The organism is Shewanella sp. VB17 (assembly GCF_013248905.1).
Lineage (GTDB): Bacteria > Pseudomonadota > Gammaproteobacteria > Enterobacterales > Shewanellaceae > Shewanella.
On sequence record NZ_JABRVS010000001.1, the window covers coordinates 4265153 to 4322823 of the forward strand.

Consider the following 57671-nt stretch of genomic DNA (forward strand, 5'->3'; position numbering starts at 1 on the left):
AGTTATTTTAGTGTCAATGGATTCCTGGTAGCCCTTACCAGCTTGAGCTGTAGGTAAATGATGGATCACAACTTTATTTCCTTTAGCTCGTTTATCAACTAATTGAAAATGATGTTCACTAAACTGTTTCAATTCAAGTCGACAATGGCTTCTAAAAATGGCCATCTGTTCTCCACTTTCAGAAACATCTATGCTTTTTTTGTCAAAAAATACCGATTTATTTATATCAACAACATCAAAATTACCGCTAGAACGGCCATAAACACGGTATTCCCAATAGGATTTCCTGTTATCTACCTTCGCAATTAAATTTAATCTATTATTACTCACGACATCATTAGAGATTATATCAAGTAATTTTTTATTTATATGAATTGAAATAAAAAACACAACTTTAGCATGACTAAATTTAATCGCAGAAACATCCTCAGGCTTTAACTCATCAAGACTTAAGAAGTCTTCTTCTGATATATACTCTTGTTGATGTAAAACAACATCACCTTTAATGAAATTTAATTCATCATTAGAGATTCGATTTGCTAACATCACAATTTTGTTTTCTTTTAATAATGTAATCGATGAATAATCACTAAGATTAGGTTCATGGCTAGTCACCATAAAGTCAAACACTAAGGGGTCATTGTCATCTGATGCGTATGACATCATTAATTTAAGTTTATCTAAATCATATAATACCCCAACACCGCCAACATAAGGCTTAAAAATGACACCTGTATTTTTTGCTTGCCTCAGGGTTTCAGCTGTGGGGTGAAAGTTCAAGCCTTCACACACTAGCGATTTAAAATACTGATGCTTTAAGTTTATTTTATACATAACCCTATAATTCATAGAGATATCTATTCCTTTGTACCCGTTGATACTTCTGCTTCTGAGAGTTGACTTATTCTTGATACCGTCGCCTTAGGATCTATGGTCACCATTCTGATTTTATACAGAATTGATGGCATATACTTAGCGCCTAGCATGCTCCATACATTACTTTGTTCATGCCTTTCAATGTTCTCGATATCTAAGATTATTTTTTCTATATTTTGATCTAAATCAGGGGAGTTTTGATGATTAAAAACAGGTTCAAGTTGAAAATAGCTAATGACACTCGACATGAATTTAAGTGATTCATTATAATTATTATCAGTAAAGTTGGCGACAACCATAAGATAAAGATTGAGAAATATAGGCTTAACATTAGATAAACCGTTGGAATTGATAAGTGGAGGCACACTTACTTTAACAGCCGTTTCTTTTTCAATGTTTATTAAAAATAGTACAACTCTATTGTTAATGTTCGAACTTAGACTACCATCGTGCCCAACTAAATTAGAAACGATCACAATATCTTCAGCCAATTCAAATTTAAATTTCAAATGCTGATTCAATTTATTTGCTATATAACTCACACAAGACAATATCAAATGTTCACCCTCATACGGACATGACACTAATGAATACTGCAAAACATATAATTAACACATTATCTAAAAAAAACAATAGAATTAACAATAAAATTCACTATCCATAACGGGGAGACACATCAATATTTTTTATCGCCATGAAGCGAATCTGGCTGATGTCTCTTAAGATCAGAAATTAAGGCATCACAGCTTGGTTGAAAATGTTATTAATAGGATGCAAAATATGCCAAACAGTCATGAATTTACCTAAATGTGGGACATAAAATGCTAACCAAGATATCACCATCTTATGATGAAAAAGTTGGCCAACTTAACAGTATCAATGTCATTGTTGGATCCATGAATCCAGTTAAAATCCAAGCTTCAAAATACGCACTCAATCAATTATTCCCCAACGCGATCATTCATTGCCAAGGAACTCACGCTCCCTCAGGTGTTGCAGCACAGCCTATGACCAAAGAGGAAACGTTACAAGGTGCGATCAACAGAGTTGAATATTGCCAAAACCTTGAAAATGGCCTAACCGCTGATCTTGTTATTGCCATAGAGGGAGGTGTTGATCAATTTGCTCATGGTCCAGCAACATTTGCTTATGTGGTTATTGCCAATAAAAACCAACAAATGATTGGTTGTAGTGCGCAACTTCCCCTTCCTCCTATGATTTACCAGGCATTAAATGAAGGCGAAGAACTCGGCAATGTAATGGACAGACTGTTTAATACCGATAACATCAAGCAAAAAGGAGGAGCAATAGGACTATTAACCCAAGGAGCAGCAACCCGAGAAAGTATCTATACTCAAGCACTCATATTAGCCATGTCTCCTCTATTAAACACCAAGCTCTATCAAACCTAGACCTAGTTTTTTTTGCAAAACCTTGCTAGCCTCAAGTTAATACGAATCAATTTCACCTAAATTTACGTCAAACACACTGAAATTTATAACATAATAAAGAGTGGAGATTTAAATGGACTACAGACGTATACCGCATTCCAACCTTGATGTTAGTGAACTCTGCTTAGGTACCATGACTTGGGGTGAACAAAATACCCAACCAGACGCATTTACCCAACTCGACTACGCCATCGATCAAGGCATCAATTTTATTGATGCCGCAGAAATGTACCCCGTTCCTCCTAAAGCAGAAACTCAGGGTGCCACAGAGCGTATCCTAGGTAATTACTTAAAAAAAACAGGCAAAAGAGACAAATTAATCATCGCGACTAAAGTCTCTGCATCGGGAGGGAAAAATGATTATATACGCACGAATATGGCGCTGGACTGGCGTAATATCCATGAGGCGGTCGATGCCTCTCTCGAGCGTTTACAAATAGAGACCATCGATCTTTATCAAGTACATTGGCCAGACAGAAACAGCAACTTTTTCGGCAAACTTTCCTACCAACAAATCGATGACAGCGAAACACTCACCCCCATTATTGATACGCTAGAGGCCTTAGGTTCATTGGTTAAAGAAGGAAAAATCAAATATATCGGTGTGTCTAATGAAACACCTTGGGGATTAATGAAATACCTACAACTGGCAGAAAAACATAACCTGCCCAGAGTCATTAGCGTACAAAACCCCTATAATTTACTGAATCGAAGTTTCGAAGTGGGAATGGCAGAAATATGTCACCGAGAAGAGCTGCCCTTACTCGCATACTCACCACTCGCATTCGGTGCTTTGTCTGGTAAATACTTAAATGATCAATGGCCAGAAAACGCACGTCTGACATTATTCAAACGTTTTTCCCGTTATACCGACAATCAAATAGCCCTTGATGCCACTCAAGCATACGTTGAATTAGCTCAAGAGTTCAAACTAAGTCCAGCACAAATGTCATTGGCTTTCGTTAACTCACGTAAATTTGTCGCCTCAAACATCATAGGTGCTACAAACATTGAACAACTCAAAGAAAATATTGATAGTATCAATGTGAGTATTTCATCAGAACTCATGCTCCGCCTCAATGAGCTATCACAAATGTACCGCTTTCCCTGCCCATAACTCCCTCTAATAAATAGGCTCACCTATTAAACAAGATACCAATAAAATCAGTAAAAAACTCATTATCAAGTTTCAATAAAAGACTCACCAAAATGATAGTTATGGCTATAGTTATAGTCAGATTAATGATAATAGGACTATCGACAATGAGAAAACTGACTCACTTTTTGCTTCTGGCGACTATGATGACTTTCTCCATATCTGCTAATGAGGTTATCAAATATCCCAATATTGATGGCGTTGGCTCAGCTTCAATTGGCTATGCAATTCTTGAAATGTTAATAAACAAAGAGGGAATGCCCGGCACCCTTGAACTGCAAAAGACTGAAGTCAACCAAGACAGAGCAAGAAAAGAAGTAGAAAAAGGGGACCTATCTCTATTTGATACAGGCTATAAAAAAGATCTTGAACACGGATTTATCCCCATATATAGACCATTTGATCGTGGTCTACTTGGATGGAGAATTTTTATTGTCAATAAAACTGGGCAAGAAAAAATTAACACCATAGTGGCAGAAAATAAAAAATTTAAAGATCTCGAGTTTACGGCGGGTCAAGGAAGTGGATGGGGTGATATTCCCATTTTAGAAAATGCGGGCATAAAAGTAAAAACATCGACAGCAATAAAGAATCTCATGAACATGTTGGTTGGGGGGAGGTTTAATTCATTCCCTCTCGGCTCTAATGAGGTTTTTCAATTTTTCAATAAATATGGTGAAGGATTAGAGGGGATAACTATTGACCAAAAAATAACGTTAGTCTATCCGTTTGGGAGATTTTTTTATGTCAATAAAGATAACAATAAATTGGCATCACTCATTGAAACCTACTTAGATAAATCATTAGCAAGTGGTAATTTGCAAAAAACCTTAGAGAATCACTCTTTCTTTAAAGATGCTTTTTCTAAAGCAAATTTAGATAAACGATTGATAATAGAAGTTGAAAATAAAGATTTTTCGACTGCATATTCAAAAATTGAAGCATCATGGTGGTACAAAATTAACTAACCGTTATTGTAATGATCCAGTTCAAGGCTCACGCAAAAGTACGAGGGTTGGCTTGATACATTACTGATGATAAATGCCAGATGAATGCAGTACGTTACAAGACAATATTGGGTACTTTAGCCTAAATCAACAATGATTAACCCAAACTATGTACTTGCAATAACCGATGAGCATTAAGATAGGCCACCATCATGTCAAAATAGCGCAATAGTCACTAAAGCTACTTGCAAAAGGCGATAAGATCTTTGATGATCTCATCGCCTTTTATTTTCATTATCAAACATCGGACCTACACAATGGACTTTATCCAGCTTCGCGCTCAATTTCCTACGCTAAAGCAAACTTTAGGGGGTTATCCACTGTGTTACTTAGACACCGCAGCCACGAGCCAGAAACCTAAGCAAGTGCTTGCAGCGATGACTCGATATTATGAAAATGATAATGCCAATGTCCACAGAGCAGCGCACCAGCTATCATCTAGAGCGACGACTCAGTACGAGGCTGTACGTGATAATCTGCTCGACTTTATTCATGCTAAGCAACGTGAAGAAATCATTTTTACTCATGGTACGACCGAATCAATTAATTTAGTGGCTTACGGGTTAACCCAACACATTAATGCTGGGGACATTATACTCATCGACACCAGTGCTCACCATGCCAATATTGTTCCCTGGCAAGAGCTGGCTAAACGCACAGGCGCCATCATTAAACCCATCCCACTCACAAGCGAATACCGCCTCGATGAGACGGCTTATGATACATTATTACAAGAAAAACCAGCCATTGTTGCGCTCAATCATGTCTCTAACGCTTTAGGTACCCTCAATCCCATTCATGACTTGGTCGCTCGCGCTAAACACGCAGGCGCACTGACCTTAGTCGATGGCGCTCAAGCCATCGCCCATTTAGCAGTAAATGTTCAAACAATGGGTTGTGATTTCTATGTCTTCTCCGCCCATAAAATGTATGGCCCTACAGGTGTCGGCGTGCTCTATGGACGCATTGAAATATTAGATACCCTGACTCCGTTGATGACCGGAGGAGAGATGATAACCAGTGTTAGCTTTGATACCACTCAGTTTAATACACTCCCTAACCGACTCGAAGCAGGAACACCGCCTATTGCAGAAGTGATAGGGTTAGGTGCTGCCACAGACTTTATTCGCCAACTCCCCAGAGTTGACATCGCCAAACAAGAAGAACAACTGCTACATTATTTACACATTCAACTCAGACAAATGAGTGATATTACCCTTTATGGCGCTAACGACAACAACATCGGCGCGGTAGCATTTAACCTTGCTGATGAGCATCATCAAGATGTAGCCATACTGTTAGATCAACAAGGTGTTGCAATACGCGCTGGCCATCACTGTGCTATGCCCTTGATGACAAGTTTAGGAATTAGAGGCTGTTGCCGTGCATCTATCGGTATTTATACAAGTAAAGATGATATAGACCGCTTTATCAAAGCACTCGAGTCAGTAAAAGAACTGTTATTAGACTAGGGTCTGTTTATCTTTAGAGTTTGAATTTTACTCCATTACAATAGCTTTAGTGTAAGGCATTCGGCGATGAGGCTTAAATAGGTTAAGTAAAAAAAACCGCAATAAAGCCATTGAGATGAGCTATAGTGCAAGGTTTTTTCAGTCTTTCTACTACCTTGCCACTTGTTAGTGTAGAATTACTAAACTATAAAAGTACTTTTTTGTATAAAAAAAAACCACAAAAGATAAGTAGACCCTAACATTTTAAAAAAAATCATTACATGTAAACATGATTAATCAGGACAAACATGAGTCAAGTATCCAAGCCCAGCACCGACACATTTTTAGCACTACAGCTCAACCATACTGAAATTTTACCCTTATTCGAACAGGCGAATAACTGGCAGGAAAGGTATCGTCAGATAATGTTGCTGGGAAAATCGATACCCAAGCTTGACAATGACTTCAAGCTTGAGTCCGCTCAAGTTAAAGGTTGCGAAAGCAGTGCTTGGCTCTACCACCAAGAGATTGAAAAAAAACATTATTTTCTTGGTGATAGTGATGCTCGGGTAGTCAAAGGTTTAATCGGACTATTACTTGTTGCCTGCAATGGCAAAACTGGTACAGAAATCACAGCATTTGATATTGACAAATATTTTGATAAATTAGGACTCACAGGACAATTAAGCCCTTCGCGCACCAATGGATTATTCGCTTTAGCTAAAGCAATGAAAGCGGTGGTTTGAGATAATTTAAGGCTGATTACATTTCTATATGTAACTTTCAAGCCTAGTTGATATTGGCTAAGATTCTTGAAGCATTAGCCTTTCATTCTCTTTATTATATTTTTATTCAAACTTCGTTTGAAATTAACCTAGTGATATCCCATACCGCACTGGATCAGGAAAACTGTTCGTCCTCCTGTATCCACCTATGACGCTCACTTGGTGATATAAAATTGAGCTTACTGTGCTTATGTTCGATATTGTACCAACTGACAAACACTTCCCACCCATCCCCTTGCTTCAATTAAACTTTTGAAGCCACCACTTGTAACGGTCTATTTAATTCCATAAACAATAGACCATACAGGGAGCCGTGATTTGGGATGCTAGAGCCAAGGAGCAATTAACTCTTAAGTGTTTTCACTTCTTTGCATGCTTAATTCTGCATCTGGAGATAGTTGGGGAATATACCCATTAAGCTTAACGTTATCTGCGTCCAAACTCGATATAGCATCATCAAGTAAGTGATTGCCAGTTAAGAGATCATTAAGGCCACCTTTTTCGGCATCAACTAAGCCTAGTTCACGCAACATGGCATCGACCACAGGCGCATTGGCACGATAATTAAGCGCCGCTGTGGTGATCTGTTCAGCTATCCCCGCTTGCCCTGACTGAGCGGATCCGCCGCCTACAGATGTGCCATTACTTGCTGCACCATAACCTTGCAAAATTTTAATTCCTTCAATATTTTCAAGGGGCTTAACCGACTGTTTAATGACTTCTGGCAATGCAGCTATCGTGGCTAAAGCACGTCGTAAATCAATCTGTGCATCGCTCAACACATTTTCAGCTTCATACAAGGCTTGCTTACCCGCAGCTTCAACGATATACACTTTTTCATCTGCCGCAGCCTGAAGCATTTTCGCATCCGCACTGGCTTTAGCTTCGATAAGTATCGCACTGGCTCTATCTTCTGCAGCGCGCTTCTCAGCTTCAGCCTTAGTCGTCATACCAACGGCTTCACGTTCGGCTTCTTTACGGGCATCAATCACTTCAATCTCTTTACTACGATTGGCGATGGCAACTTGACGAGTTGTCACAACCGCTTCCTCTTTCTCTACTTTTAACTTTTCAGCTTCAGCTGCCCTAGCCCGCGCAGCGGATTCCTCTTCCGATTTTTGTGCAATCGCTATTTGTTTGTCTTGCTCGGCAACTTCAATATCTCTTAATTGCTGAATTCGTGATTGCTCAATGGCGTTGCGCTTTTCAATCTCACGAGTCTCAATGTCTTTAGTTTTCTCTATTTCCGCTGTCTCAATCGCTCGCTCTTTGGCTATTTCGGCCTCACGTTCTTCTTGAGTCTTTTGCGCTTGCTGCTTTAAAATTTCAGCTTTTTGCTCAGCACGCTTAAAATCCAATGCCTGTTGTTGGATCAATTTAGCTTCCTGCTCGGCTTGCTCAATCGCCAATGATTCTTTTTCAGCTTCTAAATTACGCATCTCAATCTTAATGCGATTTTCTTGCTCAATATCGTTGGTTTCTTTGCGTTTTTCTTCGATGATTTTAGCCAAGCGCGCACGACCTTCCGCATCAAAAGCATTATTTTCATTGAAATACTGCAGTTCAGTCTGATCAAACCCCGTCAAAGATACAGATTCTAACTCTAAGCCATTTTTTTCGAGATCGTTCGCCACATTATTCTGCACTCGCTGGACGAAGTCAGCTCTTTGCTCATGCATTTCAATCATAGTCATTTCAGCCGCAACAGCACGAAGCACATCAACAAACTTAGACTCCATTAACTGCTTAACTTCTTCTACACGTGTTGTACGCGAGCCTAAAGTCTGTGCAGCCATTGAGATCCCATCAGCATTAGGTGCCACTCTTAGGTAAAAATCAGCTCTCACATCCACTCGCATTCTATCTTTAGTGATCAACGCATCCTTTTGCATCTTTACCACTTCAATACGCAGAGTATTCATATTCACAGAAATAGTTTCATGTAGCACTGGCAATACGATAGCACCGCCATCTTTTATTATCTTTTCCCCACCAAAACCCGTTCTGACAAACGCCAGTTCTTTTGATGCTCGGCGATATAACTTGGCAAAAATAACACCTATCACCAAGATCCCCAGCAGCACAGCTCCCGCTAAAAAGAACACTAGACTGCTACCAAATGTGTCATTAATACCTTGAACTTTATCCATACTTTTTCCTTAATATTACATGATATTGTTAACTGATATCGATGGGATTAAGCACTAGACTTAATTGATGCCATTTCAATCAATTAACCACTTTTTAATTTAATGATTTGTCTTAGATTTTGATGAGAGTATGAGCTAAGAATCGAATCGAGCAGCAGACCAAACGGTGCCTTCACGCTTAAGCAATATCACTTGAGTACCAGTATTAAACTCGACTCCGGACATTTCTGGTTCAACCAAAATATAGTGTCTTTGCTGATGTTTATCTCTGACTAACGCTTCGCTAGGATTACCTTTAATCGCACAACCTAAGGTCACAGTACCAACACTGCCGAGCAAGGTATCGATAGACACTGCATTACTCTCATTTTTAGGCAATACCCTCGCAATAGCAGCCCCTACGTAACGGCAGGAAATAGCAGTAAATACCAGTGCAATAGGTAAGCTAATAGCTTGAGGAAACATTTGTTGAGTCATGATTAAAGCTAGGTAATTACTGACGTACCCTACAAAAGAAAAGCTGATTAAAACGAGAACAAACCAAATAAGAAGCGGTAAACGATTGATACATAGCCAACCAGAGACTCCAGTAAAACCAGTAAATGAAGTTTCTATATCAGCATCAACAGGAGCGCAGTTATCAAGTGCACCGACTAAGCTATAACCTAGCATTAATGATAAGACTTCAGATATGCCCAATAAAAGGACTAAAAAAAGCGAGATTGAAAAGGGTAAATTAGCTTGGGTGAATAAAAATTCCACCATACTTTTCTCCATGTACATAACAAAAATCCATTTATTGAAAAGTAAAAAATTATCTTTTTACTGTACTAATAAAATTATAACAAAACAGATACTGGATAGAAACCCTATTTATTGACGCTACTGAAGGTATTCTTGCATTTGGATGTTTGATTAAAGCCAGTATCACAAGTAAATAGATAATTTCACATGAATGATACCAATTGCATTACGTATATGATCAATTCAGAGGCCCTCAAACTTTTCAATTCAAGGCGCATTGATGAAAGAATGGTCGTTCATAAAGTGAACCAACTCTTGCTCTAACTCACTAGCTATATCTCATAGACTCACACTAGGGAAATGGAGAACAACCAAAATGGGAAGCTGAATTTAAACGCCTTACCCACTAAAAATAAAGGTAAAGGTAAAGGTAAAGGTAAAGGTAAAAATATAAATTTAAGTGTAGCAAATCCTATTGATGTATTTATTATGTGTGTTCTTATTGAACCAATGAACTTTTAAGTACGAAATGATCATCGACCGTTTCAATTACTGTCCATTTTAGATTTGAATACAATGTAGGAATATGAGTAAAAACCAATAATTCTGGTTCAGTCATTTCCTCAACCATTTTTTCAGCATGATTAATCAATTGTGCGCTAATTCCTTGCTTACGATTTTCAGGTTTAATAAAGACAGCATTAACCCAAACAGCCTGTTCTTGAGTAATTGGAGATAGAAAACGAGTAAAAACTAAACCACCAATTAATTCACCATTTTCTAAGGCAATGATAGGATTTGGGATTACTTTTCCATCTTTTGTTGTAGCCAGTGGTTCAACATCATCCCACTCACTTTCAAACCATTGATACAATTCAGATAAATATGTTGAATTACTTTCAACCGTTTTAATTAAAATCATAATTACTCCATTAAACCTATCATTTCTGTGAAAACACATAATGCCCGCTTAAGCGGAAAAATATTGAACAAGAAGCACTGAAATACGCATTTTACCTGCTGTGAAGTTCCTATGGTTAGTACTGCGGCATGTGTTACCGAAGTGATTACGGTGAGTACGAGACTATGGATTCCAGCGTGAACTCTCACGCCGCTATTTACTATATAAAGCTATCACTTCCTGCAATCTCGGGCTTGTTCAACACTTGGGATAAGGAAGCGGCTGCGCGTGGCCTATCCTTATTAGTTATACGTTTAGTTACCACTGCTTATTTGGTAATGTCTTTCTACGTTTTTAGTTACATCACCCCATTTAGATGACTTAACTCGGGCTTGATGGTTATCAAAGGCAGTTTGATTAATGAACTCTTCGTAAACACTAAATTTGTTGAGATTACTTTCATCAGGTGTGACAGTAAAAGTTAAGCAACCAGCCTCTTTTAATGTGAGGCTTTTATGAGTAAGCAATTCACGTTTTACTATCTCAAGATCGGAATCTGGTACGAGTATAAATCCTTGCAATATAACTTTTGCCAACACTGAACTCCTGAAATGCCTAACGCCCAATTAAGGGGCTAAAAATTGTTTGCTAAAATGTGAGCGGAGAAAACAGCAAACTGTTTTAGTACGTTTAAAGTGCTTTTTAGGTAAAATTTTTACAGTATAGTATTGTATTAATTCAATATTCTCAAGTGATATTGTGATCACTCAATAATGTATGAATTTAGGCAAATCCAAAAATCCAAAGCAAAAATCCATAGACAGCCATTGTTAATTGCACTTCATGTCGCTGTGACTAAAATTTAATCATGGTGATATCATTGGAGTGAGTTATGCCCCAGCCTAGAAGAACGCTAATCAGTATCGAAGACACGCCTTATTATCATTGTTGTAGCCGTGTCGTGCGCCGCGCATATCTCTGTGGTGATGATAAGTACACAGGTAAAAACTATGACCATCGACGCGGTTGGGTTGAGGCGCAAATGCTTAAATTATCTGACGTTTTTGCGATTGATGTGGCGGCCTATGCGGTGATGAGTAATCATTTGCATATTGTGTTATATATCGATTTAGATAAAGCCAATGTCTGGTCAGATAGGGAAGTGGTTGAACAATGGCATCAATGCTTTAACGGCACAGCACTCACACAAAAATTTGCTCGAGGTGAAGTGATTGATGAGCACCAAGTGGCTAAATTAAAACATCTTATTGCAACTTACCGCTCACGACTGAGTGATATTAGCTGGTTTATGCGATGTCTTAATGAGCCTATTGCTAGGCAAGCCAACTTTGAAGATAACTGCACGGGTCATTTCTGGGAAGGACGGTTTAAATCTCAAGCGCTTTTGGATGAAGCGGCAGTGCTGGCTTGTATGGCCTACGTTGAACTTAATCCTATTCGGGCTAAAATGGCCAATACGCCTGAGAATTCAGACTACACCAGCCTTCAATTGCGAGTCAACGCGGCAATTAATGGAAAACAACCTACCAGGTTACTGCCTTTTATTGGGGATGAACGGCTGAATCAACCCAAAGGCATAAACTTCGCGCTGAAAGACTATCTTGAATTAATTGATGAAACAGGCCGTATTATTCGAGATGATAAACGCGGAGCAATCTCGGCCAATGCAGATAAGATATTAACGAGGCTAAACATTCCTGCTGACAATTGGCTCAAAATCACCACAGAGTTTGGGCATCTATTTCATGGACCAGTAGGGACATTGCAAGAGCTAAGTCGCTACTGTGAACACTTAAATAAAAGACGACGGCATTTTTCCACGAGTTGCGAGTATCTTAAAGTAGGCTAGCCGCTGGATTCAAGTAATAAGAGCAACAGAACTCTAATATACCTGTAATAGCATCTTCCTCAGTTTATCAACAGAGCAGATATTCCTTGCCTGAAAATCAACTTTTTACGACAAAAAACCTCATTTTGTTAAGAGTACTCGGTTATATGAGCTTAACACTCCTTCCTTTCATGAGTTGATAGTTACAAAACATAGAGCGTTCGCTAGAATATAGGTATGTTATTGATTAACAATGGCTGGCTATGATTTTTTTCCCGGGGCAACTGGTGCATTATTTATCACACAAATTAAATCAATTTTACCTTTTCTTAAACCTGAAGGGTTTAAGGTTTGTTTGGTTGTTTTAGTCATTTCTGCTGTCTTGGGTTTTATTGCTAAATATCATTCACTTCGCTGTGAAATACAGAGTAATGTGCAATCTAAACTATCTGAATTAATTAAACCTGTATTTGACAAACATGAAGAAGATGAGACGAAGATTCAGAGCTACGCCGAAAAAAAAGGAGTTGAGTTAGAAACTGAAATCAGTTTATCTAAAATAATGGAGAAGTTTTCTAGACCTTTTCCATTTTGGGTGAAATGGCTCATTAATCGAAAAGTCACAAAAACGGCAGGTGATCGACAAGCTGGATTTCATATTGCGGTAAAATCATATATGTCCCAATTACGCTGGACATTTTTTCAAGCCTGCATGTTTCTTGCTTTTATGTTGTCGGCCGCTTGGTATGCAAATGCAATATAACAAGCTAATTAATAAGGAGATTCCGTGTCTTGGCATAATCAGAAGAAAATTTTACTGGCTGTAGCCGTAATATTGATTGCGCTACTTAGTTTCGCTATAGGCGTTAGTTTCGGTACTTCCTATGATAACGGCTCTCTTATCAATGTATTGTTCCCAGCATTAGGTGTTGTTGGTAATTGGATTGCTGGAATTGGGGCTATCGCCGCTGTGTTTACTTCACTCTGGCTAGCCGATAATCAACGAAAACTAAACAGTGAAGAAATAGATGTAAAATTCAATTTAGTAGTATCACCACCAGATATGACAAGCAGGCTAATGGTTTCTGCGGTAAGTAAAGGAAATCGGCCTGCTAACGTAAAATCACTATCAATATATTCAGCTAACTCAACTGTTGCTATGTGGGTGAAAGATCTTGATCCACAATCAAGCCACTTACCTATCGTAATGCCGTACGGTCATGATGCTAGCTTTTTACTAGTACGAGGAATCGAGTCATATATAAATAGCTATGTAAAAGAGCATTGCGATGGAAAGTATTCCAGTCTGAGAATACAGCTAAATACTACTCTTGGCTCTTTCTTTGTTCCTTTTAGCTCAGAAATTTTAAAGCACTTGCGTAATGCAGGTGCTAACAAGTCAAGCTAAGGGACGTAGCAAAGCTTGAAGCGTTACCCATAGAAAATTTAACCTGAAACTCATGAATTAGAATTAATGGTCTAACTCGGAAATGTCCAAAACCGCGTCAGCAACCAAGAATCAAAATCGAAGAAACCATGCTTTGCTTTTACAAAGGTGTGAACGCGGCTGTGACCTTCCGTGACAGGGAAGTCACGGCAGAGGCTATAGGGATATATTCACGCCGTGTCACTGAAGTGTTCGCACAGTTCTCGCCGAACGGGCGTTAAACACCAATGAAACTTTGGTCTCGCTGTTTTTAGTCCTTATTGATTTGCCTGTTAGGCAACATTTAACACCATAATTGTTTCATCAAACTCATCTTGTTCAACAATGCTAAAATTAAAGCGCTCAAAGAAGCCTTTCATTACATCATGGCCTTCAACGTAGCATATTGAAATAGCTTTACAATCCTCTCTAAGCTTGATTTCGTTGAGGGCTAATTCAATTGCTTTCGTGCCATAACCTTTTCCTTGATGCGGTACATCGATCATGAATTGATCAATGTAAATTTCATTTGGTTTTTCATTTTCGTAGTTAGGAAAATACTGGATAAAGCCAACTGGATCTTCATTGAAATAAACTGCTCGATTAACATAGTGTTCGTTAAACTTAGAACCTGCAATTGATTCTGCATTTAAAGCGACGAACTCTTCTTGTTCTTTTGTAATTTCTAGTAAGATAATATCTTCCCAATTATCTTTAGTAACTTCTCTCAAGCTAATTGTCATAGCTGAATAATACTCCTTGTTGTCTAACAATTTTATAGTGCGCGCGTCGCGCATATTTCTGCCGATGTCACGCTCATGTATATAATGAATCTAGTTTTAACAAATAACTTAATGCATTGCCAACTCTAATTTTTGATTAGTACTAAAGATATTCAGAAAAAATAAAATGTGCTCGTCGCTCATTTTCTTGAATATGGGAGCAAAACAACTTAACTGTATATTTATACAGCTCTTTATGTTGGTAATGAAAGCAAAGATAGGCACATCTTTAGTGTGCTGGGTAATCCCTCACGCAATTGTTGGTGAAAGCAAAGTTTGATCTCTGCCATTTATGGTTAACCTACGAGGATAAAAGGGGACAGATCAAATCTGGTTCTACAAAGAATCTAAGATACTTTTTATAATCTGAAATAGCCCTAATTAGAGCCTAATATTTAACTGATAAATGTCCAAAACCGTGTTAGCAATCGCTAAATCGAAGAGATAAATAATCAGGTGTAAGTGAGCTCGAGGACTTCGGTTTCAAGGATGAAATCGCAGAGCGTATAGGGATATATTCACAGCGTGCCGAGTGATTACTTACACATCAGTCTGCTGCAAGCAATTAACACCAATGAAATTTTGGTCATCAGCAAGCCAATCAAACACCAAACCTGCCCAATGAACCCAATAAAAAAGATATGTAACACTTGTTATCCGACAAGTTAACCCATTTTTGTCCAAAACCGCGTTAGCAACCAAGAAAAACCAATCGAAGAAACCATGCTTTGCTTTTACAAAGGTGTGAACCCGGCTGTGACCTTCCGTGACAGGGAAGTCACGGCAGAGGCTATAGGGATATATTCACGCCGTGTCACTGAAGTGTTCGCACATCCCTCGCCGGGCAGGCGTTAAACACCAATGAAACTTTGGTCATCAATAAGCTAACCAAAAATCAAACCTGCCCAATGAACCCACCACAAAAGAGATTTGAAACTTGTTATCCGATGCCATCGACTCGCCTGGCTGGCATCAGTATCTTATCTGCACCGCTAACGTTCCGTTTAAGTCACAAATTTAATCGATAACCTGAACTCTGGATAACAAGTGCCATAGAGTTGCTAGCTCCACATGACCAATATTGCCGCAACAACTATTAATATTAATGCCAATATATCTTTAATTTTGACTTGCTCTTTAAGCCAAAAAATAGCAATCAACAAGGTAAAGAAAACTTCAATCTGACCCAATGTTTTCACATAGGGAACTGCTTGCAAAGACATGGCGCTAAACCACCCAATAGACCCCAAACAACTTGTGCTACTGGTCAACAGCGTCAGCTTAGGTCTATTGCAGAGTAAGGTTAATGTGTCTTTTTCCTTAAACAGTAAATACCCAAGTAAAATGACGGTTTGAATAACCACAACCATTAACAAGACCCAAGCAGCGCCATGTGGGAAAGGTAACCCTAAACTCAAACTGGCCTCACGCACCCAGAGTGATGTTAGTGCAAATGCAGTGCCGCAAGCTAAACCAATGGATACCGTTTTCAAAGAGAACTCTTTAAGACCTTGAGCACTACTCATCATGAAAATAGCCAAGGCCCCCGTGGACACGCCTAACCACCCAAGCAGTGATAACTCAGTGCCAAAAAATAAGACCCCAAGTATCGCAGCAACTAACGCCTCACTCTTAGCAAGTCCTGTGCCTATGGTAAAGTTTTTCAGTTTAAATAACTTAACCATCAAGGCGGTTGCCAAAATCTGTATCACAGATGCGCCTAAAACATACAGCATAAAATCAAGCGTGATGATTGGCAATGCCACGGGTCGCCACAGGTAAAGTGCTACAAGGTAGAGAGCAGCAATAGGTCCGGCCCAAAGAAAACGCGCCAACGTGACCCCAGCGACACTGACCTCTTTGCTCAGCTGACTTTGAAACGCGTTGCGCCATGCTTGCATAAAAGCGGCTAGGAAGGTAAACAAGATCCACATAAACAATAACGACTTTTACAGAGTTTACAAAGTGGGATGAGGATACCTCATCGACCAGAGATAAACGATAAATACCAAAGACAAATGAACCATACTCATTATCACTGAGATAAATAATAAAGCCCATATCGAGAGACATGGGCTTTATTATTTCATCTAACATTGACAACGTTAGGAGGTATTACTTACTCGTATCAATGGCATCGAATGACTTTACCAGATCATCGACAGCTTTCATCTGAGTCAAATAATTTTCTAATTGATGTAGCGGCAATGCACATGGGCCATCACACTTAGCATTATCAGGATCGGGATGGGCTTCAATAAACAAACCTGCAAGACCTAAAGCCATACCACTACGAGCCAGTTCAGTTGCTTGCGCACGGCGGCCACCAGCACTGTCGGCACGACCACCAGGGCGTTGAAGCGCATGAGTCGCATCAAAGATCACCGGATAGCCCGTTTGCTTCATCTCATCCATGCCTAACATATCAACGACAAGGTTATTGTAACCAAAGCTTGAACCGCGTTCACATAGCATGATCTCATCATTACCCGCTTCATTGAACTTACTAATAATATGACGCATCTCATGCGGGGCTAAAAACTGCGGTTTTTTCACATTAATAATGGCCCCGGTTTTGGCCATCGCCACCACAAGATCCGTTTGGCGGGCCAAAAATGCAGGCAGCTGAATAATATCCACCACTTCTGCAACAGGTGCACATTGGCAAACCTCATGAACATCGGTAATTAATGGCAAATTAAACGTTGATTTAATTTCTTCGAATATTTTCAGCCCTGCCTCCATCCCCGGACCACGATAAGAGTTGACTGAAGAGCGGTTAGCCTTATCAAAAGAGGCTTTAAACACATAAGGGATCCCAAGTTTCTGAGTCACTTCAGCATATGTTTCTGCCATTTTCATCGCTAAATCACGCGACTCAAGCACATTCATGCCACCAAAAAGCACAAAAGGCTTATCGTTAGCAATCTCAATGGAACCTAGACCTAGGGTTTTATTACTCATCAATACGTCTCTCTTAAAAAGCCAAGGTGACACCTCAGCGTTAATCAATTAAGTCACTCGATAGCAAGGAACATGCTACATCGCAATGACTTGTAAAATTTGGCCACATATCCACGCCATATAAGTACCAAGCGCATAACCTAATACCGCCAATAAAACCCCAACTGGGGCTAATGCTGGATGAAATGCAGCCGCCACCACGGGAGCCGATGCCGCTGCACCGATATTCGCTTGACTGCCCACCGCCATATAAAACAGCGGCGCCTTGATCAATTTAGCCACAATCAGCATCAAACTGGCATGAACCAGCATCCAAATGATCCCAATCGCAAAATACCACAGATTTTCAGGTTCAAATAACTTAGACACATCCATATGTAAACCAATGGTGGCCACTAAAATATACAAAAACACAGTGGCGACTTTAGAGGCGCCCGCTGCCTCAAGATGGCGTATCGGGCTAAATGACATGGCTAAACCTATGGTCGTGACCGTTACAATCAACCAGAAAAATTTAGAGGTCAGACTGTAGTCTCGTGTCCAAGGATAATTGAGTTCGAAAAATGGGCCTAGAAAATCAGCAAAAATATGAGCAAGACCTGTTACACCAAAACCGACAGCCATGATCATCATGAGATCGTTAAGGCTCGGAGTGCGGGCATTTTCGCTCTGGTATTTTTCCACCTTCTTTTTTAATGCGTCAAGGGCGGTAGTATCAGCCCCTGTTCTGGCATCTATCTGTTTTGCTTTTGATGCCATCAGCAACAATACTGCCATCCAAATATTGGCCACAATCACATCGACAGTGACCATGATAGAGAAAATATCTCCACCTGCGCCATAGATCTCTTTCATCGCCGCTTGATTTGCACCGCCACCGATCCAACTTCCAGCTAAGGTTGTCATGCCGCGCCACACGGCCTCAGGCCCTTGCACACCTAATATTTCAGGATTCAAGGCTGACACAATCAGTAACGCAATCGGGCCACCAATCACAATACCCATTGTACCAGTCAGAAACATCACTACGGCTTTGGGCCCCAAAGATAAAATAGCTTTCAGATCGACACTTAAAATAAGCAAGACTAGGCAAGCAGGTAACAAATAACGAGAGGCGACGAAATAAAGCTGGGAAGCATGATTATCAATGATATTGAACGTATTAAGCAGTGATGGTAGAAAATAGCACATTAACAGTGCCGGAATAAAACGATAAAATTTGGTCCAAAATGGATGCTTGCTATGACTTGTATAAAATACAAATCCCAAGATAACAGCCAACAGTCCAAGTCCTGTGGCATCATTGGTCACTAATGCAGTGCTACTCATGATTGATATATCCCCTTCCCTAGCGTTATTATTATTGTGCTAATAGTATTTTCAGAGGCAAAACAGATGACGGTAAAAGGCTTTCTACCGTCATTGATTGTTAATGGTATACCTCTTGTATTTCTCGCAACTCTTTCAATTGTAGTTTTACCAACTCGATAACTGGATCATGCGGACTGTTATCAACAAAGTGTTTAAGATCAGCCGCTGCAACACTGATACAACCTAACTGCTGCGCAATAAAAGCACGCTCACGATTCAAATTAAGATCATCAGAATGCCATTGTAACAACAGGTTACAGCATTCCATGGCAGGTTCAAACTGATGAGAAACAATGCAGCCAGCTTTTAATTCATGAAGCATCCTCGACACCAAACGCGTTAAGCTAACAGGTTTAAGGTAACTTGCCTTAAGAGATGCGCCATTACCCATCTCACCTCGAACTAAAACATGTAACTGATGCCGGGTTAACTCATTGCCGTTCAGTGGGTCAATATAGCTAACAACACCATCAATTCGACTACTTAAAACCGTCATACCTGGTAATAAAATGGGCTCTAACTTAAGATCTAACTGCTTAGCCAATAACATCAATACTGTGGCTAGCGTGGTGCTATTTCCCTGACGACTACTGATGCAAGTTCCTAAATCTGCCGCTTTTACACTGAAATAAGGCTGGCGTATGCAAAAGCCCAAATCTTGATAAAACCAACGTAACAATCCAGCCAATCGTGCTTGCCTGTCGACGACATAATGGCTTAGCACAGCGCCAGCAAGCTCTAACCAAGCCCAATTAGCGGTCTCTGCTTTGGAAAAGCGAAGGTGCTCACCAATTTCAAAAGCTATGTCAGGCAGTTCAATTTTATCGTTAAGTGGTAAAATAATCATTATCCTAACAACACAGCTTGTTTGAACATAGCAATCTTAGCCGCATATACTACCCAAGCTATTGCACCTAAAGCCGCAAATATTTTAAACAGTTTACTGCGATCGGCTTTCAACGCGATAACGCCCAAGATGATATAAGCGACAACAGCACTTAATTTTTCACTCAACCAAGGATCAACAACTGGATACTGCTTGATCATGAAACAAAGCGTTAAACCAGACAAGAGTAAAAAAGTGTCAATGACATGAGGCGCTATTTTAATTAGCTTTTTTTCCATGACTGGAGATTGACGAAGGTGCAGCACAAAACGCACAATAAAAAACAGCACGCTCACAGTAACAAGCGTTAAATGAAGGTGTTTAATTACCGGATAAAGACTATTCAAAGTTTCCATTTTTAATACTTATTTCACTGACAAAGGCAGTAGTGTACCCGATCCCATTCTCCATCACCAATACCACTCACACTCGACGCTAATTTAACACAGAAGAGCGGGCATGTTCTCCGATTTAAAGAGCTGCTTTAATTGTGCTAACATCCAACGATTCTCAGGGCTGTCCTGAGTCGGCCTGTAAGTGAACAGCTTAAGTTGATACTTTGGCATAGCAAACGGTACATCAAATCGCTTAATCGGCAACGCTTTTTGCAATGCTACCGCAGCAAATTTAGGTAAAGTTATCAGCAGATCAGACTCAGCCACAAGAAAAGGCGCGTTCATTACATTAGGCAGTTGCACAGCAATATCACGATGATGGCCTAATAAATTTAGCTGTTTATCAACCACTCCTTTTCTGTCTCCCCATGGAGAAATTAAAATATGCTTACGTTCAAGAAAAGTGGATAAATCTAAACTTAATAACCGATTATTGGCTAATGTGCAATAACTGTCTTCCCACCAAATCCATTCATTGATTAAACAAGTGTGTTCGGTTTCATCATGAGAGTAACCCAAAGAGAAATCAATATTACCGGTTTCAAAGGCGCTAATAGGCAGCTTCTCACTGTGATTGGTCAAATTAATTCTCACGCTGGGAGCCACTCGCGCTAAATGAGCGATTAAACGAGGCATCATCAAGAGCGTGGTAAAATCGGTCACCGCAAAATTGAATTCATGTCGACTGTTTAGTGGCGTAAAATCAGGCTGTGGTCCAAGACAAGAGTTAAGCGTCGTCAACACTTCGGCAACTCTAACATGAATACTTATGGCGTATTGTGTTGGGATCATTCTGGCATTGCTGCGAATAAAAAGTGCATCATCGAGTTGAACTCTCAACCGTGCCAGTGCATGACTAAATGCTGATTGACTCAGGTTAATAGATTCCGCTGCTACAGAAACATTACCGTGAACATAAAGAGCGCTGAAAAGCTTCAGTAGGTTAAGATCGATACGATTCAATTTATTATGCATCTTGTTCATTCCAATATGATTAATATGCACTTATCACATAAATAAAGCCAGTTTATACTCCCCACATAATAATTCAACATGGAAATACACATGAGCTCAACTTCAACACTCGACTTTACACTTGATGACAGTAAAGAATTCGCCAACATCGTCGAACAAAAAATAGCTGAATTTAATTGGCAACACTGGGAAGTATCTGAACGACTTAAGCTTGGGCTTAAACTCGAAGATGAGCATGGTACCTTGCTCGCAGGCTTCTCCGCTCGGACATTTGGCAATTGGTTACAGATAGATAATCTATGGGTAAGTGAAACGCTTAGAGGGCAAGACATCGGCAGTCAACTACTGGCTAAAGCAGAGAACATTGCTATCGATAGAGGCTGTATCTATGCCATTTTAGACACATTAAACTTCCAAGCCCGCCCTTTTTATGAAAGCAGAGGCTATACACTCCAATGGACTAAAAAAGCTTACCCTAAAACAGGCTGCAAATATTTTATGGTAAAAAATCTAGAGGGTTAGCTCTTGGATTAACCTTACACTTATCGCATGCTAGAAGAAATGCCCAGCTAAGCAAGAACGGGCATTCCATGGTAATAAACTCCCTTGATCACGGAACCGCTAACACGGCACAGTTACACAAGTCTTCGCTTTCAAATACCGTCATATCTCCAGCGACTAATCCAGGAACAGGAAACACACGCACTGTTAATGGTTTATTTAACCGGTACGCCATTGTCCCCGTATCTCTCATCAAGGCTGATATTTTATCAATTGAGGTATCCCCAGGAATGGGCACCGTATCTAAGCCAATGCCACAAACTGAGCTATATGTTAACAAAGAGCGAATATCGAAATGTGAACTCACCGTCCCTTGAGCTAACCCCATGTCTTCAGTTAATGCCAACATTAACCCTGAAAAGCCGACCAAATCGACACCTTTAACCGATTTAAATACCTTAGTTAATAATGCCGATGCTTCAACTGTGCCTGAAGCACCAAAGTACTCCACGCCCATCAGTTCATACACTTCGGCCATGCTCGCACAATTTTTAGAGGGCGCTGCTGAGCTATCAAAGCCAGAAAAAGCAAATGTCATATTAATAGGTGATTGATCTATTATGTTTTGGATCTGAGATATATGATACTGAAGCGCTGTACTCATCGCCTCATAGTAACCTTTGAACAAAGCATTATGGGCTTTCCCCTCTGCGTCTTGATTAAAATCCTTAAGTACATTAACTAATAAGTCTGGCGTTTCCAAACCAATAACAAACCGGTTTCCAAGTGCACTTTTATGATAGCTTGCAGGAAAGTAAGGGATCAAAGGCTCACAGTTAAAATTAACCGTAAAGTTAAAGTTTCCTTCGCCTCTTGGCGTGATATTACTTATTTTTTTTATCGCTGCAGCTGAGTGCATAATAAGTTCATTATCGAGAATACCACATTCATCAAGAGCAACATTGACACAAACATTACATAAATCGCCAAACTCTTTAATCAATTCTGGCAGCATGTCGATTTCATTCTTGGTGTTAGCTTCGCCAATCGCAAACCGAACACGAACGCCTGATGTATCAGAAGAGTTCAATAATTGGCTGAGATAGGTTAAATCAGCACTTGCCAGTGCTAGGCTATCTGTATTGAGGTATTCTCCGAATGGGTTAGTTACAATTCTAACCGATTGTACCGTATAACCATTTTCTTGCATTTCTGCAGATAAATCAGCACAAAATGTTGATGCCTTAACAATTTCTTGCTCCCAAAGCTCCTTGTCATCAGTCAAGGATAAAAAAGTCGTTATTGTTCTGACTGTACACAGTTCTTTATTTTTATAACTCATTACAACTTCCTTATGAGGTTTACTCTAACCCCATTTTTCCATCAGCGTTAGATCCTTAAAATGCGATATTCTTATTGTATTTTTTGATATTAAAAAGCACTTTTCCATTGCACGGTGTCAACAAACCAACGTTCTTCTGAAATTTTGTCTTCTTTAAATTTAAAAAGAACTGACAATTGAGAGCCTGCTACTTTCGCTGATCGCCATTCAACGATTGACACCACTTCCCGCTCACCTTTCAAATGGCGAATGCAGGTGATTTCAAATTTAGGCGGGAGAACCTCTCCAAAACCATTCAATGCTTGACGAAATGCTTGCCGACCTTCGAGAATATCAGCCTGCCCAGGCATAATAAAAATCATGTCCTCAACATAGTCTTCTATCAAGGCATCAAAATCACCACGACCTACTGCATCCCATCCCCTTTGCACTATTTCTAATAAATTTATATCTGGCATTTTAGTAAGCCTCGCTGGAAAAATAACAACATATTTTGTATAAGTTTGCTTTTATCTCTAAGCTATCGACACGATCCCACATACTAACCAATGCCGCAGCAAGTGTGATTTGATGTATGTTCCGTGTTGAGCCATATATCAAATGATTAATGGCTTGATGAAATGCTGCTCTATCGGTATTAGCCACTAATGTTTCAAATATAGCCTGATTGAGAACGTCATCAGCATCAGGGAAAACCCAATTAGACTGTTCAATAATAAAGGCTAACACTCCTTCTCTAAATTCAGCACTGACCAAGTCTTCAGCGTCTAGTAACCAGGACAAACAAATTAAATTATGTCCCCAAAACCCTGGTTGAGAAACCGCTTTTAAAATAGCATTTTCAACGGATATCTCTTGAATTAACGAACACGTATTCTGTGGGTATTCGATGTGGTTGTTATGATAATACGTAGAGGTCACAAACTCAGTAAACCTCTCTATTGCATAAGGGAGTTGTTGTGCATCTAAACTTGGCCAAAGTCGTTTAAATGATAGCAGTATTGAAACGGTATGCAGTAAATACTCATTCCCCTCAATAGCTTGCTTCTCATAAAATGAAAATATCTCTTCAATACTAGAATGCGCTAACCAAGATTTCATGGCAATATATGAGGCAGGAAACAAGCCTCTTTTGAGTATGCCGTCTATTCTTTGCGGATGAAAACACTGACTTTCGATACTTGGACTAAACAATACCTCGGTCGCTAATTCATCATGGGCAATGAGCTCATGGCATTTTTGCCAACCTTGGTCGTTAAAATCATCTAATTTCACCTCTAAAAAACAAGCGGATAAAAACGCTTTAAGGCTGTGTGATTGATGTATTATTGCTGTTCTTCGTAGTGCATCTTCAAGTACATCTGATTTTTTCACTAACACTCCTGTAGACTTGGCCGCAACCACATCCCTATTATTGTTCATCATTGGCAGATTTGAGAGTATCATAATCTTACCCACAACTCCCTCATAAATGGTTCAATACACATTCGCTAGAACTCAGAAAAAATACATGTATATGGCATTGTTATTTCAAATATCCTTAGTGAGGTTAATATTTATTATTAACAAAATCACCAAATAAAAAATAAAATGGCTTCATTATATTTAGATGGCTTGTTTTAAAATTATTCTTATATAACATATATCAGATAATGAATTTAATCAGTATTATTTACCTTTGGTGATGAATTAATCCATTTTTCTATTTTATTTTAGGTGTTAATCAATTGAATATATTCGCGACTACAGACATTAAAAACAGACATTATGGTGTGGCTCTTTGGGCTGGATTCCTAGGTGGTAATCTAGCCAGTTTTGTTAAATGGGGGACTGAAATTCCTTTTCCACCTCGCACACCAGACAGAGCAATCCCTCCAATGGAAATGTTAATGGATTTAGGCGTTAAAGCGCAAGATTTGACATTCAATTATTCTGAACATGTGATCAATTGGGGCGTTGCTGGTATTCATCATGGTTTTTCTATTGTATTCGCCATGCTGTACTGTTTATGTGCTGAAATCTTTCCCAGTATTAAATTATGGCAAGGAGCCATGTTTGCTATTTTTATTACACTAGGGTTTCATGGTGTGCTGCTTCCTCTTTTTGATTGGGCTCCACCTATGTGGAGCTTGCCTTACAATGAACTATTTTCAGAAACATTTGGCCATATACTGTGGATGTGGGCGATTGAAATTTGTAGAAGAGACATACGCAATCGGATAACAAAAAAACCAGATGCTGAAATGATATAGTTAAGCACTTAGTATAAAATTATGAATATCGACATTAACATGAATATAAAGCAACCACCATACTCTCTATTAATGGTGAGCGGTGCTTTATTTTATCATAAATGACATTATTGACTGACGAGCCTGTATCATACCCAAACTTAACATAAAGAAATTTTAGGATGCATAACGTGCTGAATCAAATTGAACCAGGCATAAGGGAACTGGTTACAGACTTCATTGAAGCTGGGTGTCCCTGTCCGTCTAAACAATCAGTCATTCAACGTAGACAAGGGTACATAAATAGCACTGTATTAGCGGGCGCTAGCCCTCAAATGCATCAAGAATACCAAGATAATCTCAATGGTATCAAAGTTAAAATATTTAAGCCTACATCTGAAGAGAAACTAGCCTTAACAATATATTTTCATGGCGGTTGTTTTATCAGTGGTGGATTTGCAACTCACGAACAGCAATTGAGACAGTTAGCAAAACTATCAAATACGATTGTTATCTGCATCCAATATCGACTTGCCCCCCAACACCATTATCCCGCAGCACATGATGATGCTTATAACGCCGCTATATTTATCCGTGAACATGCTAACAAGTATGGTGGCGATCCCAAAAAAATAACCTTTGTAGGCGATAGTGCTGGCGCTCACCTCGCTTTAATCACATCTTTAAGATTAAAGAGAGACACTGATTGGTTACCACAAAAGCAAATTCTAATTTATCCAATGTTAGATGCACTAGGTAGCTCAAAAAGTTATGCAGAAAACGGTCAACATTTCGTCATTACGCGTTCAATGCTACTTTCAGGTTTTGAAATGTATTTAGCTGGAACCAATATTAATAGTCAGCATCCTGAAATATCTCCTTTACAGCGTGACGACTTTTTGGGATTACCTCCAACATATATAATCACTGCCGAATTTGACCCATTAAGAGATGAAGGTGAGCAGCTGTATAAAAAACTACTTGCAAGTGGTGTAGAAGCCTATTGCGAGAGATATTTAGGCGTTATTCATGGTTTCTTCCAACTCTCAGCTGTGAGTCAGTCAGCAGTCAGGTGCATTGAAAACATCGCTAAACAAATTGTACGCTAACAGCATTCATGATAAAAAGTTATATTTCATTCTAGGCACAATGTGTAACGAGCAGCTATGGTCGAAGCTGGTACCCCATTTACATCCCTCAATTGGGACCGATCATTTAAGGGGTGTTTAGGGTAACAGATCCAATAGCGATCCCCAGTTTAGGTTATGCCGCACTGGTTTATTTTCACTCTATGTTTTGAGTGGTTTTAATGACTTATTTTTGTGGGCGGGAACCCCAAAAGACTGAGCCAATCGGTCACAGTCTTGCCCGACAGTAATTCATAAGCTGATGTACCCTGATGTCGTCCCCAGCGACGATGACGCAGATTATGCCATGCCTTAAAAAGTTCAAGGAATCCTTGATTAACCCCTTTTCTTACGTACAGATAAGAGCGAAGAGTAGCGTTAAATCCTTCAATGGCACTGGAAGCCATATGGCGAGTTTGAAACAGTCCTTCTATTGTTGCCTTGATCGCATTCACGCCCTCTTCATCAAGCTCGCGACAAAGCAGATAATAGGCCCCAACCATTTCTTTACTGACTTGTTTTCGCTTCCACGGGTTCATTTTCTTAAGTTTCCTCTTGCGCTCAATGATACGACAAGTCAATGAAATAGCCTCATCTGAATAGTCACTTTTCAACGCCGATAAGTGTTGATATATCGCTGATGTCGCAAGAGTTAATCCTTTTATGCGATTTTCTAAGTAAAGCGCAACACGAGTACAATCATGATGTTGAGTTTCTCGTAACGTCGCTACCGCTTGGGTTAATAACTGCTGGGCAGTGTCAGCCGTTATCAACTCACCTGTGTTAAAATTAACGCTGCAAAATGCCAGGCGAATTTGTTGAACCGCCTGGACGGCTAAGGTATATCTGTCAATGGCTGCCGCGCATTTCTTCTTCGCCCAATCTAATGATTTTGCTAAACTTCGCTTATTATCAGGGGAGGATTTGAGGTATTTCTTTTGTGCATCCGCTTCATAGGCAATATGACGATAGGCTTTGTTTTCGAGTTTTAATCGGGATTTCCCCGCTAAATAAACGGCATGAAAAGCATCATCTCGCTGCTCTATTGCATCAAAGGTCAATTCAACCCCTTTGGCAATCCCTTTCGCCCCATCTTTAACGACATGCTTAGTCGCCAGACCTTGCTGTTTAGCTTCTTTGAGCACCCATGCCCATGTTGCGGCATCACGTGATGTCTCATGTGATAACGAAAATTAATACCCACTATCAAGGTCAATCCCCGCCAGTACAGGCTCTCCTTGACTAAACATTTCATCAATGGCGATACTGTTGATCTTGTCGAGCGGGACGGTTTTGTTAAAGAGTGCCGCTTGTTCTTGTGCTTCAACGATCACCCCTTGGATATAGCCAAAACTCACGGAGCAACCGGGATAGATAATAGGAATTTGTTCTTGAATGGCGCGAATTGAATTGGCTGATGTAATCGATAGCGCCACGATAGTTCGGCGAAGCTGTGACTTATCCACCCCAACACAGGTAATGTATTGAGGCTGATTCTTGTCACTGCACAGGTCGTTGAAAGCGTTGAATATCGCATCACGGGCTGTGTATACGGCTTTACGGGAGATGGAAAATTCGTTCGCTAGCGAAGTAATTGCTCCATGAGCTTGGCAAGCGGCGGTTTTTAGTAGAAGATCGAGTTTGTCTGAGGGAGTTAGTTGTGTTTGATAAAGCATGGGGTTCTTGTTGTTATCGTCATTGTTTTGCAGAACAATTACATTAAAAATGTAGCTTGATCCCTCAGGCTTCAATTGTCAATTTGTTACCCTAGTTTGATGGGTTCCCCTCAATTGAGCCGATTTATTTAACGATACCCGCAGAAAAAATTTTGATGAACTGATAGCGTTAATCTCGAGCATGGATAACAACCTCGGCAAAAATGAATTAATTAGCCAGTACCAATATACCTCAATAAGAAAAGATCTTTCACCAACCCTAGATCAGCTTCCATCGCAGACTTATTTTTACTATAGCGAAGGTGATCAGCTAATTGATTTACCATGGTTTAATCAAATCAGAGCATCAAACACCGAGTTATCAGTCATTTCTACATCAGGTTCTGGCCACATGCTTCCCTTAGAAAAACCACGCGAGTTAGCAGAACACATCAATGCATGGATAACATTAGCTTAAGATATGTTCATGGCTATAAACCACTTACGGCCTCTTATCTCAGGTAAAGGATAGTGAAGGGTGATAACAGAGGCCTAACACCATAATAAGCCTCTATATTTAACCTCTATATTTAACCTCTATATTTAACCTCTATATTTAACCTCTATATTTAACCTCTGATGTTAAATAAACTGCAGGTGAAGTGACATTAACTCACATCTTGGATTGTAAGTAGTTCTGCAATCCAATTTTATCAATTAAACCCAATTGCTTTTCAAGCCAATGCATGTGATCTGATTCAGTGTCATCCAGTAACACCTCTAAGATCTCACGGGTCTGATAATCTTTTTTCTTCTCGCATAGGGTAATCGCCTTACGCAGGTTATCGGCAACGTAATACTCATAATTAAGATCACTTTTGAGCATATCCTGAGTATTCTTGCCTATGTTCAGTGCTTCACGACTGGCCACATCTGGTGTGCCTTCTAAAAACAAGATACGTTGCACTAATTTTTTTGCATGCTCTCGCTCATCATCTGACTCATGAGAGATACGTTGATGCAACTCATTTAAGCCCCAATCTTCATACATCAACCCATGGACAAAATATTGATCCATTGCCGATAATTCACCGGTCAACAGCTGATTGAGTGTATCGATAACCTCTTTATCACCTTTCATATTTGCCTCTTATTTGTCCATTTTTGATTGTAAGTAATTTTGAATACCTGTCAGGTTAATTAACTCTTGCTGAGCCTCAAGCCAATCTAGGTGCTCTTCTTCATCTTCAAGAATATCTTCCAGCATATCTCGGCTAACATAATCTCGCTCAGTTTCGCATAACTCAATGGAGCCACGCAGTAACACCAGTTGTTCCTCCAACATCTCTTTGTCGCAGCTGAGCATTTCTTCACTGTGTTCGCCTATGCGTAATCTTTGTAACATTTGTAAATTAGGCAAACCTTCAAGAAACAGCACTCGCTCAATTAATTTATCAGCATGCTTCATGTCCTGAATGGATTTTTTGTATTCGACTTTATCGAGTGACTCCAGCCCCCAATTTTTAAACATTCTGGCGTGAAGGAAGTACTGGTTTATTGCTGTCAGCTCAAAGGTAAGTACCTTATTCAGCTGACTCACTACCTTAGGTTGGCCTTTCATTTGATTGTCTCCAAAATTAAACACGCGTTAAGAAATAAATCTCCCTAGTCAATAGAGACTAATACACATTCCAAAAAAATACCAATTCCCTTAAATATCATAATGTTGCTAATCAAACACGTTATCATTTAGATTAGCAAAGAGCTTAATTGAAGAAGTATTCCAAAGAGGTATAAATACAATAGAGTTTCAGGGCTTTATCATTAAAGCTATGGATTAATCATCTCGAGACAGCGTTGCTCTTTCCATTTTAACGGAAATTAATACCACTATACCTCTACAAAATAAGACAATAATGACACGATCTACATTGACAGATATACCGTAAACATCTCTGTGCTAAAAAATATTATTCACTTAATGTTCACTAAGAAAGTGGTTACAAGTGCATAGCTTGTTTTAGTTTTAAAATTGGGTGTCGGTGTAGATTCAGGTTTAAGTAAAAAAACATAAGTAACAACAATATGCCCAAATAACTGATGATAAAACAGCGACAACAATGCTTAAAACAGCTCGATATCATCTTCTATCGTTAACGGGATAATTGAGCCGTCGGCGACTAAATCTTCGTACAGCCCCACTCGATTACGGCCGGTTTCTTTAATATGATACAAGGCTTTATCCGCTTTTATCAGCAGTTCGCTGGGCTCTTCAACACTATTGACTTCGATGATCCCCATCGAGATGGTCACGTTGACTTCACGACCATGATTAATAGACAATTTGTGAGAAAAGTCTTCGCACAGGGTCAACATATCAGCTTTAGTGCGTTTTGACATTAACACCACAAACTCATCACCGCCAAACCTAAATATGCTGTCGTGTTCGTTGAAAGTGGCTTTCATTACCTTCACCATATCAAGCAATATTTCATCACCATAGAGATGGCCAAAGGTGTCGTTAATCAATTTAAATTTATCGATATCAAAAATACACAGCCAGTGACTTTGTAAACTTGGCTGGTATTTTTCTGGTTCGATAACCCCATCAATCGCAGCTTTTCTTAACGCTTGAGTCACTTTCATTAATCGAGGCAGAAAGGCTTTTCTATTTAGCAACCCAGTTAACGGATCGGTTTCACTCTCAATCACCATAGACTGAAAGTTCTCATACACTTTCGAAAAACCAATCAGCATTTGAATATCTTGTGCACAAAGATGTTCACTGGTGACCCATAAAATCATCACCACGCTGTCTTTTAACATAATGGGGATCGCGATTTGTTCACGCGTTTTGGGTTCACCTAAAGGAGTCGATACTTGAGCCACCGCATGGGTTTTTAGGCATTCGTGGAATACATGACAGGCGCTTACATCAGCCTGTAAGCTTAATTGATTCGCGGCAGCATGGCGATCAAGATAGGGATCTACCGCTAGTATTTTTACCTGCTCAACCTTGACCATCTGCATGACGGTTGACACTAAACTTTCTGCCAACGAATCCAATTGACGCTGATCAGTCATTTGGACTATCGATTCTAAAACCGCTTGCGGTTTTTTACTCATAATAAAGACTTATGGTTAATTGCGTAGAAGTCATATTAACTGTACACCCCACAAACACTGTGATCATTAAGATATTAAGTATAGTTGACAGACAACAGCCAAGGAGGGGATCTAACAAAAACTAAGCTGGTACATATCACCTTGGCGGCTGACCATTGTATCAGCGACAAAATAAGGGCATGACACTGGTCATACCCTTTTAAATTTATTTTACAACGCAATAAATTAACAGCATCAATGCCGCCTGATCACCGCACTAATGTATGAGTTAAAGAATACGCTGCTTGCTTAGCCTCTCATGCCTTGCCTCTTCGGCAAGTATTTTAGTTTTACGACTTTCACATGGATCGTCACAATCACACGCTTTATCAATACCGAGAGTACCTAAACCACCGCAACTTCCCGCAACTGCGGTACGTTTTACAATATAGCCTATCGACATCAATAGAAAAAACAGCAATAACACGACAAAAGCCGCTATAAATGTACCCATGATATACTCCAACAAAGCGTGTTTTACATTATAACATCAGAATGCCCATGCTATCACTCTCAACCGTTCAAACGAAGACAATCCCCCCTTATTCATCTAAAAATGGTCTAAAAGCATCACTGTAATAAACCTTGAAGCCCGAGTCTTGTTTTTCTATTAACATAATGGCTAAATTTTCACGCTTAGCAAGCGCTAGAGAAGCTTGGGTTCCCAACACCATCATGGCTGTGGCGTAACCATCAGCAACCATAGATTGCTGATGCAGTACCGTCACCGAAGCCAAGCGATGGTTGATGGGGAAACCGGTACGTGGATCAATAAGGTGTGAAAACTGGCGACCGTCTTCTTCATAATAATTACGGTAATCACCAGACGTAGCAATGGCCATATCCCCTGGTGCGATAACTTGCTGTATTTCACGATCGTCCATCTCAGGCTGTTCTATGGCAACATGCCAAGCTGAGCCATCCATTTTTTTACCAAAAACACTGAGCTCGCCACCGACTTCGACTAAGTAACCAGTGACATGATATTGCGCTAAGAGTGCCGCGACAATATCGACACCAAAACCTTTAGCAATAGAGGATAAATCGACATAAAGATCACTCTTTTCTTTCATTAAGGTATGACCATCCACACGCAGATATTCTATCCCCGTGCGGGCTTTGGCCTCAGCAATTTCTGCTTTTGATGGAATATGCGTCGGACGTTTGTCAGGACCAAACCCCCACAAATTGACCAAGGGACCTAAGGTAATGTCTAGCGCACCATCTGTGATGTGATAAAGATGAATGGCTTGGTTTATGACCGTCATCGTATCCGCTGATACTGTGATCGGCTCACTTAACCCCGCTGAGTTAAACCGAGACAATTCTGAGTCTAAACGATAGGTCGACATTTGATCATTGACTTTTTCCAGTGCAAGATCAATTTCAGCTTGGAGTACATTTGCCTTTGGTAGCGACGCATTCGGCACCACTTTAATGTGGTAAGTGGTGCCCATGGTGTGACCTGAAAGGGAAAGTGTTTCAACAGGTTGAGAACATGCAGAAACAAAAAAGGCTAACCATATAAGGGCTAGCCAGTTTGCTAAGGTCTTTTTCATTGTGACCTAAATCCTTATTACAATAAACTGATGTTTGGCTAAAAACTGGATATAAAGAAAGAGAGTAAATCATGACACTTTACTCTCTCTTTATAAAGAATACTTGAACCATCAGATCCAAGCACTGTCGCTAATATTAGCCACCAAAATCATCGAGTAAGATATTTTCATCTTCAACACCGAGCTCTTTCAGCATACCAATAACGGCCGCATTCATCATTGGAGGACCACACATGTAGTACTCACAATCTTCTGGCGCTTCATGATCACGTAAGTAGCTTTCATAAAGGACATTATGAATGAAACCTGTTTTACCTTCCCAATCATCCTCTGGTTGAGGATCTGATAAAGCAACGTGCCAGTCAAAGTTTTCATTGTCAGCCGCTAGACCATCAAAATCTTCAACATAGAACATTTCGCGCTTAGAACGTGCCCCATACCAAAAACTCATCTTACGATTAGTATTAAGACGCTTAAGCTGATCGAAGATATGTGAACGCATAGGAGCCATACCAGCACCACCGCCAACAAACACCATTTCATTATCAGTCTCTTTCGCGAAAAACTCACCAAATGGACCAGAAATAGTCACTTTATCACCCGCGTTTAAACTAAAGATGTAAGAAGACATCTTGCCGCAAGGTAGCGTGAGATTACGCGGTGGTGGTGAAGCAATACGCACATTAAGCATGATGATACCTTCCTCTTCAGGATAGTTCGCCATTGAATATGCACGGATGGTTTCGTCATCAACCTTAGACTCAAGCTTAAAGAAACCGAAATGATCCCAATCGCCACGGTACTCAGCAGGAATATCATAGTCTGCATATTTAACGTGATGCGCAGGGGCCTGAATTTGAATATAACCACCAGCACGAAACGGCACCGAATCACCATCAGGAATTTGAAGCTTAAGCTCTTTAATGAAGGTGGCTTTGTTATCATTAGAGATAACAGTACATTCCCACTTCTTCACGCCGAAGATTTCCTCTTCGAGCTCAATTTCCATATTGGTTTTTACGCTTACCTGACAAGATAAACGACAACCCTCACGAGCCTCACCTTTACTAATATGCCCAAGCTCTGTTGGTAAAATATCGCCACCACCAGATTTAACTTGTACTTTACACTGACCACAGGTACCACCACCGCCACAGGCGCTCGATATAAAAATACCTTGTTCAGCCAGTGCACCCAGTAACTTACCGCCAGCAGGTAAACTAATCCCTTTAGCAGGATCGTCATTGATGCCAATTGTAATGTTACCGTTGTTCACTAGTTTAGATTTAGCGAATAAAATAATCAGTACTAAAACTAACACAATGACAGTAAACATACTCACACCGAGATAAACCTCGAGTGGAGTAGATTTAAGAATATCCATTAACTTATCCTTAAAGGTCCAAATTAAGAAGCCAGTAGGCCCCTATTATAGGGACACACCAGAAAACGACATGAAACCTAATGCCATCAGACCTGCAGTAACAAAGGTAATACCTAAGCCACGTAGTCCATTAGGTACATCAGCATATTTCATTTTTTCACGAATACCCGCTAACAACACAACCGCTAGTGCCCAACCAATACCTGAACCTACGCCAAAAACAAAGCTTTCAGTTAGGTTGTAATCACGTTCAACCATGAAAGAAACCGCACCAAAAATGGCACAGTTAACAGTGATTAACGGTAGGAAGATCCCCAATGCGTTATATAACGGCGGAAAATATTTATCGAGTACCATTTCAAGAATTTGAACCAGTGCTGCGATCACACCAATAAAGGTAATGAACTTCAAAAAGCTCAAATCAGCTTCAGGTGCACCAGCCCATGATAAAGCACCCGGTGCTAGTAGCCCCTGATAAATTATCTGGTTAACAGGTACAGAAATCGCCAATACGACGATAACGGCGACACCGAGCCCCATGGCGGTAGTGACTTTCTTCGATACAGCAAGAAAAGTACACATTCCAAGGAAAAAGGACAATGCCATGTTTTCGATAAAAATAGAGCGAATTAGCAAACTTATATAATGTTCCATCTCGCTTACCCTTTTGCTTCGACTTGATCAGGCTTAACCGTACGAATAATCCAGATCAATGCACCAATCAAGAAAAACGCACTTGGCGGCAGTAATAACAGACCATTTGGCTGATACCATCCGCCATCTGAAATCTTGCTTAAGATTTCAATGCCAAATAATGAACCATTTCCAAAAAGCTCGCGGAAAAAACCAACCGACATCAAGATAACACCATAGCCTAAGCCATTACCGATCCCATCCATGAAACTCATCATTGGGGGTGTTTTCATTGCGTAAGCTTCAGCACGGCCCATGACGATACAGTTAGTAATAATCAACCCAACAAATACCGACAGCTGCTTAGAAATATCATAAGCGTAAGCTTGCAGAAATTGATCAACCACGATCACCAGTGATGCAATGATCGTCATCTGAACGATAATACGTACACTGCTTGGAATGTGGTTACGAAGCATAGAGATAAACAAGTTAGATAAAGCCGTTACTGCAGTAAGCGCAATCGTCATTACCAATGCAGTTTCTAACTTACTGGTTACCGCAAGCGCACTACAAACACCCAGCACTTGCAGTGCTATTGGGTTGTTGCTCACTATCGGTCCAGCTAAAACCTGCTTGAGTTCTTTAGCATTAGCCATTAGCTCAACCCTCCATGACGAAACTTCTCGATAAAATGAGCAAATCCTTCCTCACCTAACCAAAACTCCAATGAATATTGCACACCATTACTGGTCAAGGTTGCACCAGAAAGCGCATCAACACCGTGTATTGATGCTGCAATACTCGGAATTTTAGTCACGCTGATCGCTAATTGACCTTTATCATCATACAGTTTCTTACCGTGCCATTTCTCCATCCATTTAGGATTTTGAACTTCACCACCAAGACCAGGTGTTTCACCTGAACCGGTAAAAGAGTAATAAACTAAACTCTGAATCGTATTAACGTCAGGATCAACAGCCAAAAATGCATACATAGTAGACCATAGACCGTAACCTTTAATAGGTAAGATCAATGTCTTTAGTTTGCCTTGCTCATCATTAACGACATAGACAACGGCTGTATTAGCAACACGTTTAACCGAGGCAATATCGTTGTTGGGTTTAAATGAGTTTTTGACATCACGTGCTTCTTTGTCTGCATCAAACAGGTCTGCCTTACCTTCAACCCATGCACCGGTTTTAAGATCTACCAGCTTAGCAACAACAAATTTATTGTATATTGCTAACACTTCAGTTTTCGCTAAAGGGGCTTCTTTTGGATTAAGCAAACCTGCCGCTTCAAGAATATATTTTTGCTTATCGAGCAGTTTATTCTCTATCTGAGTCGGTCTCAACAATACCGCAGTGGCTGATACCAATACTGAGCAGATAAAACATAAACCAACAACAACAAACAGGGTTCTACCGAACGAATCTTTATTACTAGCCACGTGCAACCCTCCGCTTGATATTTGCCTGAACAACAAAATGGTCAAATAATGGAGCAAACAAATTGGCAAATAAGATAGCCAACATCATGCCTTCAGGAAACGCTGGGTTGACGACTCTAATAAATATCGCCATAGCACCAATTAAGATTCCGTATCCCCATTTAGCCGTATTCGTAAATGAAGCCGATACTGGATCGGTTGCCATAAATATCATGCCAAAGGCAAATCCACCTAAGACAAAGTGCCAATACCAAGGCATCGCAAACATTGGATTTGTCTCACTACCTACGAAGTTCAGCAAGCTAGAAACCGCAAACATACCGAGCATCACACCGGCAATAATACGCCAAGACGCGATACGTGCATAAACGATAACGGCGCCACCGATTAAAATAGCTAAGGTAGATACTTCACCAACAGACCCAGGAATAAAACCGAAGAAAGCATCCCACCAATCCTGACTAAAGCCATAATCAAGCGTACCTTGTGCAGCTTGGCTCAATGCCGTTGCACCAGAATAGCCATCGGCGACAACCCAAGTGGTATCACCAGACATACTCAGCGGGTAAGCAAAGAATAGGAAAGCACGGCCAGCCAGAGCTGGGTTAAGGAAGTTGCGTCCTGTGCCACCAAAGATTTCTTTCGCCACAACCACACCAAAGGTAATACCTAAGGCCACCATCCATAAAGGAATCGTTGCAGGTAATGTTAATGCGAAAAGCACCGAGGTAACAAAAAAACCTTCGTTAACTTCGTGACCACGTACCGAGGCAAACAAGACTTCCCAAATACCACCAACAACAAATGTCACGGCATAAATCGGTAAGAAGAAACAAGCGCCATACCACATTAGGGCGGGAACACCTGAGCTTGCGTTCAATTCAGTACCAAATAGACTGAACAGGCTAATTTGCCAAACATCCGGTGTGGCAAAGCCAGCTGCTAGCGCATCTTGTGCTTGCAAACCGACATTATACATACCAGCAAACATCGCTGGGAATGTACATGCCCACACCATGATCATCATGCGTTTCAAGTCAAAATTATCGCGAACGTGGGTTGTCCCCTTGTTCACATGACCTGGGGTATAAAAAACCGTATAAGCAGCTTCGAAGATGGCGTAAAACTTTTCGTATTTACCGCCCTTTTCAAACTGAGGTTCTATACCTTTAAAAAAATCATTCAAGCTCATTAGCCTTCCCTCACGATCGTATCTAAACAGTCACGAAGATAAGTAGCATAATCATACTTACCAGGACATACGAAAGTACACAGTGCCAAATCTTCTTCATCCAACTCAAGTGCACCTAATGTAACGGCACCATCAAAATCACCAGAGACAAGATCTCGCAGCAACATCGTTGGAAGAATATCCAGCGGCATGACACGTTCATAGTTACCAATAGGCACCATCGCTCTATCTGATCCACCTGTGCTTGTCGTCATATTAAATAGACGAGAAGGTGACAAGTGACCTAGAAAAGCACGCGTAATAGAGAACTTATCACCGCCAGGCATAGCCCAACCGAGAAACTCTTGTTCTCTTCCCTCTTCAAGGCAAGATATTTGCTGATGGAAACGGCCTAGGTAAGCAGTGGGTCCTACAGCTTTACGACCGCTTAGCACAGAACCTGAAATGATACGCACATCACCATCAGACACTTCGCCGGCAGTTAATTCTGTCGTTGATGCACCCAATTGAGTACGCACTAATCTTGGTTTGGTAGCCTTAGGGCCAGCAACTGCTACGACTCGCTGTGAGTTGAGTTCACCGGTAGTAAACAATTGACCTATCGCTATCACGTCTTGATAACCCACATGCCAAACAGTTCTGTTTGCTGATGCAGATAATAGGAAATGAATATGCGTACCAGGTAAACCTGCTGGATGTAAGCCTGCAAACTCTTCGACTTGCGCATTAGCACTCGGTATATCAGCGCCAGGCGCCTTACACAAATACACCTTACCTTCAGTCAATCTTGCAAGTAGCTTAAGGCCATTGGCAAAATCGTCTTTATGTTCACCGATAACCACTTCAGGGTTAGCAGCAAGAGGTTGGGTATCTATTGCAGTCACGAAGATGCCGGCAGCGGTAGACTCTACGGCTGGGGCTTTACTAAAAGGACGAGTACGCAAGGCAGTCCATAAACCTGATTCTATCAAGTTATGGCGAACTAACTGCGGGTCCAATGACGTTAATTTTGCAGCGTCATATTTAGCGAAAGACACACACTCATTGCCTTCCACTTCGATGACAACCGACTGAAGAACACGTTGTGCTCCCCGATTAATTTCAACTACTGTACCGCTGGCTGAAGCCGTATACATCACACCAAGGTTTTTTTTATCTTCAAAGATAATTTGACCTTTTTTAACTTTATCGCCCACTTTAATTTTCATCGTGGGGCGTAAGCCAATATACTCTTCACCCAAAGTAGCTACACGTTTAATGGCTGGGCCATTATGTATGACTTGCTCTGGCCCACCGACTAAGGGCAGGTCCAATCCTTTCTTTATTGTAATCATATCCACAAGCACTACGTTATGAAGGAAAGATAATGCGCCGCGTTCCTGCTATAAAAATGACAGGGAAAATACCAAGCCCATCTCATTGAGCTAGCGCAGATTCAGCACAGAATTGCGACTGCAATCACGCTGTTCGCGCGCATTTTACCGTAAATATCAACGCATCGCCATGAAAAATGTGGGCCTTTTAACAAGATAGGCCTCTTTTTACATCGGTATTTTTGGCGTATATTTTCATTTTGCATTTGATTTAGACTCCACTTGTATCACTAGGACTTGTGATCCAACAAATTCATCACAAATTCAAAAAAACTCACAGCTAAGTGCTGATTGAACTCACAAAAACAAACAAAACATCAACCGAGCAAACTTTCACCAGCAGCCTTTTTTATTAATATAGACCTTACATCTATAATCTGTTTAAAAAAATCCCGTTCAGTTGTTACACGTCCCCACTAGCAACCAATCTAAAAAAATAATTAATGACTGCTAAAACAAGGAGTATAGACCCTAAAAGCACGATTAACTTAATTTCAGCTCATCATTACTATTAACACTGATCCCAGATGCGAGAATTGCCCGTGCAATTTGTTGAGCTTGATCTAGCGAATCAAAACAACATTTATTGTTGGAATTATCATTTGATACTGATACAGGTTTAGTCACTGTCAGCACATCATTCATTGCCACCAACCATGCATCTGCCACCGTCACTTTACAAGGTGAGCCTATCAAGCTCATGTAAAAACCAGTACGACATCCCATGGGAGATATATCAATGATCTCAACGTGAGCATCATTTAAATGATGACGCATAAAGCCACCATAAAGTCGATCTAACGTCTCAATCCCATGCTGACTCAATGTATCTTTATTGGGCATGCAAAAACGCAAATCAAACACAGTAATAGTGTCACCTGATGGTGTTTTGATGGTTTTAGCCACACTGACTGCAGGAGTGTTCATTCGGCTATGTCCAAGGGGAAAGCTATCTAGTAATGCCATTTCAACTCTCTAAATGATCCCCTCTATTAATCCACCTGACCATCAGACAAAGATTAAAAAGAGGATGGTTAGCACTCGTGCCGCCAATGTCTTTAAGACAAAACAACCAAGAGATGGCGAACATTTACGTACAGACTCTAAAAAAACTACATGCGCTTTATTGACCTTCTTAATTGATGACTCTAGATGTGACTTTACCCATCAAAGGTCACACCATCAGACAAGAAGTTAATGCATCCTAATGAATTGCAACTCTATAATATAGACCCGCTCACTCTTTTAGCCAGCATCTTAGTGATTAATTGATTTAAGCTAACCTAAATCACAATTCTAATACCATTGAAATACTTAACAAAAACAGCAAAAAATGCATAAAGAGGCTGAGGAAATATAATGGCTAGTTTGAAGGGGATAAAATGGACGAATAACTGAAAAATTAACCGTGTGTGTTGATACTCTGAAAATGAACTACTTTCAGAGTATCAAAGGTAAAGACTACTCTGAACCTGCACATTTAGGTGATGCAGGTACAGCAACTTGCGCTGCCCATTCATCGGGAGAATACGTGTGCATGGACAGAGCATGTAAACCATTAGCAAATTCATCTGTAAGAACATCGTTAACCGCACGATGCCTGCCGATTAAACGCTTACCGTCAAAAGCTGCACTGGTAATGATCACCTTAAAATGTGTTTCTGAATTTGGCGGCACATGGTGGTTATGACTTTCATTGATCACTTCTAAGTGACTAGGAGACAATGCCGCGATAAGTTTTTCGGTAATAAGCTGCTCTACTGACATATAAATATTCTCAAAAAAAGCAAAAATGTGATGGCGGCAGGTTACTTGCTCACACACTAAAGGTCAATGTTAGGCTGAATACTATGACTTGCCGTTATGCGTGCTTTATTCACTGCACTCGTCAAAAAAGTGAGCTGTCACTTGCCTAAAAGTATAATTGATCCTCGGCTCAGTCACCCGCATTCGTTTAGGTAGAGCATGCTCCCACGAATCTTGCATCGGCCAATGCATGATTAATAAATCACCTGATTGAAGATTCAATGATATTTTTTCATGGGTAGACTTATGCCTGATAATAAAATCTCTACTTGCCCCAAGCGTTATAGAGGCAATATCACTGCCTTTGGCAAATTCAGGCTCGTTATCACTGTGCCACCCCATGGACGCTTTACCATCTGCATAGTAATTAACTAAAACCCCACTAGACAATAAGTTAAAATCACGCTGCAATTTCTGCCTCAATTTATCGGCATACTTAGGCCAAGATATGGCCTTGACCCGTAAACCTGAATATAAGGTGTCACAATACTTATCGGCAAACCACACTTGAGATCGAGGTATTTCATGCCGCTGACCATACACTTCAATTTCAGGCGATTGGAACGGATAAGCCGATGACTCCTTGAGCAGTGCTGTTTGTTGAGATACATTAAGATAACCGTTAACTAAGGTGATTGGCGCCTTAATACTGGGAGTTTGATCAATTCGTTCATCAGTCGTTGCACAGCTAAATTGATCAAATCCATCTAAACTTAAATTCTGTTGTTTCATCAAGGATTAATTCACGCCTTAATTGTTTAATAAGCGCCACAGATTGTATACCTTAACCGTTAAACCTGCGATAATTCGCGCCCTCATTTTATTGGCCTAGCTGACTTATGACTACTCAATTTTCAGTCGCAGATATCGAACTTACATTACACCGTTATCCTAACAATCAGGAATCTAACCTACAAGCATGGGATGCCGCTGATGAGCATTTGATCAAGCACGTGACTGAAATAGCGCAACCAGCCGTAAACACAGCCATTATCAATGATAACTTTGGTGCACTCACAGCGAGTCTGACCTCGATGGAGCAACAATGGCCAATGTTAGTAGAAACGGACGCCAAAACGAGTCAGCTGGGTATACTGCAAAACTTAGCCCAAAATCAACTCAGCAGCGAAAATATCCAATGGTTTAATAGTCGCGACATCATGCCAACATCGATTGAGTTGGTCTTAATGAAACTGCCAAAAAACCTAACCTATTTTGCCCACCAGCTCAATAGGCTATCTCAAGTATTACCGGCAGGCACTCAAGTATTCATCGGTGCCAAAGCCAAGTCAATTAACCAATCTCTACTCACATTATTGGCTAAAAACCTAGGCCCAGCAAGCGCCAGCCTAACTTGGAAGAAAACACGTGTCATCACTTGTGTCAGTGACGGCAATATCCGCGCTCTTCCCAAAAGTGTTAACTGGTCAATTCCGGAATTAACCTTAGAAATAAATAACATAAGCAATGTCTTTGCGGCCAGTAAACTCGATATTGGTGCACGTATCATGCTCGACAATATGCCAAAAGGCGATTTTACATCGATCATCGATCTCGGTTGTGGCAATGGCATATTAGGTCTACATGCTAAACAGGTGTTTCCTAAAGCCTATATTCATTTTGTCGATGATTCAGAGATGGCAGTAGAATCAGCCAGACAGAACTGGCAACTTAACCAGTTGGATACCGACGGTTTAGTAGGCGAACAAGCCACCTTTGATTGGGATGATTGCTTAACCCATCTAAGTGAAGCTATCCGCCCAGACTTAATCTTATGCAACCCCCCTTTCCATCAAGGTGAAGCGATAACCGATCACATTGCATGGCAAATGTTTTTACAATCTTGGCGCGCGCTTAAAAACGGCGGCATTTTGCATGTCGTGGGCAACCGGCACCTTGCTTACCACGTGAAACTGCAACGCATCTTTAAAAACTGCACCACCGTCGCGTCAAACGGTAAATTTGTTATCTTACAAGCGCAAAAAATCAGTAAGAAAGCCGAAGTGCATGAAGCTGAACTCATCGAACCGAGCGACATCGCAGAAAATGCTCAACCAAGTGAACCTCACCCACAGAGTGGACTTTATGGTGGCAAGTCTTAACTTGTCGGATAACAAGTGTTAAATATCTTTTGTGGTGGGTTCGTTGGGCAGGTTTGGTGTTGAGTCGGCTTGCTGATGAGCAAAATTTCATTGGTGTTTAACGCCTGTTCGGCGAGAACTGGGCGAACACATCAGTGACACGGCGTGAATATATCCCTATAGCCTCTGCCGTGATTTCCCTGTCACGGAAGGTCACAGTAGGGTTACACCTTTGTAAAAGCAAAGCCTTGTTTCTTCGATTTTGATTCTTACTTTTTATCTTCTATGGTTGATTTATCTCTAAAGCAACGACTGAAATGACTCACTTTAAAAGCCATTTGTTGCGCGTCTTTCCTTATTTCTTTTCGTTTTTTCTGCAGGAGCTCAATTGCTTCTGCAACATCCTTAACTTCTCTTGCTTCACCCATCACCCGACTCCTTAATATCGTCAACCATTTCTTGATATTCTTTTTCATTTCGAGGGCCACAAATAACAGCGCTATCCTCATCTATATTAGAAGTCTCTTTATCTATCTTTTCATACACACCTTTACGCTTTTGCAATTCTGGTTTTAATGCTTCAAGTTTTTTTAACGCTTCTTCCTTAGTCATTATTTTATCCTCAAGGATAGATGTGAAGTTTGCCCAAGTTTATTATTGTGAGCTTTAAAGCCTGCACCTTGATATTTCTGTACTAATGCTTGATTCATAGGGTTGCAAATCCATAATTCTTTTGACCCTAACAAGTTAGCATATGCGTCCGCAGCAAAAAGGATCATTGTTAATACCTTACCTTGTAGCGGGTTATTTACTGGCTTTCTTTCCAATGCATGAATTTTTAATACCATTTTAGTTTTGATCGGTATTCCATAACCAACGCACAAACTTGACTATGCACCTTAAAAGCAAGATCAAAACGTTTTAACCCTGAATTACTTTGGTATTCATTATACATACTTGTCCATTCCCAAGTAGCAATACGCTCTGAATCTTTCCACTCAGATACCCAGTTATCTGCAACAATTGCATCTTGTAAAGTAATTTCAGAAATAGTCAATCCAGATATATCGAATTCTTTTTCGGTAAAATCATATACTACTCCCCTAAGTTCTCTATATCTTGATTTTGTACCATTGACTCCTCTTGACCTCATTATTCCACTCAGTTATTACATTTATAATGATAAAGACAATGGCATCTCTAACTCTAAATAAAAAATACTTTCTTAAACTTAGACAGTGAGTTACGCAAAAAAACAAGGACTCCATAGAAAATACTCCATTAAGATACTAGGGCCCAATTAATCACACATCATCACAACAAAATGAAAAATAAACTAACCATAGTTAACACTACAGCTTCAATTAAGATTTTGTTATTACCGACATGGTTTTGAACAAAAAAATTGGTTAACTTGCCGAATAGCAAGTTGGAAATATCTTTTTAGCTTGGGTTCATTGGGCTGATTTGGTGTTTGGTCAATTTATTGATCACCATATATTTAATCTCTGCGGGTTTAATTCCCCGCAGCTTGCTGCGTAGGCTTTTAGTCTTTCAGTACAATTAATACCCCGCTTCGCGAAGTCGAGCCAAAGCGAGAGGGCTTGCCACGGGGATTTTTATTTTAACTTATCACCTGCCGTGCAATGATGCACCAATGTCGTGAAGGCAGGATGCCTAAGAACGACCTTATGTACACTGTTTATTTGAGAAGGGTCTGCGGCACGCCGGCTCTTGATTTCATAGAGAGTCATCCATGCCCGCTCGACGATGACATCTGATGTGAATGAATTCACAAATGCCGTGGTAACATGGATGCTATAGAACGACCATGCCATCAACGGCCGCAGCTTCATCTACACCTTTCTCTTATCAACAACAGTAAAGCAAAACCTTGTTTCTTCGATTGAACTTTGGTAGCTGCTAGCACGGTTTTGGACAAAAATGAGTTAATTTGTCGGATAACAAGTTTTAAATATCTTTTGGTTGGGTTCATTGGGCAGGTTGGGTGTTTGATTGGCTTATTGATGGCCAAAGTTTCAAATTTTATTAATCACCTGCCGTGGGCCTATGTGTAGACACTTCTGCGAGACGCTGTGAAGCCATCCATGGCCGCTTTACGGTTTCATCCTTGAAACCGAAACTCACAGCCGTATCTACACCTTTGTTAAAAGCAAAGCCTTGTTTCTTCGATTGAGATTTTATGATTGCTAACGCGGTTTTGGACAATTATCATCTAGGGCTTAAGTTCTAAAACCTACGCACCACATTATCTTTAGTAATGCAAAGCTTGAAGTAAGAGTTAAGAAAGCAGGTTTATGTTTACTAAGAGATAGATGGATTGTAGTTCACTATCGAAACAAAGAGGCTAACCATAAAGTTTAGGTTAGGCGTTCTAAATGAACCGCCCTCGGCTCTGGCATCCTGCTTCGCCCTAGCTCCTAAATCCATTTAGTCGTGTGCGGAGCCGTATGCAGGGTGGTGTGGGGGCTGGAGGCTAGACACCTCCGGCTACCCGTATATGAACTCCACCTGTTGAGCAATAATAATTAACATAAATTGTAAACTGCTTGCGTATATACGGCTTCTAGTTGAGGGAGCTACCCTCTAGCCTTCGATGTTTTCGCACCTACCATCCTTTTCGATTAGACAGCCTATAACGGCTTTCGGGTAGCACAGGTTTTTGGTAGGTTGGTCTTACCGTTTATGTTTAGTTATTCTTGCTGAACTCTTTGCTTTTACCTAATTAATCAAATAAATATCGAAACAATTGCATCATTAAATTGTAATTTTCAGTTTTGATTTAGTAAAGTTGGCGTATAGTCTTTCCCTGTTGACAGTAATGCCCATGCTGTTCTAACCGTTTTGTTTGCCAAAGCGATACATGCTCGTTTAATCCCTGAACGTTTTACCAATTCAAGTAACCAGGCTTCTTTAACAGTTTTAGGAACATCACTTAGTTGGGAAATAACCGAAAGTGCTCCTTGATACAGAGCTGCTCTTAACGGTTTATTTCCACCTTGTTTGTTAATCCCCGTCATGTAGACTTTTCCGCCAGAACTGTGCTGTTTTGGTGTCAACCCTACATAAACCGAAGCTTGACGACCATTTTTAAATTCACTGGCATCACCAAGGCTAGTGTACAACATAGCAGCACAGACAGGCCCTATTCCCTCTAGTTTCATTAACCTTTTACAAGGCTCTAACTGCTTAACCAAAGTCTCTTTTGCTGTTTCGATTGCTTTGAGTTGGGAGAGGGTCAACTGATACCTTTCCCATAATACATGTAGACTACTTTTAAGGGATTTAGGTAATCGGTCATCCTCACTGTCTAATACCAATACAATGTTTTCTCTTAAACTTTTACGGCCTTTAGGTATTGATATTCCATATTCATACAGATAAGCACGGATATGATTATTTAATGCTGTTAGCTCTTTTGTCAAAAACTGACGACTTGACTCTAAGGTTTGTAATGACTGCCGTTCTTCGCTTTTTATAGGGCTAAAGAGCATACCTATTTGCATTGCTGCATTACAGATAGCTAACGCATCATTGGCATCAGTTTTCTGTCCCTGTAAAAAACCTTTTACCTTTTTAGGGCTAATAATTCTGACGTCATGCCCATACTTTTTTGCTAGTCTTCCCCAGTAATGACAGCTGCCACATCCTTCCATTGCGACTATTGATGTAATCGATTTTGCCAGCTGTTCTTTTAGCTTCTTAGGACTAATGGCCTTATTTGATATTAACTCGCCATGTCTATCTATCTTACAAATCTGGATAACGTTTTTTGCTAAATCAAGACCGATGATCTGAGAATTTATCATAAAGAACAGCCTTGTTTCCTAAATCGAGGGAACCTTTTGCCGTTAGCGTGATCTGATCCCTAAAGATAGCTATACGGAAGCTGAAAAGTGGGAAAATCTAAACATAAAATAACCAATTGGTCTCAGTACAATAAGGCGTTGATTAATCGAGGCTCACTCACTTTCTGGATTGATGAGCAAGCAATTAAGTCTTGGTATTGTTGTGAACACCACGGGCGTCGTGGTCGAGGGTTCACTTACTCTGATGTTGCTATTGAAACAGCACTCGTTGTGAAAGGCGTTTTTAACTTGTCATTACGAGCACTTGAAGGATTCACCAACTCTGTATTTCAACTTATGGATGTGCCACTGACCTCACCAAGTTATAGCTGTATAAGCAAAAGAGCTAAGACTGTTGAGATCAACTATCGAGCACCGAGTCGTGGCTCTGCGGCACATGTTGTGATTGATTCAACAGGTCTGAAAGTTTATGGAGAAGGAGAATGGAAAACGCGTAAGCATGGTAAAGAAAAACGCCGTACTTGGCGAAAGCTACACCTTGCAGTGGATAGTAATACCCATGAAATTGTGTCAGCTGAAATAAGCTTAGTTAACGTTGCCGATAATGAAGTATTTCCCACATTACTTAACCCATTAAGAAGAAATATAACTCAAGTCTCAGCTGATGGTGCCTATGACACTAAGGCATGTCATAAACTACTTCAGCGCAAAGGATGCAAGCCAACTATCCCTCCGAGAAGTCATGCTGGATATTGGGAGGATGACCACCCCAGAAATGAAGCAGTAAAAGCACTCAAGGCTAACCAATTAGCGCAATGGAAACAGGATAATGATTATCATCAGAGATCACTATCAGAAACAGCGATGTATCGATATAAACAGTTAATTAGTCCAAAACTGAGTCTTCGGGATTATAACGCTCAGGTAGGTGAAGCGTTAGCGGGTGTTAAAGCAATGAATAAAGTCATAGGGTTAGGAATGCCAGTTAGGAAACACGCTGCCTAATTGGGTGAAACACCTTGGGGTGCTGCGTTTAGAGTCGAGATTTGAGCAACAACGTCATAAAGAACTCCTGTTTTTTGTCATTCGAACCATCTTACCTTAGTTAATAGGATGGTGGAGTTCATACATCGATTAAGTGCTAGCATAATACTTCCACTTGTTTTTGGTTATCGATTATAAGTATTTTGTTGAACTTATGCTCATACTGAAAAGACTTATATACTTCACGATACGTTTCTATATTTGCGGGCCAATAGGTGTTCACTAGCGCAAGCCAATATTCACTTGTGCCAGCGTGCATAGCAATTTTGCCATCTTTATTCTTAATCCTATCTTGCAGGATGAAGGCTGCTTGTTCCTTATTGAAGGATTGTCTGCCGGATACAAATTGAACCACCTTTTTTTCAGGTGAAAGCCTATTGCTATAGTAGTTAATTGATACGCGATTCCCTGAAATGATTCTGTCTGCACTTTCCGTATTATTCCTTACTACTTCTAACGCAAACTGGGCCAATTCAGTTCTAAATTTACGAATATTCTTAATAGGAGTAGGCAAACCAAGATACAACCATTTTTCATCGGGTATATAATCACCGATCGCAGCTTCAAGTTCCTTTGATATTTTTGACACAGGAACGTCTTCGGCCATTTTGGTTAGAGTGGTACCATTTTTGGTGATGTGCTCTACTAGCATAGATACTTCTACAGCAATGCGTTGATCATTTACCAGCAGATAGGCATCAGGTGGATCTTCTCCCTCTGTAAACTCCCCACCGTACTTAGATACCAATGCTTTTAATGCGAATTCTTCTTCATGTCTCATTATTGCCCCTTGGACAACTTAACGCCCAATTAAGGTGTGAGCCACGCTACCACTGCACTCAATTTGGACACCGTAAACACTGAACTCGACCCAAACTGAAAATGCCAAGCGTGGGGAATCACGCTTAAATTGTTGGTTATGCTTTGATTTCCGCCACACTAAGCTCTTCAACAATATACTCCACAACCTCCGACAAGTATGAGAAAGGCTGCTCCCCATTAAAAACTTTTTCACAATCCTCTGAGTTTGCTTTAGTAACTAAAGTTTTGTCATTACTCTTTAGCACATACTTAAGAATTACTTTATCAGACTTTGATAAAACCCATAATTGATATACAAACTGAGAAGCATGTAACGCCCGCTGTAAAGATAAATCATCTGTAACATCACACAGCTTAGCGAATGCTTTATCAGTGGTTATTTCTAACTCAGTAACCTCAAACCCTTGCGACGCAGCACCAACACAAAATTGAAATGATTCATCATCTTCTTTTCTTTTGAATCCTTTACAGTGTGAAGATAATGAATCGGCATTATCTAGCACGAAGATTGTTTGTGATGTCCTAACTGCTGAGAACAATAAGAATACTGCTTGTGCAACAGCGAAAAGTTCTTCTCTAGTTAGAATGATCTCGTGTTGGTTTCTTGAGCCATATTTGCAAACAATATGATTATCATCAGTGTTGACAGAGAAGTGTTGTGCGATGTTTCGCCATTGATTCAGCGGAACCATCCAAGGTGGAAGCGTAAATATGTTATCGTCTTCTAGATTGCTTGATAGTTGGTTTACGACTTGACCCAAACTCATTGATGCAACTTGCGAGTATGATACTTCAGCACCATTAAAAGATGATACAAGATGGAAAAGTTCTTTAAGATATACTTGAAGGGTACCTTCAATTACAGCCCCTATATTTCGAAGCAGCTCATATGCATAATCGTCTAGCGGTAACTCAGACTTATGATATTCAAACTTAGCTGCACTCCAATAAAGTGATAATGCTTTGCCGATACTTTGCTCCCATTGAGCAACTATTTCAGCACATTTTGTTTCATCTTTTGCTAAGACGTTACGCCTCATATCAAGCGTTTTATCGTAAACAGATTTCGACCAGTTATTCATTTTTACTTTCGTTACGTTGACCGACTCGACAGTTAACAGATCTAATCCATATCGCTCGAGCATGCTATGATTCTCAAACTCACCGATTAGAGCTTCATTTATTGAATCTCTAATATCTTCTTTTGTATAACCAGCCTCATAAGCCTGCAACAGAGGACTAAATGCTCTTACGCCTTCTAACAATCGACTATTACTCAATTAAAACCTCCTTCTCATAAAAAGCATAACAGCTTATTGATTAGCAGCAGGATAACCTCCTGCTTTCTTGTAAGTTTCTTCGCCAAAATATCACTTGTAAGTGTTTGTTGTAAATATATTATTTAACAAAAAATACAGGTTAAATATGACAATTTAGCAGATGAAAAAGATGCATAGGTGTTTACGAGGTCTGCATAGCACTTTTATATATATTACAAACTATTGATAATAATGAGTTAAAAAAAGATGGGACAGCCATATCTTTTTCCTTTCTAACTATCTCCCTTGTTCACATTAGATTTTATAAAGAAAAGCCTTATGCCGCCTACTTGCCTTTTGAATTACGAAACTGATAATGGGGCAAAAATGAGTTACCAACTAAATCAGATCGAAGAGACACAATTGCTTGAAATCATCAAGTGTGAATGCGACTGTGACCTTACAAAACAGGGTGAAGTATCACGAAGTTATATTCTCCGAACGAGAGGCTGGGATGCCGAACTGGCCGTTAAACATGGACGTTGTTTGTTTTGGCAGAGCCGACACGGAAGCGCTTGGTCAATCGAAGAAACAGGTTTGCTTTTAATGAAGGTGTAGATGCGACTGCGAGCTTACAAAACAGGGTGAGGTATCACGAAGTTATACTCTCCGAACGAGAGGCTGGGATGCCGAACTGGCTGTTAAACATGGACGTTGTTTGTTTTGGTAGAGCTTATAGGGACATATTTACAGCGTCTCGCAGGAAAATCTGCACATAGGGTCGTTTTTAGGCATCCTGCCTACACGACATTGGTGCATCTTCAACAAATCATAGCCAGCCATTGTTAATCAATAACAACAAATCATAACAACAAATCATAGCCAGCCATTGTTAATCAATAACATATCGACATTCACGCGAACCTTCAACGTTCTGCAACTATCAACTCATGAGAGGAAGGAGTGTTAAGCTCATATAACTGAGTGCTCTTAACAAAATGAGTTTTTTTGTCGTAAAAAGTTGATTTTCAGACAAGGAATATCTGCTCTGTTAATAAACTGAGGAAGATTTTATTGGTGGTATATTAGAGCTCTGTTGCACTTATTACATAAATCCAGCGCCTAGTCTACTTTCAGATACTCACAACTCGTGGAAAAATGCCGTCGTCTTTTATTTAAGTGTTCACAGTAGCAACTTAGCTCTTGCAGTGTCCCTACTGCCCCATGAAATAGATGCCCAAACTCTGTGGTGATTTTGAGCCAGTTGTCAGCAGGAATGTTTAACCTCGTTAATATCTTATCTGCATTCGCTGAGATTGCTCCGCGTTTATCATCTCGAATAATACGCCCTGTTTCATCAATTAATTCAAGATAGTCTTTCAGCGCGAAGTTTATGCCTTTGGGTTGATTCAGCCGTTCATCCCCAATAAAAGGCAGTAATCTGGCGGGTTGCTTTCCATTAATAGCTGCTTTGACTCGCAATTGAAGGCTGGTGTAGTCTGAATTCTCTGGCGTATTGGCCATCTTAGCCCGAATAGGATTAAGCTCGACATAAGCCATACAGGCCAGCACTGCCGCTTCATCCAAAAGCGCTTGAGATTTAAACCGTCCTTCCCAGAAATGACCCGTGCAGTTATCTTCAAAGTTGGCTTGCCTAGCAATGGGCTCATTAAGACATCGCATAAACCAGCTAATATCACTCAGCCGTGAGCGGTAAGTCGCAATAAGATGTTTTAACTGACCCACTTGGTGCTCATCAATCACTTCACCTCGAGCAAATTTTTGTGTGAGTGCTGTGCCGTTAAAGCATTGATGCCATTGTTCTACCACCTCCCTATCTGACCAGACATTGGCTTTATCTAAATCGATATATAACACAATATGCAAATGATTACTCATCACCGCATAGGCAGCCACATCAATCGCAAAGACGTCAGATAATTTAAGCACTTGCGCCTCAACCCAACCACGTCGATGGTCATAGTTTTTCCCTGTGTACTTATCGTCACCACAGAGATATGCGCGGCGCACGACACGGCTACAACAATGATAATAAGGCGTGTCTTCGATACTGATTAGCGTTCTTCTAGGCTGAGGCATAACTCACTCCAATGACATCACCATGATTAAATTTTAGTCACAGCGACAGAGAAGTGCAATTAACAAAATTAACAATGGCTGTCTATGGATTGTTCTCTATGGATTGTTCTCTATGGATTGTTCTCTTATGGATTGTTCTAATTTGTTAATTTGAAATCATAATAAACTGATTTTTAGATTTAAATTAGATGGAACCTATTTTTTTTCTGTAACTGCTTCTATCTTATATTGAAGATTGTTGAATCTTATTTTAGTTCATTAACTTACCTCTTCTTTTTTTGTTAATCAAAATGAAGAGGCTGGAAATTCTTTCAATATTTACATCATTCTATAAAATAATTAAGGAAATTGACCAATGACATCGACCGCTCAAGGAAGTTATTACGCAAGTTTAGATATGCCCAACAATCCATTATTTAAGGAGTTAAAAACAACATGGCAAGTACCCGTCAAGCCCACTAAATATGATGTAAATAATATTTTCATCTGGAATGGCATTGGCCCCCGCAGCGGCGGTCATATTATTCAACCAGTGTTAGATTGGAATGGCACAAAGTGGCGTACGGTGCTTGTACATAATGTCGATGGTAATTATTTATACTCAGATTATGTTGATGTTGAACCGGGAGATATGCTGACAGGGTTTATTAGACTTAACTCCCATACGGCTAATCATTATGAATATGCAGCCGGCTTTGAAGGGACTGCATTTGCTGCTACCCATAGAACTATTGTCTGTCCGGTACCTTATAACCAGCTTGTACAGTGTCTCGAACCGTATAGCACAGATATAACAACATATCCTCATCAAGACTTTGTTTCCATGGCAAATATTAATGCTAAATTTGAAGCAGCAGACGGCACAGAAATAAACAGAGGCGGTCAGTGGCTAATGGATAATAGGGCCAGTCTTAAACGTAATAATGTCCCATCTCTCAAAAACGGTATTATTGTTACTGACGGTATAAATGGTGGTAGAATTGACTTTTATTTCCGTTAATCACGACTGATATAATGCCTGAAATGTAACAGCCGCATCAATAGCGGGATCAGATTGAACAACTAGGAGATAGTCATTAATTTGATATCATAATAAACTGATTTTTAGATTTAAATTAGATGGGTGTCCTTTTTTTTGATCTTATTATAACAATGGCTGGCATAGTTAACTAGTTAATTTTTTTGAAAAAAACCTTATATGGTTTTTCCTAGCAATTGCGGTGTTCTTACTGTTCAAGTCATCAGATGAACAGTTAGCTTCTTTACTTAGAGAGTAAACTGCGAACCATGAGCTTTAGTGCTAAAGCACTAGCTCATTTCTGTCCAAAACCGTGCTAGCAGCTACCAAAGTTCAATCGAAGAAACCATGCTTTGCTTTACTCTTGTTGATAAGAGCAGGTGTCGATACGGCTGAGGCCGTTGATGGCATGGCCGTTCTATAACATCCCTGTTATCACGGCATTTGTGAATCCATTCACATCAGATGCCATCGTCGAGCTTATATGGAAGACTCTTATGAAATCAAGAGCCAGCGTGCCGCAGAAGTATCTACGCATAGGGTCGTTCTTAGGCATCCTGCCTACACGACATTGGTGCATTCTTGCACGGCACCCACGGCAGGTGATTAATAAAATTTGAAACTTTGGCCATCAATAAGCCAATCAAACACCAAACCAGCCCAATGAACCCAATAAACCCAATAAACCCAATAAAAAAGATATTTGAAACTTGTTATCCAACAAGTTAACCCATTTTGTCCATAAACCTGCTACAGCCAGAAGATCAGAAATAGAATCAAAGTGAATCAAGAAAGTCGTGCTCATGTTAATTACTTCAATTTATTATATTGAGATCTGATTGTGATTAAAGTAAAAAGTTAAACTTATAACAATCTAAGTGCATGTAATTGTTTGTATCATGTTTCAAATAATCATTTTCGTGATCTTTTTTTGTGATATATTGCGCGCTCTTATGTTGTCAGTTGGTTGTATGGAGCTGGATTTTGAGAGCATCATTGAAAGTCGATGTACTATTTGACGCTAATTCCGTCAAGTTATTTATCGGTCAGATGAGTTCGCAAGTGTGTGAACGTATTATGTCCATAGGGTTAGTCTGGTTTCTGATGGAGCAATTTGGTGCCATCATAGTGCCCTGGTATCTAGCCGTTGGTGCACTGCCTCATCTTTTACTGTTACACCGAACGCCTAGGTGGGTTGACAGACTCGGGGCGCTTAGATGTTTGTATTTAACCGACTTCTTACGTGGGTTACTTTTTATCATTGCAGCGATGAGTGTTGTTGTTATGGATTGGCATGAAGGCTCATCTTTCCTGTGGCTTATTTTCATCTTAAGTTTTTTAAACTCTTGCTTAGGTTCATTATTTAATGTTGCTGTAATGACATTACCAATGAAAATGGTGTCTACAGATAAAGTTGAACGGCTAAATGCCATGGTAAGCTCTAGCTTTGCATTAGCAGGTATAATCGGCCCTATTGTTGGCTTGCTGCTTTTTGAGAAAATAGGTATGGCTGGTGTATTGGTTTTAAACGGCATTAGCTTTATTTTATCTGGATTATTGGAGATGAAAATAAAGTTACCTGCAGCGCTTAATTTAGTTTCCAAACAGAATCTAGAAGCAGCGATGCCCGTTAAAGCTGAGGGCATGTTAGCAATATTAAAAACCGATCCGCTAATAAAAAAAATGTTATTAATCTTTGTGGCGATGAATATTGTATTGACACCTATTTTGGTCTTTATGCCGACATTTATTAAAGTCGTTTATCAGTCGGATTTTAGTGCTCTTGTTTGGTTTGAATCGGCTTTTGCTGTTGGAGCTGTTACCAGCGGTTTATTGCTGATGCTAATACAGTTTAATGACAAACGATTGCGACGTATTATCATCAATCTGTGCATGATGAGCCTGGGTTATTTATTTTTTGCCTTTTCATCTCATTACTTATTTGCCTTGTTCGCATTGTTTGTTATTGGTGGATTTCTAGAGGCTGCCAATGTCGGTATCATTTCATTTTTTCAAACCAGAGCTAGGCCCGAACAAGTACCTCAGGTGATGGCAGTGATAAATTTGGTCGCAGTGTTAGCGATGCCTGTGAGTATGGTGTTGGTGTCCATACTGATGAACCTCACCTCTGTACAGTTAATAGCGCAATCTTTCGCTGCAATATTAGCGCTCATTTCATTATCATCATTTGCCTTAAAAGAGACTAAGGCTCCCCATGACGCTGCTTATTGAATTGGCCAATCTTACGGATGTAGCGGCATTGACGGTACTTTATCGCTCAATCTATGGTGATGACTACCCCATAGAGTATGGGGCCAACCCAACACTCATGGCTAATTCGATTGCCAATCCGGAGACTTGCTTATGGCTGGTGATGCGTGACACCAAGAGTTCTCAATTGGTGGGATCTTGTGTTTTCTCTTTAGATAAGAAAAATAAAATTGGCAAGGTTGGCGGCGTTGCTGTCAGCCAACATTATCAAGGGCAAAGAATTGCAACTCGATTGATTGCTGAGGGTACCAAACAATTACTGGAGTTACAAAATGAGCTTAATTCGATCTATACCACGACTCGAACCTTATCGGTAAGTAGTCAGTTAATGTTTCAAAATAATCAATATTTACCTTTGGGAATATTTCCCAATGCTCATAAGATCTCAAATTATGAAACTGTTACCCTTTTTGCCAAATATAAAGAAGGTGTATTACAACAAAGATGTTTCTTCTCGGAAATTCCTGGCTGTTTAAAGCCCATCATGAAGGTGGTCAATCAATACACAGGAAAAAAAATACATCGTCAACCTCTGCAATCAGAGATATCGAGTCGGCTACTTAGTGAGGCGGAAAGCCAGTATAGACAAAATGTAAATAAGGGAAAAGAGGTTAACTTTGAGTATATTGAAGCAAAGGATTTTGTTAATAATCGCTTCAATGAAGTAATTATCGATAAGGATAAGGCCGCTTTTTTCCCTTTTCATGAACCTAATTTATTAATCTCTTGTGTAAATTTAGGCTTGGAAATTTATGCCTATTTTTCTCCTAAAGACCACTACTGTGTCATTGTGACCTCTAACATAGACTTAAAAACACTCAACTTCCATGTTAAATCCATATTAACCGAGTTGAAAAGCAGAGGAGTACATTATATTGAATGTTTATTATCGATTGATAGATACCAAGACATTGAATATCTCTATCAATGCAATTTTTTACCTTCTGCGGTTTATCCTGCTATGCGCTCTGTTAATCAACAGACTATGGATTACGTGATTATGACAAAAACAATGGAACCCTTAAATTTTTCTGAAATGAATATTATCAAAGCATTTAGACCTTACATAGACCAATATACAAATTTGTGGATTAACATGCATATTAAATCGATAGGAGTATCCGATGACTATTGAACTGGAAAAAGTCAGAAAGCTTTGTAATATTCCCTTGGCTTATGATTATCCAGCTGATGATTTGTTTATCGAGGCAATGCAGCAAATTTTACAATGGCATGACAAAAAAAATCCTTTTTTTAAGCGCTTGTTAGAGAGTAAACAATTTCATTGGTCACAGTTAACCTCAATCCAAGACCTAGAGAAAATACCTTTCATATTGGCTAATTTTTTTAAATACCATAGTGAAAAATCCATCGCGGCTAATGAAGTGTTTCTTCACCTAACCTCATCAGGTACCGGTGGACAAAAATCACAAATGTTTTTTGATGAATGGAGTATTGGTAGCGCGCAAAAAATGGTTGATGCCATTTTTGAATATTACGGTTGGGTAACACCAGATAGCAAAGTTCGATATTTATTATACAGTTACGAACCTGAATCGGCCTCTAAACTTGGTACGTCTTATACAGATAACTTCTTATGCCAGTATGCACCAAGTGATGAAGTTATTTATGCACTTAGAAATACTGGTAATGATCATGCATTTGATGTTTTTAACGTGATTGATTTTTTACAACGAGCAGAAAAAGATCAAATACCCGTTAGAATCTTTGGCTTTCCAGCCTTTTTTCATTTTACCATCGAACGCATGAAAAAAATGAATATAGCGCCGTTAAAACTCCATCCTCAGAGTTTGGTTTTTCTGGGTGGTGGCTGGAAAGGGCATGCTGATCAGGCGATTGATAAATTCGATTTCTATCGTTCCGTCAATGAATTTTTAGGGATCCCTGATAGCCGCTTAAGAGACGGATTTGGCAGCGTAGAACATTGTGTTCCCTATGTCGAATGTGAAAATCATCAATTTCATATTCCTATCTGGTCTCATGTGCTGATCCGAGATTTTAAAACCTTAGAGGTGAAAGACTACGGAGAAAAAGGCTATCTGCAATTCATTTCACCTTATATCACTTCTATGCCAGCCGTTTCGGTATTAATGGCCGATATGGCAACTAAACATCGAGGTAAAGAGTGTAATTGTGGGTTAAATACCCCCTATTTTGTCCTCCATGGTAGAGCGGGAACCAGTCAAGCTAAAAGCTGTGCGATTAAAGCGGCTGATATTTTACAAAAGGAAAAGTTATGAAACATCTTGTTAAAGGTCATTGGATAACAGATGAGGAAATTCTTCCTGCTCTCGCCCAATTATCAACAAGCCATACCTTTAATATCTATAAGTTACTGACTTGTCTAGATCAATTTTCCAAAACCTTAAACCAGCATCCACAACTGTTGTCATTTTTACGTAATGCAGGACTAAGTCACCAAGAAGCATCATCGATACTATTAGAGTTGGCTGAATTCTTGTCTCGTAAAAATATTATTACCAAAATTAAGCGAGAATTAGGCCAAGACTTTTTTAGTGATCCGTTTGAATTAAGGCGTATTACAGGGGGGGACCCCATCTATGAAGGTTATGTTTCCTTGGGTATTTTAACCCATATTACCCCCGCTAATGCTCTGACTGTTTCATCCTTAAGT

General features: G+C 39.9%; 60 protein-coding genes (2 of these 60 running past the window's edge). 19 read left to right on the forward strand and 41 right to left on the reverse strand.

Annotated features, from left to right (window positions below; all coding sequences use genetic code 11):
* Together HQQ94_RS18435 and HQQ94_RS18440 are read right to left on the reverse strand one after the other, a co-directional pair.
* Positions 1-849, reverse strand: partial view of a hypothetical protein gene (locus HQQ94_RS18435; RefSeq protein ID WP_173295788.1) — the 5' portion only. It extends 30 nt beyond the left edge of the window; the window shows 849 of its 879 coding nt (coding positions 1-849); its start codon is at positions 847-849; its stop codon lies beyond the left edge, outside the window.
* A gap of 8 nt (positions 850-857) precedes the next feature.
* Positions 858-1397, reverse strand: coding sequence for a DUF4255 domain-containing protein (locus HQQ94_RS18440; RefSeq protein ID WP_254304097.1), 540 nt, complete (start codon positions 1395-1397; stop codon positions 858-860).
* A 300-nt stretch (positions 1398-1697) separates the two neighbouring features.
* On the opposite strand from HQQ94_RS18440, the gene yjjX reads away from it, so the two are divergent.
* The 5 genes from yjjX to HQQ94_RS18465 all read left to right on the forward strand — a co-directional run bounded on the left by yjjX (position 1698) and on the right by HQQ94_RS18465 (position 6687).
* On the forward strand, positions 1698-2288 hold the full coding sequence (yjjX, locus tag HQQ94_RS18445; RefSeq protein WP_173295790.1) for an inosine/xanthosine triphosphatase: 591 nt from the start codon (positions 1698-1700) through the stop codon (positions 2286-2288).
* 112 nt (positions 2289-2400) lie between these two features.
* A complete protein-coding gene (locus HQQ94_RS18450) occupies positions 2401-3444 on the forward strand; it encodes an NADP(H)-dependent aldo-keto reductase (RefSeq protein WP_173295791.1) in 1044 nt (347 codons plus the stop codon).
* A gap of 146 nt (positions 3445-3590) precedes the next feature.
* Positions 3591-4451, forward strand: a complete 861-nt coding sequence (locus HQQ94_RS18455; RefSeq protein WP_173295792.1) for a hypothetical protein — start codon at positions 3591-3593, stop codon at positions 4449-4451.
* A gap of 296 nt (positions 4452-4747) precedes the next feature.
* Complete coding sequence (locus HQQ94_RS18460) at positions 4748-5962, forward strand: cysteine desulfurase (protein ID WP_173295793.1); 1215 nt, start codon at positions 4748-4750, stop codon at positions 5960-5962.
* 287 nt (positions 5963-6249) lie between these two features.
* Positions 6250-6687 (forward strand): SufE family protein, encoded by a 438-nt coding sequence (locus HQQ94_RS18465; RefSeq protein ID WP_173295794.1) that lies wholly within the window; start codon positions 6250-6252, stop codon positions 6685-6687.
* A gap of 389 nt (positions 6688-7076) precedes the next feature.
* On the opposite strand, the gene HQQ94_RS18470 is transcribed toward HQQ94_RS18465, so the two are convergent.
* From HQQ94_RS18470 to HQQ94_RS18485, 4 genes are all read right to left on the reverse strand, one after another.
* Positions 7077-8876: a flotillin family protein gene (locus tag HQQ94_RS18470; protein WP_173295795.1), complete on the reverse strand. Its 1800-nt coding sequence runs from the start codon at positions 8874-8876 to the stop codon at positions 7077-7079.
* A gap of 135 nt (positions 8877-9011) precedes the next feature.
* Positions 9012-9641, reverse strand: a complete 630-nt coding sequence (locus HQQ94_RS18475; protein WP_173295796.1) for an OB-fold-containig protein — start codon at positions 9639-9641, stop codon at positions 9012-9014.
* 478 nt (positions 9642-10119) lie between these two features.
* Positions 10120-10542 (reverse strand): GNAT family N-acetyltransferase, encoded by a 423-nt coding sequence (locus HQQ94_RS18480; protein ID WP_173295797.1) that lies wholly within the window; start codon positions 10540-10542, stop codon positions 10120-10122.
* A gap of 293 nt (positions 10543-10835) precedes the next feature.
* Entirely contained in the window at positions 10836-11117 is a 282-nt protein-coding gene (locus HQQ94_RS18485) for a putative quinol monooxygenase (RefSeq protein WP_173295798.1), read from the reverse strand.
* A 296-nt stretch (positions 11118-11413) separates the two neighbouring features.
* On the opposite strand from HQQ94_RS18485, the gene HQQ94_RS18490 reads away from it, so the two are divergent.
* The 3 genes from HQQ94_RS18490 to HQQ94_RS18500 all read left to right on the forward strand — a co-directional run bounded on the left by HQQ94_RS18490 (position 11414) and on the right by HQQ94_RS18500 (position 13778).
* Entirely contained in the window at positions 11414-12391 is a 978-nt protein-coding gene (locus HQQ94_RS18490; RefSeq protein WP_173295799.1) for a transposase, read from the forward strand.
* Positions 12392-12623: 232 nt separating this feature from the next.
* Positions 12624-13133, forward strand: coding sequence for a hypothetical protein (locus tag HQQ94_RS18495; RefSeq protein ID WP_173295800.1), 510 nt, complete (start codon positions 12624-12626; stop codon positions 13131-13133).
* A gap of 24 nt (positions 13134-13157) precedes the next feature.
* A complete protein-coding gene (locus tag HQQ94_RS18500; protein ID WP_173295801.1) occupies positions 13158-13778 on the forward strand; it encodes a hypothetical protein in 621 nt (206 codons plus the stop codon).
* A 311-nt stretch (positions 13779-14089) separates the two neighbouring features.
* Here the strand turns inward: HQQ94_RS18500 and HQQ94_RS18505 are convergent, their stop codons facing one another.
* The 8 genes from HQQ94_RS18505 to HQQ94_RS18535 all read right to left on the reverse strand — a co-directional run bounded on the left by HQQ94_RS18505 (position 14090) and on the right by HQQ94_RS18535 (position 21169).
* Positions 14090-14539: a GNAT family N-acetyltransferase gene (locus HQQ94_RS18505; RefSeq protein ID WP_173295802.1), complete on the reverse strand. Its 450-nt coding sequence runs from the start codon at positions 14537-14539 to the stop codon at positions 14090-14092.
* Positions 14540-15639: 1100 nt separating this feature from the next.
* Positions 15640-16344 (reverse strand): DMT family transporter, encoded by a 705-nt coding sequence (locus tag HQQ94_RS18510; protein WP_309247259.1) that lies wholly within the window; start codon positions 16342-16344, stop codon positions 15640-15642.
* Positions 16319-16675, reverse strand: coding sequence for a hypothetical protein (locus tag HQQ94_RS22700; RefSeq protein ID WP_254304098.1), 357 nt, complete (start codon positions 16673-16675; stop codon positions 16319-16321). Before HQQ94_RS22700 ends, HQQ94_RS18510 begins: the two co-directional genes overlap by 26 nt.
* 18 nt (positions 16676-16693) lie before the next feature.
* A complete protein-coding gene (gene kdsA / locus HQQ94_RS18515) occupies positions 16694-17542 on the reverse strand; it encodes a 3-deoxy-8-phosphooctulonate synthase (RefSeq protein ID WP_173295804.1) in 849 nt (282 codons plus the stop codon).
* A gap of 75 nt (positions 17543-17617) precedes the next feature.
* Positions 17618-18871: a DUF819 domain-containing protein gene (locus HQQ94_RS18520; RefSeq protein ID WP_173295805.1), complete on the reverse strand. Its 1254-nt coding sequence runs from the start codon at positions 18869-18871 to the stop codon at positions 17618-17620.
* A 100-nt stretch (positions 18872-18971) separates the two neighbouring features.
* Positions 18972-19760 (reverse strand): tetratricopeptide repeat protein, encoded by a 789-nt coding sequence (locus HQQ94_RS18525; RefSeq protein ID WP_173295806.1) that lies wholly within the window; start codon positions 19758-19760, stop codon positions 18972-18974.
* Positions 19760-20155 (reverse strand): SirB2 family protein, encoded by a 396-nt coding sequence (locus HQQ94_RS18530; RefSeq protein WP_173295807.1) that lies wholly within the window; start codon positions 20153-20155, stop codon positions 19760-19762. Before HQQ94_RS18530 ends, HQQ94_RS18525 begins: the two co-directional genes overlap by 1 nt.
* Before the next feature lie 84 nt (positions 20156-20239).
* Positions 20240-21169 (reverse strand): LysR family transcriptional regulator, encoded by a 930-nt coding sequence (locus HQQ94_RS18535; RefSeq protein WP_254304099.1) that lies wholly within the window; start codon positions 21167-21169, stop codon positions 20240-20242.
* 90 nt (positions 21170-21259) lie between these two features.
* Between HQQ94_RS18535 and HQQ94_RS18540 the strand changes: the two genes are divergently transcribed.
* Complete coding sequence (locus tag HQQ94_RS18540) at positions 21260-21691, forward strand: N-acetyltransferase (RefSeq protein ID WP_173295809.1); 432 nt, start codon at positions 21260-21262, stop codon at positions 21689-21691.
* 88 nt (positions 21692-21779) lie between these two features.
* On the opposite strand, the gene HQQ94_RS18545 is transcribed toward HQQ94_RS18540, so the two are convergent.
* From HQQ94_RS18545 to HQQ94_RS18555, 3 genes are all read right to left on the reverse strand, one after another.
* The gene (locus tag HQQ94_RS18545) at positions 21780-23012 is read right to left on the reverse strand and encodes a DUF711 family protein (protein WP_173295810.1); all 1233 of its coding nucleotides are present in this window, start codon (positions 23010-23012) and stop codon (positions 21780-21782) included.
* Positions 23013-23101: 89 nt separating this feature from the next.
* Positions 23102-23461, reverse strand: a complete 360-nt coding sequence (locus HQQ94_RS18550; protein WP_173296718.1) for a nuclear transport factor 2 family protein — start codon at positions 23459-23461, stop codon at positions 23102-23104.
* 10 nt (positions 23462-23471) lie between these two features.
* Positions 23472-24458: a hypothetical protein gene (locus tag HQQ94_RS18555; protein ID WP_173295811.1), complete on the reverse strand. Its 987-nt coding sequence runs from the start codon at positions 24456-24458 to the stop codon at positions 23472-23474.
* A 281-nt stretch (positions 24459-24739) separates the two neighbouring features.
* Between HQQ94_RS18555 and HQQ94_RS18560 the strand changes: the two genes are divergently transcribed.
* On the forward strand, positions 24740-25264 hold the full coding sequence (locus tag HQQ94_RS18560) for a DUF1440 domain-containing protein (protein ID WP_217274070.1): 525 nt from the start codon (positions 24740-24742) through the stop codon (positions 25262-25264).
* A 161-nt stretch (positions 25265-25425) separates the two neighbouring features.
* Positions 25426-26352: an alpha/beta hydrolase gene (locus HQQ94_RS18565; protein WP_254304100.1), complete on the forward strand. Its 927-nt coding sequence runs from the start codon at positions 25426-25428 to the stop codon at positions 26350-26352.
* A 197-nt stretch (positions 26353-26549) separates the two neighbouring features.
* Here the strand turns inward: HQQ94_RS18565 and HQQ94_RS18570 are convergent, their stop codons facing one another.
* The gene (locus HQQ94_RS18570; RefSeq protein WP_173295813.1) at positions 26550-27515 is read right to left on the reverse strand and encodes a hypothetical protein; all 966 of its coding nucleotides are present in this window, start codon (positions 27513-27515) and stop codon (positions 26550-26552) included.
* Between the two features lie 48 nt (positions 27516-27563).
* The gene (locus HQQ94_RS18575) at positions 27564-28046 is read right to left on the reverse strand and encodes a hypothetical protein (protein ID WP_173295814.1); all 483 of its coding nucleotides are present in this window, start codon (positions 28044-28046) and stop codon (positions 27564-27566) included.
* Between the two features lie 181 nt (positions 28047-28227).
* Here HQQ94_RS18575 and HQQ94_RS18580 point away from each other — a divergent pair, with 181 nt between their 5' ends.
* The gene (locus HQQ94_RS18580; protein ID WP_173295815.1) at positions 28228-28503 is read left to right on the forward strand and encodes an alpha/beta fold hydrolase; all 276 of its coding nucleotides are present in this window, start codon (positions 28228-28230) and stop codon (positions 28501-28503) included.
* A gap of 195 nt (positions 28504-28698) precedes the next feature.
* Here the strand turns inward: HQQ94_RS18580 and bfr (HQQ94_RS18585) are convergent, their stop codons facing one another.
* From bfr (HQQ94_RS18585) to HQQ94_RS18650, 14 genes are all read right to left on the reverse strand, one after another.
* Positions 28699-29166 carry a bacterioferritin gene (gene bfr / locus HQQ94_RS18585; protein ID WP_173295816.1) on the reverse strand — a complete coding sequence of 156 codons (468 nt, stop codon included), beginning with the start codon at positions 29164-29166 and terminating at the stop codon, positions 28699-28701.
* A 9-nt stretch (positions 29167-29175) separates the two neighbouring features.
* A complete protein-coding gene (gene bfr / locus HQQ94_RS18590) occupies positions 29176-29646 on the reverse strand; it encodes a bacterioferritin (RefSeq protein ID WP_173295817.1) in 471 nt (156 codons plus the stop codon).
* Between the two features lie 503 nt (positions 29647-30149).
* A complete protein-coding gene (locus HQQ94_RS18595) occupies positions 30150-31151 on the reverse strand; it encodes a GGDEF domain-containing protein (protein WP_173295818.1) in 1002 nt (333 codons plus the stop codon).
* Positions 31152-31419: 268 nt separating this feature from the next.
* Entirely contained in the window at positions 31420-31644 is a 225-nt protein-coding gene (gene nqrM / locus HQQ94_RS18600; RefSeq protein WP_173295819.1) for a (Na+)-NQR maturation NqrM, read from the reverse strand.
* Positions 31645-31732: 88 nt separating this feature from the next.
* Positions 31733-32749 carry an FAD:protein FMN transferase gene (locus tag HQQ94_RS18605; RefSeq protein WP_173295820.1) on the reverse strand — a complete coding sequence of 339 codons (1017 nt, stop codon included), beginning with the start codon at positions 32747-32749 and terminating at the stop codon, positions 31733-31735.
* A 136-nt stretch (positions 32750-32885) separates the two neighbouring features.
* The gene (gene nqrF, locus HQQ94_RS18610; protein ID WP_173295821.1) at positions 32886-34133 is read right to left on the reverse strand and encodes an NADH:ubiquinone reductase (Na(+)-transporting) subunit F; all 1248 of its coding nucleotides are present in this window, start codon (positions 34131-34133) and stop codon (positions 32886-32888) included.
* A gap of 45 nt (positions 34134-34178) precedes the next feature.
* Complete coding sequence (gene nqrE, locus HQQ94_RS18615) at positions 34179-34787, reverse strand: NADH:ubiquinone reductase (Na(+)-transporting) subunit E (protein ID WP_173295822.1); 609 nt, start codon at positions 34785-34787, stop codon at positions 34179-34181.
* A 5-nt stretch (positions 34788-34792) separates the two neighbouring features.
* Positions 34793-35425, reverse strand: coding sequence for an NADH:ubiquinone reductase (Na(+)-transporting) subunit D (locus HQQ94_RS18620; protein WP_173295823.1), 633 nt, complete (start codon positions 35423-35425; stop codon positions 34793-34795).
* Positions 35425-36219 carry a Na(+)-translocating NADH-quinone reductase subunit C gene (locus HQQ94_RS18625; RefSeq protein WP_173295824.1) on the reverse strand — a complete coding sequence of 265 codons (795 nt, stop codon included), beginning with the start codon at positions 36217-36219 and terminating at the stop codon, positions 35425-35427. The genes HQQ94_RS18620 and HQQ94_RS18625 overlap by 1 nt, the downstream gene beginning before the upstream one ends.
* A complete protein-coding gene (locus HQQ94_RS18630) occupies positions 36212-37411 on the reverse strand; it encodes an NADH:ubiquinone reductase (Na(+)-transporting) subunit B (protein ID WP_173295826.1) in 1200 nt (399 codons plus the stop codon). Before HQQ94_RS18630 ends, HQQ94_RS18625 begins: the two co-directional genes overlap by 8 nt.
* On the reverse strand, positions 37411-38745 hold the full coding sequence (locus HQQ94_RS18635) for a Na(+)-translocating NADH-quinone reductase subunit A (protein ID WP_173295827.1): 1335 nt from the start codon (positions 38743-38745) through the stop codon (positions 37411-37413). Before HQQ94_RS18635 ends, HQQ94_RS18630 begins: the two co-directional genes overlap by 1 nt.
* Positions 38746-39267: 522 nt before the next feature.
* Positions 39268-39750 carry an S-ribosylhomocysteine lyase gene (gene luxS / locus HQQ94_RS18640; protein ID WP_173295829.1) on the reverse strand — a complete coding sequence of 161 codons (483 nt, stop codon included), beginning with the start codon at positions 39748-39750 and terminating at the stop codon, positions 39268-39270.
* A 495-nt stretch (positions 39751-40245) separates the two neighbouring features.
* Complete coding sequence (locus HQQ94_RS18645; RefSeq protein WP_173295830.1) at positions 40246-40551, reverse strand: BolA family transcriptional regulator; 306 nt, start codon at positions 40549-40551, stop codon at positions 40246-40248.
* Between the two features lie 105 nt (positions 40552-40656).
* Positions 40657-41322 carry an alpha-ketoglutarate-dependent dioxygenase AlkB gene (locus HQQ94_RS18650; protein WP_173296720.1) on the reverse strand — a complete coding sequence of 222 codons (666 nt, stop codon included), beginning with the start codon at positions 41320-41322 and terminating at the stop codon, positions 40657-40659.
* A 107-nt stretch (positions 41323-41429) separates the two neighbouring features.
* On the opposite strand from HQQ94_RS18650, the gene HQQ94_RS18655 reads away from it, so the two are divergent.
* The gene (locus HQQ94_RS18655; protein WP_173295832.1) at positions 41430-42692 is read left to right on the forward strand and encodes a methyltransferase; all 1263 of its coding nucleotides are present in this window, start codon (positions 41430-41432) and stop codon (positions 42690-42692) included.
* 248 nt (positions 42693-42940) lie between these two features.
* Here the strand turns inward: HQQ94_RS18655 and HQQ94_RS18660 are convergent, their stop codons facing one another.
* The 5 genes from HQQ94_RS18660 to HQQ94_RS18680 all read right to left on the reverse strand — a co-directional run bounded on the left by HQQ94_RS18660 (position 42941) and on the right by HQQ94_RS18680 (position 46501).
* Positions 42941-43099, reverse strand: a complete 159-nt coding sequence (locus HQQ94_RS18660; protein WP_173295834.1) for a hypothetical protein — start codon at positions 43097-43099, stop codon at positions 42941-42943.
* Complete coding sequence (locus HQQ94_RS18665) at positions 43092-43283, reverse strand: hypothetical protein (RefSeq protein ID WP_173295836.1); 192 nt, start codon at positions 43281-43283, stop codon at positions 43092-43094. Before HQQ94_RS18665 ends, HQQ94_RS18660 begins: the two co-directional genes overlap by 8 nt.
* Before the next feature lie 226 nt (positions 43284-43509).
* Positions 43510-43824 (reverse strand): hypothetical protein, encoded by a 315-nt coding sequence (locus HQQ94_RS18670; RefSeq protein WP_173295839.1) that lies wholly within the window; start codon positions 43822-43824, stop codon positions 43510-43512.
* Between the two features lie 896 nt (positions 43825-44720).
* Positions 44721-44900: a hypothetical protein gene (locus tag HQQ94_RS18675; RefSeq protein ID WP_173293275.1), complete on the reverse strand. Its 180-nt coding sequence runs from the start codon at positions 44898-44900 to the stop codon at positions 44721-44723.
* Between the two features lie 563 nt (positions 44901-45463).
* Positions 45464-46501 carry an IS110 family transposase gene (locus tag HQQ94_RS18680; RefSeq protein ID WP_173293616.1) on the reverse strand — a complete coding sequence of 346 codons (1038 nt, stop codon included), beginning with the start codon at positions 46499-46501 and terminating at the stop codon, positions 45464-45466.
* A gap of 87 nt (positions 46502-46588) precedes the next feature.
* Between HQQ94_RS18680 and HQQ94_RS18685 the strand changes: the two genes are divergently transcribed.
* Positions 46589-47506, forward strand: coding sequence for an IS5 family transposase (locus HQQ94_RS18685; RefSeq protein WP_173293111.1), 918 nt, complete (start codon positions 46589-46591; stop codon positions 47504-47506).
* A 136-nt stretch (positions 47507-47642) separates the two neighbouring features.
* On the opposite strand, the gene HQQ94_RS18690 is transcribed toward HQQ94_RS18685, so the two are convergent.
* The 3 genes from HQQ94_RS18690 to HQQ94_RS18700 form a co-directional block, all read right to left on the reverse strand.
* Positions 47643-48326 (reverse strand): hypothetical protein, encoded by a 684-nt coding sequence (locus HQQ94_RS18690; protein WP_173295841.1) that lies wholly within the window; start codon positions 48324-48326, stop codon positions 47643-47645.
* 136 nt (positions 48327-48462) lie between these two features.
* A complete protein-coding gene (locus HQQ94_RS18695; protein ID WP_173295842.1) occupies positions 48463-49647 on the reverse strand; it encodes a hypothetical protein in 1185 nt (394 codons plus the stop codon).
* A 1101-nt stretch (positions 49648-50748) separates the two neighbouring features.
* Positions 50749-51726, reverse strand: coding sequence for a transposase (locus tag HQQ94_RS18700; protein ID WP_173295843.1), 978 nt, complete (start codon positions 51724-51726; stop codon positions 50749-50751).
* A gap of 355 nt (positions 51727-52081) precedes the next feature.
* On the opposite strand from HQQ94_RS18700, the gene HQQ94_RS18705 reads away from it, so the two are divergent.
* The 5 genes from HQQ94_RS18705 to HQQ94_RS18725 all read left to right on the forward strand — a co-directional run.
* Positions 52082-52726 (forward strand): hypothetical protein, encoded by a 645-nt coding sequence (locus HQQ94_RS18705; protein WP_173295844.1) that lies wholly within the window; start codon positions 52082-52084, stop codon positions 52724-52726.
* 1002 nt (positions 52727-53728) lie between these two features.
* Complete coding sequence (locus tag HQQ94_RS18710) at positions 53729-54976, forward strand: MFS transporter (protein ID WP_173295845.1); 1248 nt, start codon at positions 53729-53731, stop codon at positions 54974-54976.
* The gene (locus tag HQQ94_RS18715) at positions 54960-56150 is read left to right on the forward strand and encodes a GNAT family N-acetyltransferase (protein WP_173295846.1); all 1191 of its coding nucleotides are present in this window, start codon (positions 54960-54962) and stop codon (positions 56148-56150) included. The genes HQQ94_RS18710 and HQQ94_RS18715 overlap by 17 nt, the downstream gene beginning before the upstream one ends.
* Positions 56140-57276, forward strand: a complete 1137-nt coding sequence (locus HQQ94_RS18720; RefSeq protein WP_173295847.1) for an acyl-protein synthase — start codon at positions 56140-56142, stop codon at positions 57274-57276. Before HQQ94_RS18715 ends, HQQ94_RS18720 begins: the two co-directional genes overlap by 11 nt.
* On the forward strand, positions 57273-57671 hold the 5' end (the start) of the coding sequence (locus HQQ94_RS18725; protein WP_173295848.1) for an acyl-CoA reductase. It continues 2106 nt past the right edge of the window; the window shows 399 of its 2505 coding nt (coding positions 1-399); the start codon lies at positions 57273-57275; the stop codon falls past the right edge of the window. Before HQQ94_RS18720 ends, HQQ94_RS18725 begins: the two co-directional genes overlap by 4 nt.

Excerpts from the sequence above, each read along its gene's own strand:
- yjjX (WP_173295790.1), top strand. The coding sequence starts at position 1,698 with ATGCTAACCAAGATATCACCATCTTATGATGAAAAAGTTGGCCAACTT.
- HQQ94_RS18450 (WP_173295791.1), top strand. The coding sequence starts at position 2,401 with ATGGACTACAGACGTATACCGCATTCCAACCTTGATGTTAGTGAACTC.
- HQQ94_RS18455 (WP_173295792.1), top strand. The coding sequence starts at position 3,591 with ATGAGAAAACTGACTCACTTTTTGCTTCTGGCGACTATGATGACTTTC.
- HQQ94_RS18460 (WP_173295793.1), top strand. The coding sequence starts at position 4,748 with ATGGACTTTATCCAGCTTCGCGCTCAATTTCCTACGCTAAAGCAAACT.
- HQQ94_RS18465 (WP_173295794.1), top strand. The coding sequence starts at position 6,250 with ATGAGTCAAGTATCCAAGCCCAGCACCGACACATTTTTAGCACTACAG.
- HQQ94_RS18470 (WP_173295795.1), bottom strand. The coding sequence starts at position 8,876 with ATGGATAAAGTTCAAGGTATTAATGACACATTTGGTAGCAGTCTAGTG.
- HQQ94_RS18475 (WP_173295796.1), bottom strand. The coding sequence starts at position 9,641 with ATGGTGGAATTTTTATTCACCCAAGCTAATTTACCCTTTTCAATCTCG.
- HQQ94_RS18480 (WP_173295797.1), bottom strand. The coding sequence starts at position 10,542 with ATGATTTTAATTAAAACGGTTGAAAGTAATTCAACATATTTATCTGAA.
- HQQ94_RS18490 (WP_173295799.1), top strand. The coding sequence starts at position 11,414 with ATGCCCCAGCCTAGAAGAACGCTAATCAGTATCGAAGACACGCCTTAT.
- HQQ94_RS18495 (WP_173295800.1), top strand. The coding sequence starts at position 12,624 with ATGGCTGGCTATGATTTTTTTCCCGGGGCAACTGGTGCATTATTTATC.
- HQQ94_RS18505 (WP_173295802.1), bottom strand. The coding sequence starts at position 14,539 with ATGACAATTAGCTTGAGAGAAGTTACTAAAGATAATTGGGAAGATATT.
- HQQ94_RS22700 (WP_254304098.1), bottom strand. The coding sequence starts at position 16,675 with ATGTTAGATGAAATAATAAAGCCCATGTCTCTCGATATGGGCTTTATT.
- kdsA (WP_173295804.1), bottom strand. The coding sequence starts at position 17,542 with ATGAGTAATAAAACCCTAGGTCTAGGTTCCATTGAGATTGCTAACGAT.
- HQQ94_RS18520 (WP_173295805.1), bottom strand. The coding sequence starts at position 18,871 with ATGAGTAGCACTGCATTAGTGACCAATGATGCCACAGGACTTGGACTG.
- HQQ94_RS18525 (WP_173295806.1), bottom strand. The coding sequence starts at position 19,760 with ATGATTATTTTACCACTTAACGATAAAATTGAACTGCCTGACATAGCT.
- HQQ94_RS18530 (WP_173295807.1), bottom strand. The coding sequence starts at position 20,155 with ATGGAAACTTTGAATAGTCTTTATCCGGTAATTAAACACCTTCATTTA.
- HQQ94_RS18535 (WP_254304099.1), bottom strand. The coding sequence starts at position 21,169 with ATGCATAATAAATTGAATCGTATCGATCTTAACCTACTGAAGCTTTTC.
- HQQ94_RS18540 (WP_173295809.1), top strand. The coding sequence starts at position 21,260 with ATGAGCTCAACTTCAACACTCGACTTTACACTTGATGACAGTAAAGAA.
- HQQ94_RS18545 (WP_173295810.1), bottom strand. The coding sequence starts at position 23,012 with ATGAGTTATAAAAATAAAGAACTGTGTACAGTCAGAACAATAACGACT.
- HQQ94_RS18555 (WP_173295811.1), bottom strand. The coding sequence starts at position 24,458 with ATGATACTCTCAAATCTGCCAATGATGAACAATAATAGGGATGTGGTT.
- HQQ94_RS18565 (WP_254304100.1), top strand. The coding sequence starts at position 25,426 with ATGCATAACGTGCTGAATCAAATTGAACCAGGCATAAGGGAACTGGTT.
- HQQ94_RS18575 (WP_173295814.1), bottom strand. The coding sequence starts at position 28,046 with ATGCTTTATCAAACACAACTAACTCCCTCAGACAAACTCGATCTTCTA.
- HQQ94_RS18580 (WP_173295815.1), top strand. The coding sequence starts at position 28,228 with ATGGATAACAACCTCGGCAAAAATGAATTAATTAGCCAGTACCAATAT.
- bfr (WP_173295816.1), bottom strand. The coding sequence starts at position 29,166 with ATGAAAGGTGATAAAGAGGTTATCGATACACTCAATCAGCTGTTGACC.
- bfr (WP_173295817.1), bottom strand. The coding sequence starts at position 29,646 with ATGAAAGGCCAACCTAAGGTAGTGAGTCAGCTGAATAAGGTACTTACC.
- HQQ94_RS18595 (WP_173295818.1), bottom strand. The coding sequence starts at position 31,151 with ATGAGTAAAAAACCGCAAGCGGTTTTAGAATCGATAGTCCAAATGACT.
- nqrM (WP_173295819.1), bottom strand. The coding sequence starts at position 31,644 with ATGGGTACATTTATAGCGGCTTTTGTCGTGTTATTGCTGTTTTTTCTA.
- HQQ94_RS18605 (WP_173295820.1), bottom strand. The coding sequence starts at position 32,749 with ATGAAAAAGACCTTAGCAAACTGGCTAGCCCTTATATGGTTAGCCTTT.
- nqrF (WP_173295821.1), bottom strand. The coding sequence starts at position 34,133 with ATGGATATTCTTAAATCTACTCCACTCGAGGTTTATCTCGGTGTGAGT.
- nqrE (WP_173295822.1), bottom strand. The coding sequence starts at position 34,787 with ATGGAACATTATATAAGTTTGCTAATTCGCTCTATTTTTATCGAAAAC.
- HQQ94_RS18620 (WP_173295823.1), bottom strand. The coding sequence starts at position 35,425 with ATGGCTAATGCTAAAGAACTCAAGCAGGTTTTAGCTGGACCGATAGTG.
- HQQ94_RS18630 (WP_173295826.1), bottom strand. The coding sequence starts at position 37,411 with ATGAGCTTGAATGATTTTTTTAAAGGTATAGAACCTCAGTTTGAAAAG.
- HQQ94_RS18635 (WP_173295827.1), bottom strand. The coding sequence starts at position 38,745 with ATGATTACAATAAAGAAAGGATTGGACCTGCCCTTAGTCGGTGGGCCA.
- luxS (WP_173295829.1), bottom strand. The coding sequence starts at position 39,750 with ATGGCATTACTAGATAGCTTTCCCCTTGGACATAGCCGAATGAACACT.
- HQQ94_RS18645 (WP_173295830.1), bottom strand. The coding sequence starts at position 40,551 with ATGTCAGTAGAGCAGCTTATTACCGAAAAACTTATCGCGGCATTGTCT.
- HQQ94_RS18650 (WP_173296720.1), bottom strand. The coding sequence starts at position 41,322 with ATGAAACAACAGAATTTAAGTTTAGATGGATTTGATCAATTTAGCTGT.
- HQQ94_RS18655 (WP_173295832.1), top strand. The coding sequence starts at position 41,430 with ATGACTACTCAATTTTCAGTCGCAGATATCGAACTTACATTACACCGT.
- HQQ94_RS18660 (WP_173295834.1), bottom strand. The coding sequence starts at position 43,099 with ATGGGTGAAGCAAGAGAAGTTAAGGATGTTGCAGAAGCAATTGAGCTC.
- HQQ94_RS18665 (WP_173295836.1), bottom strand. The coding sequence starts at position 43,283 with ATGACTAAGGAAGAAGCGTTAAAAAAACTTGAAGCATTAAAACCAGAA.
- HQQ94_RS18670 (WP_173295839.1), bottom strand. The coding sequence starts at position 43,824 with ATGAGGTCAAGAGGAGTCAATGGTACAAAATCAAGATATAGAGAACTT.
- HQQ94_RS18680 (WP_173293616.1), bottom strand. The coding sequence starts at position 46,501 with ATGATAAATTCTCAGATCATCGGTCTTGATTTAGCAAAAAACGTTATC.
- HQQ94_RS18690 (WP_173295841.1), bottom strand. The coding sequence starts at position 48,326 with ATGAGACATGAAGAAGAATTCGCATTAAAAGCATTGGTATCTAAGTAC.
- HQQ94_RS18700 (WP_173295843.1), bottom strand. The coding sequence starts at position 51,726 with ATGCCTCAGCCTAGAAGAACGCTAATCAGTATCGAAGACACGCCTTAT.
- HQQ94_RS18705 (WP_173295844.1), top strand. The coding sequence starts at position 52,082 with ATGACATCGACCGCTCAAGGAAGTTATTACGCAAGTTTAGATATGCCC.
- HQQ94_RS18715 (WP_173295846.1), top strand. The coding sequence starts at position 54,960 with ATGACGCTGCTTATTGAATTGGCCAATCTTACGGATGTAGCGGCATTG.
- HQQ94_RS18720 (WP_173295847.1), top strand. The coding sequence starts at position 56,140 with ATGACTATTGAACTGGAAAAAGTCAGAAAGCTTTGTAATATTCCCTTG.